At 28.0% G+C, this 57,671-nt stretch carries 50 protein-coding genes; 28 read left to right on the top strand and 22 right to left on the bottom strand.

The window, feature by feature from the left end:
* Positions 1–38: 38 nt before the first annotated feature.
* Together Q0762_RS10940 and Q0762_RS10935 are read right to left on the bottom strand one after the other, a co-directional pair.
* Entirely contained in the window at positions 39–1,508 is a 1,470-nt protein-coding gene (locus Q0762_RS10940; protein ID WP_298766856.1) for a M56 family metallopeptidase, read from the bottom strand.
* Between the two features lie 2 nt (positions 1,509–1,510).
* Complete coding sequence (locus Q0762_RS10935; RefSeq protein ID WP_298766854.1) at positions 1,511–1,870, bottom strand: BlaI/MecI/CopY family transcriptional regulator; 360 nt, start codon at positions 1,868–1,870, stop codon at positions 1,511–1,513.
* Positions 1,871–2,383: 513 nt separating this feature from the next.
* Here Q0762_RS10935 and rnpA point away from each other — a divergent pair.
* The 10 genes from rnpA (at position 2,384) to Q0762_RS10885 (ending at position 13,625) form a co-directional block, all read left to right on the top strand.
* A complete protein-coding gene (gene rnpA / locus Q0762_RS10930; protein ID WP_298766853.1) occupies positions 2,384–2,782 on the top strand; it encodes a ribonuclease P protein component in 399 nt (132 codons plus the stop codon).
* Positions 2,763–4,394, top strand: coding sequence for a S41 family peptidase (locus Q0762_RS10925; RefSeq protein ID WP_298766851.1), 1,632 nt, complete (start codon positions 2,763–2,765; stop codon positions 4,392–4,394). The genes rnpA and Q0762_RS10925 overlap by 20 nt, the downstream gene beginning before the upstream one ends.
* Positions 4,395–4,428: 34 nt before the next feature.
* Positions 4,429–6,114, top strand: coding sequence for a hypothetical protein (locus Q0762_RS10920; RefSeq protein WP_298766849.1), 1,686 nt, complete (start codon positions 4,429–4,431; stop codon positions 6,112–6,114).
* An 8-nt stretch (positions 6,115–6,122) separates the two neighbouring features.
* Positions 6,123–7,166, top strand: a complete 1,044-nt coding sequence (locus tag Q0762_RS10915) for a hypothetical protein (protein ID WP_298766847.1) — start codon at positions 6,123–6,125, stop codon at positions 7,164–7,166.
* Between the two features lie 19 nt (positions 7,167–7,185).
* Positions 7,186–7,731 carry a dTDP-4-dehydrorhamnose 3,5-epimerase gene (gene rfbC, locus Q0762_RS10910; RefSeq protein ID WP_298766845.1) on the top strand — a complete coding sequence of 182 codons (546 nt, stop codon included), beginning with the start codon at positions 7,186–7,188 and terminating at the stop codon, positions 7,729–7,731.
* Positions 7,732–7,743: 12 nt separating this feature from the next.
* The gene (locus tag Q0762_RS10905) at positions 7,744–9,021 is read left to right on the top strand and encodes an oligosaccharide flippase family protein (protein ID WP_298766843.1); all 1,278 of its coding nucleotides are present in this window, start codon (positions 7,744–7,746) and stop codon (positions 9,019–9,021) included.
* Positions 9,022–9,041: 20 nt separating this feature from the next.
* On the top strand, positions 9,042–9,992 hold the full coding sequence (locus Q0762_RS10900; RefSeq protein WP_298766841.1) for a glycosyltransferase: 951 nt from the start codon (positions 9,042–9,044) through the stop codon (positions 9,990–9,992).
* On the top strand, positions 9,992–11,161 hold the full coding sequence (locus Q0762_RS10895) for a glycosyltransferase family 4 protein (protein WP_298766838.1): 1,170 nt from the start codon (positions 9,992–9,994) through the stop codon (positions 11,159–11,161). Before Q0762_RS10900 ends, Q0762_RS10895 begins: the two co-directional genes overlap by 1 nt.
* 446 nt (positions 11,162–11,607) lie before the next feature.
* A complete protein-coding gene (locus Q0762_RS10890; protein WP_298766836.1) occupies positions 11,608–12,333 on the top strand; it encodes a hypothetical protein in 726 nt (241 codons plus the stop codon).
* A gap of 281 nt (positions 12,334–12,614) precedes the next feature.
* Complete coding sequence (locus tag Q0762_RS10885; RefSeq protein WP_298766835.1) at positions 12,615–13,625, top strand: O-antigen ligase family protein; 1,011 nt, start codon at positions 12,615–12,617, stop codon at positions 13,623–13,625.
* On the opposite strand, the gene Q0762_RS10880 is transcribed toward Q0762_RS10885, so the two are convergent.
* On the bottom strand, positions 13,618–14,661 hold the full coding sequence (locus Q0762_RS10880) for a glycosyltransferase family 1 protein (RefSeq protein WP_298766834.1): 1,044 nt from the start codon (positions 14,659–14,661) through the stop codon (positions 13,618–13,620). The two genes, Q0762_RS10885 and Q0762_RS10880, sit on opposite strands and share 8 nt — an antisense overlap.
* 95 nt (positions 14,662–14,756) lie before the next feature.
* Between Q0762_RS10880 and Q0762_RS10875 the strand changes: the two genes are divergently transcribed.
* The 5 genes from Q0762_RS10875 (at position 14,757) to Q0762_RS10855 (ending at position 20,589) form a co-directional block, all read left to right on the top strand.
* Complete coding sequence (locus tag Q0762_RS10875; RefSeq protein WP_298766832.1) at positions 14,757–15,866, top strand: glycosyltransferase; 1,110 nt, start codon at positions 14,757–14,759, stop codon at positions 15,864–15,866.
* Entirely contained in the window at positions 15,863–17,212 is a 1,350-nt protein-coding gene (locus tag Q0762_RS10870; protein ID WP_298766831.1) for an exopolysaccharide biosynthesis polyprenyl glycosylphosphotransferase, read from the top strand. Before Q0762_RS10875 ends, Q0762_RS10870 begins: the two co-directional genes overlap by 4 nt.
* A 2-nt stretch (positions 17,213–17,214) precedes the next feature.
* Positions 17,215–17,988: a glycosyltransferase family 2 protein gene (locus tag Q0762_RS10865; protein WP_298766829.1), complete on the top strand. Its 774-nt coding sequence runs from the start codon at positions 17,215–17,217 to the stop codon at positions 17,986–17,988.
* Between the two features lie 45 nt (positions 17,989–18,033).
* Positions 18,034–19,308 (top strand): phosphoribosylamine--glycine ligase, encoded by a 1,275-nt coding sequence (gene purD / locus Q0762_RS10860; RefSeq protein WP_298766827.1) that lies wholly within the window; start codon positions 18,034–18,036, stop codon positions 19,306–19,308.
* Between the two features lie 234 nt (positions 19,309–19,542).
* A complete protein-coding gene (locus Q0762_RS10855) occupies positions 19,543–20,589 on the top strand; it encodes a glycosyltransferase (RefSeq protein WP_298766825.1) in 1,047 nt (348 codons plus the stop codon).
* On the opposite strand, the gene Q0762_RS10850 is transcribed toward Q0762_RS10855, so the two are convergent.
* Positions 20,563–21,603, bottom strand: coding sequence for an ATP-binding protein (locus Q0762_RS10850; RefSeq protein ID WP_298766823.1), 1,041 nt, complete (start codon positions 21,601–21,603; stop codon positions 20,563–20,565). The two genes, Q0762_RS10855 and Q0762_RS10850, sit on opposite strands and share 27 nt — an antisense overlap.
* A 12-nt stretch (positions 21,604–21,615) precedes the next feature.
* Positions 21,616–22,314 (bottom strand): response regulator transcription factor, encoded by a 699-nt coding sequence (locus Q0762_RS10845; protein WP_298766821.1) that lies wholly within the window; start codon positions 22,312–22,314, stop codon positions 21,616–21,618.
* Positions 22,315–22,528: 214 nt separating this feature from the next.
* Between Q0762_RS10845 and Q0762_RS10840 the strand changes: the two genes are divergently transcribed.
* A complete protein-coding gene (locus tag Q0762_RS10840) occupies positions 22,529–23,371 on the top strand; it encodes a T9SS type A sorting domain-containing protein (RefSeq protein ID WP_298766819.1) in 843 nt (280 codons plus the stop codon).
* 85 nt (positions 23,372–23,456) lie between these two features.
* On the top strand, positions 23,457–24,161 hold the full coding sequence (locus Q0762_RS10835) for a 3'-5' exonuclease (protein WP_298766818.1): 705 nt from the start codon (positions 23,457–23,459) through the stop codon (positions 24,159–24,161).
* Between the two features lie 183 nt (positions 24,162–24,344).
* On the opposite strand, the gene Q0762_RS10830 is transcribed toward Q0762_RS10835, so the two are convergent.
* Positions 24,345–26,213, bottom strand: a complete 1,869-nt coding sequence (locus Q0762_RS10830; protein ID WP_298766816.1) for an ABC-F family ATP-binding cassette domain-containing protein — start codon at positions 26,211–26,213, stop codon at positions 24,345–24,347.
* A 202-nt stretch (positions 26,214–26,415) separates the two neighbouring features.
* On the opposite strand from Q0762_RS10830, the gene Q0762_RS10825 reads away from it, so the two are divergent.
* Genes Q0762_RS10825 through Q0762_RS10810 form a run of 4 tightly spaced genes read left to right on the top strand, consistent with a single transcriptional unit; the run spans position 26,416 to position 30,428 of the window.
* Entirely contained in the window at positions 26,416–27,432 is a 1,017-nt protein-coding gene (locus Q0762_RS10825; RefSeq protein WP_298766814.1) for a sugar phosphate nucleotidyltransferase, read from the top strand.
* Positions 27,432–28,421 carry a hypothetical protein gene (locus tag Q0762_RS10820; protein ID WP_298766812.1) on the top strand — a complete coding sequence of 330 codons (990 nt, stop codon included), beginning with the start codon at positions 27,432–27,434 and terminating at the stop codon, positions 28,419–28,421. Before Q0762_RS10825 ends, Q0762_RS10820 begins: the two co-directional genes overlap by 1 nt.
* A 1-nt stretch (position 28,422) precedes the next feature.
* Positions 28,423–29,193 (top strand): DUF4292 domain-containing protein, encoded by a 771-nt coding sequence (locus tag Q0762_RS10815; protein ID WP_298766810.1) that lies wholly within the window; start codon positions 28,423–28,425, stop codon positions 29,191–29,193.
* A 32-nt stretch (positions 29,194–29,225) separates the two neighbouring features.
* Complete coding sequence (locus Q0762_RS10810) at positions 29,226–30,428, top strand: peptidoglycan DD-metalloendopeptidase family protein (protein WP_298766808.1); 1,203 nt, start codon at positions 29,226–29,228, stop codon at positions 30,426–30,428.
* Positions 30,429–30,444: 16 nt separating this feature from the next.
* Here Q0762_RS10810 and Q0762_RS10805 read toward each other — a convergent pair whose 3' ends face one another.
* The 3 genes from Q0762_RS10805 to Q0762_RS10795 form a co-directional block, all read right to left on the bottom strand.
* On the bottom strand, positions 30,445–30,951 hold the full coding sequence (locus Q0762_RS10805) for a mechanosensitive ion channel domain-containing protein (protein ID WP_298766807.1): 507 nt from the start codon (positions 30,949–30,951) through the stop codon (positions 30,445–30,447).
* Between the two features lie 12 nt (positions 30,952–30,963).
* A complete protein-coding gene (locus Q0762_RS10800; RefSeq protein WP_298766805.1) occupies positions 30,964–31,473 on the bottom strand; it encodes an acyl-CoA thioesterase in 510 nt (169 codons plus the stop codon).
* Positions 31,474–31,548: 75 nt separating this feature from the next.
* Positions 31,549–32,457: an SPOR domain-containing protein gene (locus tag Q0762_RS10795; RefSeq protein WP_298766803.1), complete on the bottom strand. Its 909-nt coding sequence runs from the start codon at positions 32,455–32,457 to the stop codon at positions 31,549–31,551.
* Positions 32,458–32,552: 95 nt separating this feature from the next.
* Here Q0762_RS10795 and dprA point away from each other — a divergent pair, with 95 nt between their 5' ends.
* Both dprA and Q0762_RS10785 read left to right on the top strand, forming a co-directional pair.
* Positions 32,553–33,653 carry a DNA-processing protein DprA gene (dprA, locus tag Q0762_RS10790; protein WP_298766801.1) on the top strand — a complete coding sequence of 367 codons (1,101 nt, stop codon included), beginning with the start codon at positions 32,553–32,555 and terminating at the stop codon, positions 33,651–33,653.
* A gap of 33 nt (positions 33,654–33,686) precedes the next feature.
* Positions 33,687–34,754 carry a hypothetical protein gene (locus Q0762_RS10785; protein WP_298766799.1) on the top strand — a complete coding sequence of 356 codons (1,068 nt, stop codon included), beginning with the start codon at positions 33,687–33,689 and terminating at the stop codon, positions 34,752–34,754.
* A 400-nt stretch (positions 34,755–35,154) separates the two neighbouring features.
* Here the strand turns inward: Q0762_RS10785 and Q0762_RS10780 are convergent, their stop codons facing one another.
* Complete coding sequence (locus tag Q0762_RS10780; protein ID WP_298766796.1) at positions 35,155–36,000, bottom strand: flagellar motor protein MotB; 846 nt, start codon at positions 35,998–36,000, stop codon at positions 35,155–35,157.
* 122 nt (positions 36,001–36,122) lie between these two features.
* On the opposite strand from Q0762_RS10780, the gene Q0762_RS10775 reads away from it, so the two are divergent.
* Both Q0762_RS10775 and Q0762_RS10770 read left to right on the top strand, forming a co-directional pair.
* The gene (locus Q0762_RS10775) at positions 36,123–37,115 is read left to right on the top strand and encodes an FAD:protein FMN transferase (RefSeq protein WP_298766794.1); all 993 of its coding nucleotides are present in this window, start codon (positions 36,123–36,125) and stop codon (positions 37,113–37,115) included.
* Positions 37,116–37,186: 71 nt separating this feature from the next.
* On the top strand, positions 37,187–38,500 hold the full coding sequence (locus tag Q0762_RS10770) for a hypothetical protein (RefSeq protein ID WP_298766793.1): 1,314 nt from the start codon (positions 37,187–37,189) through the stop codon (positions 38,498–38,500).
* Between the two features lie 7 nt (positions 38,501–38,507).
* Here Q0762_RS10770 and Q0762_RS10765 read toward each other — a convergent pair whose 3' ends face one another.
* From Q0762_RS10765 to gpmI, 5 genes are read right to left on the bottom strand one after another with little or no spacing between them, the layout of a single operon-like run.
* Positions 38,508–39,275: a class I SAM-dependent methyltransferase gene (locus Q0762_RS10765; protein ID WP_298766791.1), complete on the bottom strand. Its 768-nt coding sequence runs from the start codon at positions 39,273–39,275 to the stop codon at positions 38,508–38,510.
* 48 nt (positions 39,276–39,323) lie between these two features.
* A complete protein-coding gene (gene map, locus Q0762_RS10760) occupies positions 39,324–40,127 on the bottom strand; it encodes a type I methionyl aminopeptidase (RefSeq protein ID WP_298766789.1) in 804 nt (267 codons plus the stop codon).
* A gap of 57 nt (positions 40,128–40,184) precedes the next feature.
* Positions 40,185–40,583: a BT0820 family HAD-type phosphatase gene (locus Q0762_RS10755; protein ID WP_298766787.1), complete on the bottom strand. Its 399-nt coding sequence runs from the start codon at positions 40,581–40,583 to the stop codon at positions 40,185–40,187.
* A complete protein-coding gene (locus Q0762_RS10750) occupies positions 40,584–41,183 on the bottom strand; it encodes a thioredoxin family protein (protein ID WP_298766786.1) in 600 nt (199 codons plus the stop codon). It abuts the gene before it with no gap.
* A 2-nt stretch (positions 41,184–41,185) separates the two neighbouring features.
* Positions 41,186–42,703: a 2,3-bisphosphoglycerate-independent phosphoglycerate mutase gene (gene gpmI / locus Q0762_RS10745; RefSeq protein ID WP_298766785.1), complete on the bottom strand. Its 1,518-nt coding sequence runs from the start codon at positions 42,701–42,703 to the stop codon at positions 41,186–41,188.
* A gap of 632 nt (positions 42,704–43,335) precedes the next feature.
* Between gpmI and Q0762_RS10740 the strand changes: the two genes are divergently transcribed.
* Both Q0762_RS10740 and Q0762_RS10735 read left to right on the top strand, forming a co-directional pair.
* Positions 43,336–45,075, top strand: coding sequence for an aromatic amino acid hydroxylase (locus tag Q0762_RS10740; RefSeq protein WP_298766783.1), 1,740 nt, complete (start codon positions 43,336–43,338; stop codon positions 45,073–45,075).
* A 45-nt stretch (positions 45,076–45,120) separates the two neighbouring features.
* Positions 45,121–45,399 carry a rhodanese-like domain-containing protein gene (locus Q0762_RS10735; RefSeq protein WP_298766781.1) on the top strand — a complete coding sequence of 93 codons (279 nt, stop codon included), beginning with the start codon at positions 45,121–45,123 and terminating at the stop codon, positions 45,397–45,399.
* Between the two features lie 407 nt (positions 45,400–45,806).
* Here Q0762_RS10735 and Q0762_RS10730 read toward each other — a convergent pair whose 3' ends face one another.
* The 3 genes from Q0762_RS10730 to Q0762_RS10720 form a co-directional block, all read right to left on the bottom strand.
* Complete coding sequence (locus tag Q0762_RS10730; protein ID WP_298766779.1) at positions 45,807–46,466, bottom strand: response regulator transcription factor; 660 nt, start codon at positions 46,464–46,466, stop codon at positions 45,807–45,809.
* 44 nt (positions 46,467–46,510) lie between these two features.
* Positions 46,511–48,352, bottom strand: coding sequence for a sensor histidine kinase (locus Q0762_RS10725; RefSeq protein ID WP_298766777.1), 1,842 nt, complete (start codon positions 48,350–48,352; stop codon positions 46,511–46,513).
* Positions 48,353–48,666: 314 nt separating this feature from the next.
* Positions 48,667–49,740, bottom strand: a complete 1,074-nt coding sequence (locus Q0762_RS10720) for a hypothetical protein (protein WP_298766776.1) — start codon at positions 49,738–49,740, stop codon at positions 48,667–48,669.
* Positions 49,741–50,051: 311 nt separating this feature from the next.
* Between Q0762_RS10720 and Q0762_RS10715 the strand changes: the two genes are divergently transcribed.
* On the top strand, positions 50,052–50,501 hold the full coding sequence (locus Q0762_RS10715; RefSeq protein ID WP_298766775.1) for a DUF6252 family protein: 450 nt from the start codon (positions 50,052–50,054) through the stop codon (positions 50,499–50,501).
* Here Q0762_RS10715 and Q0762_RS10710 read toward each other — a convergent pair.
* The 4 genes from Q0762_RS10710 to alaS all read right to left on the bottom strand — a co-directional run bounded on the left by Q0762_RS10710 (position 50,482) and on the right by alaS (position 57,602).
* Positions 50,482–51,450 carry a GSCFA domain-containing protein gene (locus Q0762_RS10710; protein WP_298766774.1) on the bottom strand — a complete coding sequence of 323 codons (969 nt, stop codon included), beginning with the start codon at positions 51,448–51,450 and terminating at the stop codon, positions 50,482–50,484. The genes Q0762_RS10715 and Q0762_RS10710 overlap by 20 nt on opposite strands.
* A gap of 208 nt (positions 51,451–51,658) precedes the next feature.
* Positions 51,659–53,236, bottom strand: coding sequence for a DUF1501 domain-containing protein (locus Q0762_RS10705; protein WP_298766772.1), 1,578 nt, complete (start codon positions 53,234–53,236; stop codon positions 51,659–51,661).
* Positions 53,237–53,238: 2 nt separating this feature from the next.
* Positions 53,239–54,861, bottom strand: coding sequence for a DUF1800 family protein (locus Q0762_RS10700; RefSeq protein ID WP_298766769.1), 1,623 nt, complete (start codon positions 54,859–54,861; stop codon positions 53,239–53,241).
* A 122-nt stretch (positions 54,862–54,983) separates the two neighbouring features.
* On the bottom strand, positions 54,984–57,602 hold the full coding sequence (gene alaS / locus Q0762_RS10695) for an alanine--tRNA ligase (RefSeq protein WP_298766768.1): 2,619 nt from the start codon (positions 57,600–57,602) through the stop codon (positions 54,984–54,986).
* Positions 57,603–57,671 lie beyond the last annotated feature (69 nt).

Here is a 57,671-nt window from a genome sequence, read left to right as displayed (position 1 = left end):
GCGATGCCCTAATATATTGCTGAAAGCAGCTTCTTAAATTAAAACGTATTTAACACAGGTTTAATTTCTAAACCATTTCCGTTTGAATAAAAGCTTATTGATATTCCATTAAAATTCTTTCCATCTAATTTATAGTTATAAGATGATTTCGAGTCTTTAGTTTGTGCATTAATTTTAATTTCTGTAATTCTGTTATTTGCATCACGTTTGATATCTAAAAACTCGATAATTACTCCTTTTTCCTTTATTGTTTTTTCAAATTGACGTAATGCTTTATCAGTTTCTGTATTATTGATATAAAATCCAATAGAATTATTATCTAAATATCTAAAATAATCAGATTCATTATATGTATCATCAACGATTGAACCCATAGAAATTAATTTAGTTTCTAAATTGTATTTTAATATTAGAGAGTGTTTCATGTGTTTAAAAGGAAAAACTTTTAGAAAAGTTGCTTCATGTTTTTGTTCTCCATTGTAAAAACTATGCTTAAAGTCGGCTAATTTTTTGTCTTTATTTTCTATTTCAAACTTAAAATCGATGTTGTATTTCTTTTTAAAGATTTTACTTTGATTTTTTAGTTTATCTAAAGTTGTATTTTTATTAAAAACGATCTCAATAATTTCTCCTTTCTTTATAGAATCTTTTTCAATATATACTTTTTCAGTATTAAAGTTCATTAAAAATAATGCGAATACAGGAATTACTAACGCATATTTAAGTTGATTAATTTTTTTAGATTTAGTTTTTTGTAACATAACAATTCGTTTTTTTATGGGTGATTTATAAAAGTTGTTGGATATCGCCAACTGTTTATTTTTGATACTCGTTTTAAGTAAAGTATATTGATAATTTTTTTTACAGTTTGTATTCTTAATTGCTTTTTCATCAGCAATAAATTCTAAGTTTTCTTTTACAGTTTTAGCATACAACCATATAAAAGGGTTAAACCAAAAGACTACACAAGACAGTTGTGTTAAGATGATATCTATAGAATGTAGTTCTTTAACATGTGCTTTTTCGTGTTTTAAAATATGTTCTAATTCTTCTTTGCTAAACATCGTAGAATTGTATACAATCCATTTAAAAAACGAAAAGGGTAAAATATTTTCATTTGTTTTTATAACTGTAAAACCCTCTTGTTTTATAAATGTGTTTTGCTTGGTGATGCGAATTAAGGATATGAATTGAAGCACAAAACGAATAAAAAATCCTAATACACCAAGTAGATAAATAACAGGTATATAATCTACTATCTTAAAAGGCTGTTCTATATGTTCTGTAGTTAGAGGAATTAATGAAGTTTCAGAATATGAAGTAGTTGTAAAGTTTGGTGTATATTCTATATAAACAGGAATTGTAATGAAAGGAATTAAAAATATTGTAAAAACCCCTACTAATAAGAATATTCTATTAAACTGAAAAAACGTATCGTTTTGTAATACTATTATATAAAATACATATAGAATAAACGTTATTACACTTGCTTTTAAAAAATATTCCATAATTATTTCTTTTGTTCAATTAAAGCAATAATTTCTTTAAGCTCAGCTACACTAATTTTTTCTTCCTTTGCAAAAAATGATACCATATTTTTATAAGAGCTATTAAAATAGTTGTTAATAGCTGTATTCATAAATTTTTTTCTATAATTTTCTAGAGATACAATAGGAAAATATTGATGTGTTTTTCCATAAGCTGTGTAACCAACATAGCCTTTTTCTTCTAGTTTTCTAATAATTGTAGAAAGTGTGTTATAATGTGGTTTTTCTGTTTTAATTGCTGCTAAAACATCTTTTACAAAAGCTTTTTTTAGCTTCCATAAAACGTGCATAATTTCTTCTTCTTTATTGGTTAGCTTTTCCATTTTTAATTGATAATTATTAAAGTCATCACAAATATATAACTATTTTTGTAGTTATATAACTTAATTTATAGTTATTTAACTATTTTTTAAGTTTTACAATGAGGTTTTTCAATTCAAAATAGATTTTAAAAAGTAAATAGAAATCGTCTTTAATATTACTTAATAGTTTTTTTCTTTTAAAAGAAGGTAAGTAATTGCTGTAAAAAAAAAGGCATCAACTGCAAGCGATGCCCTAATATATTGTTGAAAACAGCTTCTTAAATTAAAGGTTATTATTTTCTACATTAAAGGGTCTAAACCAAAATTTCCTATTAAAATTTCTAAGTTTCACGCAAACCTTGTAGTTTTTTTTATTAACGTGTTTTCTTCTGTAAATAGATTGTTTACATCATAACAATGTTTTATTTATTAATTTGATGGATTAATTTTATGCCGAACCAAAAATTAATTTCTTTTTAAAGTTAAATGCAAGAAATTGTTAAAAAGTAAACCATTTCTTTTAAGTTTGTCCTAATGAAAAATACGTTAGGAAAAGAAGAACGTCTAAAAAGTAGAAAACTAATAGAAAAACTCTATTCAGAAGGCAATTCTGTAAAGAAATTTCCGTTAAGAATGGTGTACATTCAAACCAAACACACTTCTAATTTTCCTGCACAAGTGGGCGTTTCTGTGCCTAAAAGAATTTTTAAATTAGCCGTAAAAAGAAATCGTATTAAAAGGTTAATGAGAGAAACTTATCGTTTACAAAAAGAAATTGTTTACAATAATTTAGATTTACCTTATGTATTTATGATTTCGTATATTGGTAAAGAAGAAATTAAATATGAAAGTTTATTTGTAAAAATGGAGGAATTACTTACTCTTTTTGTAGAAAAAACTAAAAAAACAACAAATGAAGATATTCAACTTTAAAAAGAAAACTATTGTTTTATTATTAATAGTTACTGCGTTTTTAACCTATTCTTTTAAATCTAAATTTTTTGAAGTCGCTAAACAAATAGAAATTTACAATACATTATTTAAAGAATTAAATATGTATTATGTAGATGAAATTAATCCTGCAGAATTAACAAATAAGGCTATAAAAAACACCTTAAAAGATTTAGATCCGTACACTAATTTTTATAATGAACAAGATGTAGAAACTGCAAGAATTAGAAGAGCAGGAGAATATGGAGGCATTGGTGTAGCTGTATATTACACCTCTAAAGGTATAGAAATTAGTGAAGTTTACAAAGGATATGCTGCAGATAAGGCTGGTTTAAAAGTAGGAGATGTTATTGTTTCTGTAGACAATCAATCTATTAAAAATATGAAAAGAGACCAACTTTCTATGTTTTTAAAAGGCACACCTAATAGTAAGTTTACAGCAGAAATAGAAAGGCAAGGCAAGAAAACTACTAAAGAAATTACAAGAGATAAGGTAGTAATAAACCCGGTTCCTTTTGCAGAAATGATAGACGAAGAAACGGGTTACATAACTTTAACGCGTTTTAACGAGAAAGCGTCTTCTGAAGTAAAAAAAGCATATCGTAAATTAAAAAAACAAGGAATGCAAAAACTAGTTTTTGATTTGCGTTCTAATCCTGGAGGTTCTTTATTAGAGTCTATAAGAATTTGTAATTTCTTTTTACCAAAAGATAAAGTAATTGTTACTACAAAAGCGAAAGTTAAAAAATGGAGCAACACCTATAAAACTAAGCAAGAGCCTTTAGATTTAGAAATACCAATTGTAGTTTTAATAAACGAACGTTCTGCATCGGCATCAGAAATTGTAAGCGGTTCTTTACAAGATTATGACAGAGCTGTAATTCTAGGAAAACGCTCTTTTGGTAAAGGATTAGTGCAACGTTACAGACAATTAACCTACGGTACACAATTAAAACTAACCATTTCTAAATACTACACACCAAGTGGTAGGTGTATACAAGAGTTAGATTATACCAATAGAGATGATAAAGGAAATATACCTAAATTTTCAGACAATGGTGTAAATACATTTAAAACAGAAAACGGAAGAACCGTTTACGATGGTGGAGGTGTAAGACCAGATGTTGAGATAAATACAACAAATAGAAACAAGGTTACCGATGCTTTATTAAAATCTAAAGCCATCTTTAATTTTGCAACTAATTATTATTACACCAATCCTGCTATTGAAGAATTAGCAAATTTTGAGTTTAAAAGTTCAGAATTTAAGCAGTTTACAAATTATCTAAAGAAAGATACCACTTTTGTTACACCTCAAGAAAAGTTATTTAAAGAGGCTTATAATATGGCTAAATCTGCAAGTATTGCTAAAGAATACAATACTATCAAAGAAAAATTATTTGAAGAAAAAGTAGCAAAAATATCAGAAAATAAAGATATTATCACAACACTTTTACAAGCAGAAATTATAAAGCGATATTTTTATAAAGAAGGTATTTATAAGTATAATTTAGTAAATGATAATACCATCTCTACAGCAGTAGAATTATTAAACAATCAAGGGAAGTATAACAAACTATTATCAACTAAATAATAGTATATTTACAAACTTAAAAAGTAAAAATTCCTTGAAAAAGATTACCAGAACAAGAGCACAAGAAACTACAAATGCTATAGAAAAGTTATACATTTCTATGCGGCATTTATTTACTAGAGGTTTTTATAAACCCATGGGTGTGTCTGGAGAAACGTTGCGCAAATCTTTACTATTATTAAGGCCAGAAATTTATGGTTCTATTGCAGAAGACAGAATAGAATTAAACGGCTTAAGTTATGTTATAGAAAGACTTCCAGAAGGTATAGAAGAATGCCAATTTATAAATCTTACAGCAGATGAAGGCTATAAAAATTCTCATTTTAAAGCTATAATTCCGCCTAAAAGGCGAAGAAATTGTTACAGAATAGATAAAGATCAAATGAATATAGAAATTACCAGAGGAAGGTCTGAGATTTTTGATATTCTTACCCATTTGACGTTTTTATTTATAGAATCGCACAAAATTCAAGACAGAGTTACCCTTAATGATGGTGAAGATTTTACCAGAGAGTGGAAACATTTAGAAGAAATTGTAATTTATCATAAAGAAATTTCTAGAGAAGAAATAGAAGTGGTTCTTGTACATTTGGCCAATATTTTAGGAAGAACGTTTGATGAAGTTGCTAAAATTTATACCAATTTTGCTACAACGAAAAATCCAAATCGTTTTTTTCAATTGATTTATTGGTTAGGTAAATTGGCAATAAATGAAGTTTTAGAAAACAAAAAAAGAACGGTTACTTTTAGTTCTGTTTTAGTAGAAGAAATAGGTCATCATATTTACGGAGAAATTTGGGCAAATAATATTAAAAAGGTTTTAAAAAATAATAATTTATTAGAAAGACCAATACATATAATTAGCGCAAATATGCACAGTGTTTTAAATTCTGTGTATGCAAAAAATGCATTAGCAAAAGAAGCAGAAAATTTAGAAGGTTTTAAAATTTATCAGTTATTAAGTGAAGAAAATAGTAAGCCTTTACAGAAAAAAGTAAAAGATTTTGCTTCTAAAAATGGGTTGCTTTATATAAAAGATACTTCAGGTACCAATATTAATGTTCAAATTATAGATACTTCTAAAATAAACTTTAATGTTTTATCGTTTAATAGAAAAGAAAATATAAAAGACAATGCAGTTTTAGTGGTAATGGATTATGCTTTTGGTGAGCAGGCTTACGAAACTATGGACGAACTTTTAAAACCCTATACCTGTGAAAAAAACACAGATACTTTTTTAGACGTAAAATCTGTATCTATAATGGGTAAAGCAGGAATTTTAGAAGGTGGTAAAGGTGATATTATGATACCATCTGCACATATTTTTGAAGGAACAGCAGATAATTACCCTTTTAAAAACCAACTTTCTAAAGAAGATTTAGAGGGTTTTGGAATTGATGTTTTTGATGGATCTATGATTTCAGTTTTAGGAACCTCTTTACAAAATAAAGATTTATTAAAGTTTTTTTACGATTCTACCTGGAACGTAATTGGCTTAGAAATGGAAGGTGCACATTACCAAAAAGCCATACAATCTGCATCTAAGATTAGAAAAACAATAGCAGAAGACGTAAAAGTAAGGTATGCTTATTATGCGTCAGATAACCCGTTAGAAACGGGAGCCACACTAGCGTCTGGTGGTTTAGGGTTAACAGGTGTAACACCAACTTACGCCATAACTCAAAAAATATTAGAACAAATATTTAATAATTTAGATTAAAAAATACAATGTCAACCAACACAAACAATTTAAATAATAACGAAGAAGTAGATTTGGGTTCTTTATTTGTAATTATAGGTAAAGGTTTCTCTAAACTCTTTAATTTTATTGGAAGTATTTTTAAAGGCATTTTTCATGCATTTATTTCCGTTTTAATTTTTGTTAAAGAAAATATTATAAAAATAGGAATTGCAACCGTAGTTGGGTTTGCTATAGGATTGTTTTTTCAAGTAAAATCACCAACAAAATACGGCTCTGATTTATTGGTAAAGCCAAATTTTGAAAGTGTAAATCAGTTATACAACAACATTAACTACTACAACGATCTTGTAAAACAGAAAGATACACTAGGTCTTCAAAAAACATTTAATTTAGATAAAGCAACTGCTGCGTCATTAAAGAGTTTTACCATAGAACCAGTAATAAATGGTTTAGATATAATTAATTCTTATGATGATTTTATTACTTCTGTAGACACAACTACAGTAAAAAGTTATGATTTTGAAGATTTTAAAACATCTTTTAAAGAATTAGATTATAAGGTTCATAAAATTAATGTTTTAGCAGAAAAAAATGATGTTTTTACTAAGTTAGGCGAGGTTATTTTAAATTCTGTTGTAAAAAACAAATACTTTAATCGAAAGAAAGAATTAACGAATGAAAATTTAAACAGAACAGATTCTCTTTTAAGACAAAATTTAAGTCAAGTAGATTCTTTAAGAAGAGTTTATATGCAAGTAATGCTAGATGAAGCTAAAAAACTAAGTACTGGAACAAATATAGATTTGGGTGGCGTAAAAAGTAGAACTAAGGAGTTAGACTTATTTGAAACAAATAAAAAATTGAATTCAGAATTACAAGAGGTTATAGAAGATAAATCTGAGGAATATGAGGTAATAAATGTAATTGCTAACTTTCAACCAATAGGTTATGAGCTTAAAGGAATCACAAAAAATAAAGCAGTGCAATTTGGTTTACTAGGCGCACTTTTCATGTTTTTTATTTTAGTTTTCTTAAAAATAAATACATTTTTAAGTAATTACAAAAAGTAAATAATTCATCAGATATTAAATGAAGGTAACAGAAACTTTTTTAAAGGATTGTTTTGTTTTAGAGCCAAATGTTTTTGGAGATAAAAGAGGTAGTTTTATAGAGACTTTTAATAAACAGACTTTTCAGCAAAAGACAGGTTTGGCGGTTAATTTTCTGCAAGACAATCAATCTATTTCTCAAAGAGGTGTTTTAAGAGGTTTGCATTTGCAAACAGGAGATTTTGCCCAAGCAAAATTGGTAAGAGTTATAAAAGGGAAAGTACTAGATGTTGCTGTAGATTTTAGAGAAAATTCACCAACATTCGGACAACATTTTTCCATTGAATTATCAGGAGAAAACAACAAACAATTGTTTGTTCCTAGAGGGTTTTTACATGGTTTTGTTGCTTTAGAAGACCAAACTATTTTTTCTTATAAAGTAGATAATTTTTATAACAAAGAATCAGAATTTGGGATTATTTATAATGATAGAAGTTTAGGGATAGATTGGAAATTGAAGGAAAGTGAGGTTGTTTTGTCTGAAAAAGATGGAATACTACCAAACATAGATAAAACTATTAGATAAAAAAGCTTTACTTTGGATAAGTACATAAAAGATATTCTTTTAAAATCATCAAAAGCAACAATTATACAAGTTGTAGGTATTTCTTCAAGATTGATTGCAAGTATTTTTTTGGGAAGAGAATTAGGAGCTTCAGGGTTAGGAGATATCAATTTAATAAATCAAATTATAACAATTATTTTAGTTTTCACAATGTTTGGTATGGACCATGTCTTAGTGAAAAACATTTCGATTTATTTATTTAGAAAAGATTCAACATCGATAGGAAGAACAATTTTTACTGCCTTATATATTACCACAATTATAGCTTTTTCTTTATCATTACTTCTTTTTTTTAGCATAGAACAAGTTTCTTTTTTTTTTTCATGTAAAGAACTAAAAACACCTTTAATTATTTCTAGTTTGGTTATAATACCACAAACAATGAGTAATGTATTTGCTTCTGCAATAAATGGTTTTAGCAAGGTTTGGCAAAGTAGGCTTCTTAAAGATTTTTTAACTTCAATTTTTGTTTTATTAGGTCTTTTACTATTTGTTTTATTTGAAGTTAAAATTAATTTATTAAATGTTATAATAATTTACACAATAAGTAGGTTTATAACCTTTTTAATATCTCTCATATACTTGAGAGAATTATATAAGCCTATATTTTTAATAGATTCAATAGATAAATCAATGATAAAAATGGCTAAACCATTATTATTTGTTTCTGCAACTACATTACTTTTGTCATCTGTAGATATAATTATGCTTGGTTGGCTAAGTAGTTCAAAGAATGTAGGTTTATATACAGTAGCAACTAGATTAGTACTATTTATTGCTTTTTTTTTACAAATAACAAATTCTGTTCTTTCACCAAAAATTGCGGCTTTGTATGCAAATAAAAAAATTGGTGAAGTCTCAAGTATAGTAAAGAAAGTTACTTTTTGGCTAATAATTATTGGTCTTGTATCAACTTTATTTTTTATTCTTTTTGGTAAATATATTTTAACTTTTTGGGGAGAAGAGTTTATTGAAGCTTATTATTCTCTAATGATTCTTTGTTTTGGTCAATTTATTAATATATCAACTGGTTGTTCAGGTGTTTTATTAATTATGAGTGGAAATGAGAAAGTATTTAGTTATATTTCTGGTGTTTTTTTATTGATTAATATTGTATTAAATTTTATATTTATTCAGCTTTATGGAATCCTTGGAGCTGCCATTGCAACTAGTTTAACTATTGCTGGTGAAAATATTTTAAGAGTAATTATTGTAAAAAAAAGAACAGGTATTTTAACACTTCCTTTTTAACAAAATATAAAACAAACTAAATGAAAGTTACAGTAGTTATAGTAACGTATTCTAATAGGTTTCACTTGTTAAAACAGGTGTTAGAATCATGTTTAGAGTCTGGTGTAAATAATATTGTTGTAGTTGATAATAATTCTGATGAAAACAGTAGCGTTAAAATAAAAAACTTTGTAAATAAGAATAAAAAGTTAGAATTAATATCAAACAAAACCAATTTAGGTTCTGCAAAAGCTTATAAACAAGGTTTAAAAAGAGCTAATCAGATAGATAACGAATATATTTGGCTCTTAGATGATGACAATAAACCCAGAAAAAACGCTTTAAGTATTCTTAAAGGTTTTTGGGATAATAAACCTAAAAATGTTTCGGCAATATTATCTTACAGACCAGATAGATATCAATACAAAGATGCTGTTATTTATCAAGATCCTACTATTGTTTTAAGTAAGAAAAACAGTTTTTCTGGATTTCACCTTAAAGATAAAATTTTAAAGTTAGTCTCAAGACCTAAAAAAAGTGTAAATAATTCATTTGGAGAAATAGCTTACGCACCTTATGGAGGTCTTTTATTTCATAAAAAATTACTCAATAAAATTGGCTATCCAAATGAGAAGTTTTATTTGTATTCAGATGATCATGATTGGACATACAGGATAACTAAACAGGGAAATAAAATTTTTATAGTTTTAGATAGTGTTATAGATGATATAGATACCTCTTGGGCAATAAAGAATAAAGAAAAAACAATTTTCACAAAAATAAAAAATGCTCCACCATTTAGAGTTTATTATACCATAAGAAATAGAATGATTTTTGAGAAAGAATATTTAATAAGTAATAAACTTATTTATAACTTAAATAAAAATTTATTTAGTGTAATTTTATTTTTATTTTCATTTAGAAGTAAAAATTTTAAAGTTTTTAAGAGGGCTCTTAGTGATGCAAATAATAATAATTTAGAAAATTATTAATGAGAATAATTATCGTTAACACCCTTTATGCACCTTATTCTATTGGTGGAGCAGAAAAATCTGTTCAAACCCTTGCAGAAGGTTTTAGTAATTTAGGAAATAAAGTTTTAGTAATTACATTAGGTAAAGAAAATAAATTTTTTGAATTAAATGGTGTTTCTGTAAACGTTCTTAAGTTAAAAAATAAGTATTGGCCTTTTGGTGTTAATACTAGTAATAAATTTGATAAGTTAGAATGGCATATAAGAGATGTGTCTAACAAAAAATACGATTTAAAAATAAAAAATATTTTAATTTCATTTAAACCAGACATTCTGTTAACTAATAACTTAGCAGGGTTTTCTACTAGAGTGTGGTCTATTGCAAAAACATTAAATATAAAAATAGTACATACTTTAAGAGATTATTATTTACAATGTCCTAAAACAGTAAAGTTTCGTGAAGGTAAAAATTGCGAAAAGTTATGTTTTGACTGTAATGTTTTATCCGTTTTTAAAAAGAAAAATACAGCAAAAGTAGATTTTGTAATAGGTATAAGTGAATATATATTGAATGATCATCTTAAAAATAATTATTTCAAGGACACCCCTAGTCAAGTAATTTATAATGGATTTGATATTGAGAAAACGAATCCAATTCATAAAACAGATGGAATAGTTTTTGGATTTATTGGTCAAATAAATAAAACAAAAGGTATTGAGTTACTCCTAAAAAGTTTTCTAAATTTAAAAGTTACTAACTGGAAACTATTAATAGCAGGAAAAGTAGATGTAAACTATTTAGAATATTTAGAATCTATCAATAACTCTAAAAACATTGAGTATTTAGGTTATGTTAATAGCGCTACTTTTTTTAAAAAAATAGATGTATTGATAACTCCCTCTTTATGGAATGAACCATTTGGAAGAGTGGTAATAGAAAGTATTTTTAATAAAAAACCTGTTTTAGGAAGTTGTAGAGGTGGAATCTCGGAACTGTTGTCTAACAACAAAGAATTCTTATTCAACCCTATAGAAAGTGAATTGAATATTCTCATAAAAAAAATAATTTCTAATAAGAGTTTTTTAGATAATTTTAAATTTGATGAAGAATTTCTCTACAAATTTAATAAATCAAAAACTATAGAATCTTATAGTAATGTTTTTAATAAAGTTATAAACAAAGACTAATGAAAGTTAAAATAAAAAAAATATTTTATTGGTCTATTATTCTTCAAATTTTATCAACTCAAGGAGTTTTATTTTTTATTATTTTTAAATATTTGGGTAATTGGGAATTAAAAAAAATATTACATCCAATTTCGTTTATTTTAGTTGTAGCTTTTTTTATTCTTAAAGCCATAAAGAAAATAAAAATATCCACCTTAGATATCATATTTTTTATATACTTTTTTGTCCTTTTTTTAGTAATGATATTTAAAGTTGATGGTTTAGAAACCGGATATATTGTTTTTAGAGAAGTTTATTTTCTTTTTATTCTAATATTTATTTTTAGTCAAATAGAAATAGAAAGGAAATACTTTAGAATAGTACTGAATTTGATGCTAATTTTACTTTTGTTAAACTCTCTTTTTATTTTTTTAACCAATTATTTAGGGCCAGTAAAATTTATGATTATGATTACGGATAGATACAGATGGGGTATAGATCCAGAATATAAATTTAAGATAACTAACTTTTATAAATTTTGGAGATCTCCAGCATTAATTGGTGACGCTGCTTCTGTTAGTTATTTTAGCGTTATAAGTTATTTGTTAATGGATCAAGACAAAAACTTTAATAAAATTAAGTATATAGCCTTATTTCCTTTGTTTTTTTCTTTTGTTAGAAGTGCATACCTTGTTTTCTTATTATATGAATTTTTAAAATTTTTCATTCAAAAGAAAAATTTAAAAATATTAGTATTGATATTTAAAATTGGAATTCCAATTTTAATAGTTTCCATAATTATTCTTTCAAAATATAATATACTCTCTACTGCCTCTTTATATCATAGGTTTTATCTTTGGGCAAATAATACTAATGTTGACTATAGTTTTATTTTTGGAGCAGAAATAGGTAAAGTAGGAGGAGGAGCAAGAGGACAAGGTTTTATAGGAACTATAGATAGTTACTGGCTTTTTCTTTTATTTTCCTCTGGTATTATAGGTGTTTTACTTACTGTTTTTTTTATTTTAGAAAAAAGTTTAAAAAACAATAAGTCTATATTTATTTTAATTTCATTTTTTATTGCAGGTTTTTTTGTGAACCTTTCTCAAAGTTTAGTTTTTTTAAGTTTGTTTCCACTATTCTTTTTAAAAATACAAGAAGATTTAACTGTATTATATAATACAAAAGAATGAATGAGAAGTTAAGAAAAATGTTTATTGCGTTAACTTTGTTAATAGCTGCTTTTCCAATTTTAACATTTGGAATAAGGAGTGTGCTTACTTTTTTATGGGCAATTTTTGGCATTTATTTCTTTTTAAATAACAAAAAAAATAAACTCAGAAAAGATGTTTTATTATTAATATTCCCTTTTTTAATTCTATGTGTAACTTTATTTTACTCCAAAAATTTAAATTATGGTATTTCTTTACTCGTAAAGATGGTGTCTTTTTTAATTTTTCCTCTAGTATTTTATTTGAATAGAAATTTATTTAGTAAAAAATTAATATCGTATGTTATTTACACTTTTTTATTATCTGTTTTATTTCTTATATTTTATCAAGCAATTTCTGTTTTCATAAATTTCGATACATTATTTCAAAACATTACTCCAAGTGAAATTAAATCTAACGGATTTAAATCGATAGAAGAAATAAGTAAAACAAAGTTAGATCAAATAAAACTTAGAAGATTTAGAAACTTTATTATACAAAAATCTAATACCCATACAACATATCAAGGTTTATGGATTTCATTTTCATTATTTATTTTAGGTTTAAATATTAAAAATTTTAAAAAAAATATCTTTAAGTTTTTGGCAACAATCTCTATTATACTTTTAGTAGTGTGGTTATATTTAATATCTGCTAGAATGCCTTTATTAGCTTTTTTAGTTACAATAAGCTTAACAGTATTTATATTTTCTAAATTATCAAAGAAAAAGAAAGTTTTATTATTCCTATCAATCCCGTTAGCTTTTAGTGTTTTACTTTTGTTTAAAAACCCAATCTCTACTAGGTTTAAAGAATACTACAACAATGGGGTTTCTATTCCAAATCAAAAATTTGGATCAGATCGTTTTGACTCTTCCAATGTTAGAAATGGTGTTTATTTTTGTGATTTTCAAGTCATTAAAGAAAATATTTTTATAGGAGTGGGTGTTGGAGATATTCAAGACGAACTAAATTACTGTTACTCAAATAAAATTGGAGCCAAAGTATATACTTGGCGAGATTATAACTCCCATAACCAATATGCTTTTTTTTGGATTAGTGCTGGTTTTATGGGTTTTGTAGGTTTTATAGTTTTTATTGTAAATATTTTTATAAAATCTATTCGTACTTTAAATATTAAAATGTTTTATTTAATTTGCTCCTCATCTATAGTTTTTATTTCAGAAAACTTATTAGAAAGATCAGATGGAGTTGTATTTTTCTTTTTCTTTATTGCATTATTATACTATAATAGAGGGCTAAAAGCTACATAATTTCTTTTTTAATAACAGCTAATAATTTATTTGCAGATGCATCCCAACTATATTTTTTTATATTCTCAAAACCCTTTTTTACCAGTTCTTCTCTTTTTTTCTTATCAATTATAAGATCTTCTATTTTATCTGCAATGTCTTTAACAGAAAAAGGATTACAATACATAACAGAGTTGTTGCATATTTCTGGAATAGAAGTAAGGTTTGAAACAATACATGGACAACCACAGGATTGCGCCTCAAGTGGTGGTATTCCAAACCCTTCAAAAAGAGAAGCATAAATAAAAATACTTGCTTTATTGTACATTTTAACCAAATCTTTATCAGTTAAATATCCCGTAAAAATTATATTTTTATCGTTGTAATTATTGTCAATTATTATTTTTGAGAAAGCTTTAGAATTTGAACCTACAAAAACTAATTTATAATCTGTTTCTAATTTCTGGTAAGCTTTTATAATTCGGTTAAAGTTTTTTCTTGGATCTAGAGAAGAAACAGCTAAGATAATTTTCTCTCTTTTTAAACTTAAATTTTTAAATTTACCGGATTGGGAACCATATATTACTTCAATATTTGTTAATCCATAATTGGTTATTATGTCTTGTTTAACGAATTTACTAACAGTTATAATCTTTTTTGATTTTCTTATACTAATCGGAATTAATACGTTGTAAATTTTTTGAAATAAAAAAGAAAAGTTTTCTGGATGGTGTTTGAAAGCCAAATCGTGTAAATAAACAATTTTGTTCTCATAAATGGCAGGTCCAATACCACTAAAATTTAATAAAAGAGGACTTTTATTTCTTTTTAAAAATAGAAATAAATCTATCTGTTCCCAAATAGGTCCTTTAAAAAATCCAAATTGTTTTATTATAATATTGTTTAATCCATCAATTTTGTTAAGTTTACCTTTTGGAGCGACAAATATAACCTTATGATTACCAATATTCTTAGATATTCTTTTGCACATTTCAATAGCATATCTTTCTACACCTGTAGTTTTGTGGGTTAAAAATCGAGCATTAATAACAATCATTATAGGTTAAATATATGAGAATTCAAATGTAACTTAACTGGTTTAATTAAAAAAGAAGCTTTAAATTAAAAATTAAACTTTTTTTAAAAAAAAATATGAAAAAAGCATTAGTTCACGATTGGTATTACACAAATGGAGGTGCAGAAAAAGTTGTACATTCTTTCACTAATATCTGGAAGGATTTTGATCATTATTCTTTAATTGATTTTTTATCTGAAAAGGATAGAGATTTTATTTTAAAGAAAAAAAATGTAAATACTAGCTTTATCCAAAGTTTACCAACTGTAAAAAAAAACCATCGGAAATTTTTACAGTTATTTCCTTATGCAATAGAACAGTTTGATTTAGGTAATTACGATTTAATAATTTCATCTTCAGCATCAATAGCTAAAGGGGTAATTACAAATCAGAATCAACTTCATATTTGTTATTGTCATTCCCCAGCACGTTATGCTTGGGATTTGTATCACGAATACTTCAGAGATAAAAATTTAACTTCTGGTTTAAGGTCTATATATGCTAAAAGAGTTTTACATAAAATTCGAGCTTGGGATATGATTTCTAGTAATAGAGTAGATGAATTTGTAGCTAATTCTCATTATATAGCTAAAAGAATTAAAAAAATTTATAATAGAGAAGCTACTGTAATATATCCTCCAGTTAATATTAAAGATTTTAAATTAGAAGTAAATAAGGAAAATTACTATGTTGCTGCTTCAAGATTAGTTTCTTATAAGAAAATTGCTTTAATTGTAGAAGCTTTTACTTTAATGCCAAATAGAAAGCTAAAAGTTATTGGGGATGGTCCAGAAATGAAGAAGATTAAGAAACTTGCAACTAAAAATATTGAAATATTGGGCGCTCAAAAATTCTCTATTCTAGTAAAAACACTTCAAAAAGCCAAGGCTATGGTATATGCAGCAGATGAGGATTTTGGTATTTTACCCGTAGAAGCTCAAAGCTGTGGTACACCTATAATTGCATATCGAAAAGGTGGGTTAACAGAAACTGTCATCGAAAATGAAACAGGTATCTTTTTTGATCATCAATCTTTAATTGATATTATTAACGCAATTAAGCAATTTGAAAAAAAGACTTTTAATCCTGAAGCAATAAGGAATAATGCAAAAAGATTTAATACAGAACGTTTTGAAAGGGAGTTTCAAAATTTTGTAAATAAAAAAATTAAAGAATTCTACTCTTGAAAAAAAAATATTCCTTTTTACTAAAACCCATAAACGTATTAATTGATTTTTTATTCATTAATATTATTTTTTTCTGGATATCAGACAAAGAATTTCAAAGTGTTTTTTTTATCATATATACAAACGTAAATTGGTTTGTAATTGCTTATTTAAATAAATATTATAAAATTACAAGAGTTACTCATGTTGTAAAAATTTTGATTTTATATTTAACTCAAATTAGTGTCTTTTTTTTAGCTTACTTTTCTTATTTTGGTTTGTTTAGAGAAGGAGAAATTGTAAACAATCAATTTGTTGTTTTTGCTTCTATAGCTGTTGGTGTTTTTATATTAAAGTTTCTTTTTTATTATAGTTTAAGATTTTATAGAGAGTTAGGTAATAATTATAGGAATGTAGTTGTTGTAGGTTTAGATGCTTCTTCAAAAAAAATCATTAATTTTTTTAAATCAGAAGAAAATTATGGATATAATTATTTCGGATTTTTTTCTGAAACAAAATCAAATTCCAAAGAATTTTTAGGGGAAACAAAAACTATTTTTAAATATATTGCCTCTAAAAATGTTGATGAAATTTATTGTTCGTCGTCTGTAGATAAAGATTCCATAAGAAAAATAAGACAACTATCTATTCAGTTCAGAATTAGCTTCAAATTAATTCCAGATTTTAAAGAATTATATAGTAAAAACTTTGATGTTGAATATTATGGAGTTTTACCTGTATTAAATCCCAAAAAATTACCTTTTGAGTTGTTAGAAACACAAATAATAAAAAGGGTTTTTGATATTTTATTCTCAATTTTAATTATACTTTTTGTGCTTTCATGGTTAATTCCAATTTTATTTATAATTATAAAAATAGACTCAAAAGGGCCCTTGTTTTTCTATCAAGATAGATCAGGAATTAACGGTGTTAATTTTTCTTGTTATAAATTTAGATCTATGAGTGTAAATAAATATTCTGATAATAAACAAGTTTCAAAAAATGATACAAGAGTTACTAAAGTTGGAAGTTTTTTAAGAAAAACAAGTATTGATGAGCTCCCACAGTTTTTTAATGTTTTTTTAGGAGATATGAGTGTTGTTGGTCCAAGACCTCATATGAATAAGCAATCTCTTCAATTCGAAAAAGAAGTTAATAATTACTTAAAACGTTATGAAGTGAAACCAGGTATTACAGGTCTAGCTCAAATTAGTGGATACAGAGGGGCAATTAGAAAAAAATCTGACATTGAAAATAGAGTTAGATTAGATGTTTTTTATATAGAAAATTGGTCATTTTTTTTAGATGTTAAAATTGTTTTTCAAACAGTTTTAAATGTTTTTAAAGGGGAAGATAAAGCTTATTAATAATGAATAATCAAGTAATTGTAACAGCATCAATTGTGTTGTATAAAGAAAATCTAAATGAGGTTATTAGAACTATACAGTGTTTCTTATCTACACCTCTTTCCAAAAAACTATTTTTAATTGATAACACAAAAAATAAGTTTTACGAGGGTAAGTTAGAGACGAAAGATGTAAAATATATCGCAATTAAAGAGAATATTGGTTTTGGAAACGGTCATAATAAAATTATTTCTGAAATTAGAGATTTTTCTAAATACCATTTAATACTAAATCCGGATGTTAAATTTAAAAATAATTTAATACCAAAACTTTTAAAAGTATTAGAGAATTTTAATGATGTAGCAATGATTGCCCCAAAAGTAGTTTTTCCAAATGGCAAACACCAATTCTCTTGCAGGCGTTACCCAAGTCCTTTTGAGCTGTTAGTAAGAAGATTTGGTTTTTTAAAACCCTATTTCTTGGATATTATCCAAAAGGGAGAATATCACGATAGAGATTTATTAAAAACTTTCAATCCAGAATATATAACAGGTTGTTTTCATATTTATAAAACTAGCTATTTAGTTGATATAAATGGTTTTGATAAACGTTATTTTTTATACATGGAGGATGTTGATATTTGTAAAAAAATAGATGTTATTGGCATGAAAAAACTTTATTTTCCTAGTGAAGAAATTACACACGTTTTAAAAAAAGGGTCATCAAAAAACACAAAACTATTTTTCTATCATCTTTCCTCTGCAATAAAATATTTTTTAAAGTGGGGTTTTAGGTAACCAAGTTTTTTTAAAATATATTTGCACCACAACAACACAACACAAATGAATATTCTTATTTTAGGTTCTGGAGGTAGAGAACACGCGTTTACAATAAAATTAGTAGCAAGTACAAAAGTAAATCAGGTTTTTGTAGCGCCAGGAAATGCAGGTACAGACAAAATTGCAACCAATATAAATATCAATCCAACAGATTTTGAAGCCGTAAAAAAAACCGTTTTAGAAAACAATATTAAAATGGTAGTTGTTGGGCCAGAAGCACCATTAGTAGCTGGCGTGCACGATTTTTTTCTATCAGATGCAACCCTTAAAAATATTCCTGTAATTGGCCCTAAAAAAGATGGTGCAACTTTAGAAGGAAGTAAAGATTTTTCGAAACAATTTATGCAAAAACATGGTGTACCAACAGCCAAATATAAATCTTTTACCAAAGAAAATTTACAAGAAGGTTTTGCTTTTTTAGAAACATTAGAACCACCATTTGTCTTAAAAGCAGATGGTTTAGCAGCAGGTAAAGGCGTTTTAATTTTAAACTCTTTAACAGAAGCAAAACAAGAATTAGAAGAAATGGTCTCTAACAAAAAATTTGGTGAAGCCTCTACAACAGTGGTAATAGAAGAATTTTTAAAAGGAATAGAATTGTCTGTTTTTGTATTAACAGACGGTAAAAATTATAAAATTTTACCATCAGCAAAAGATTACAAAAGAATTGGCGAAGGAGATACTGGCTTAAACACAGGTGGTATGGGCGCAATTTCTCCAGTACCATTTGCAGATACTGCTTTTTTAGATAAAGTAGAACAACTCGTAGTAAAACCAACCATAAACGGCTTGCAAAAAGACGGTATAGATTACAGAGGTTTTATTTTTATAGGTTTAATGAATGACAATGGAAACCCTTCTGTAGTAGAATACAATGTTAGAATGGGAGATCCAGAAACAGAAGTAGTTTTACCAAGAATAGAATCAGATTTATTTGATTTATTTGACGGTGTTGCCAATCAAAATTTAAACGAAAAAAGCTTTAAAGTAACACCAAAAACAGCCACTACAGTAATGTTAGTATCTGGTGGTTACCCAGAAGCATATCAAAAAAATAAAGAAATTACAGGCTTTAATAATGTAACAGAATCTACTGTTTTTCATGCAGGTACAACCATAAAAGACAATAAAGTAGTAACAAGTGGTGGGCGCGTAATGGCAGTAACCTCTTTTGGCAATACCATAGAAGAAGCCTTAGAAAAGAGTTACAAAAGCATCAATCAAATTAAGTTCGATAAAATGAACTTTAGAAAAGACATTGGTTTCGATTTGGTTTAAAAACCTATTTATTTGGGCGTTTTACAGGCTTTCCATTATATCTTTTTAATTATTTTTAATGTATTTCAGTAGCTACCAAAAGAATTAGGAATGTATTTTTAAGAAAGCTACTGAAACCAGAGAAGCATTAAAAAGGATGCCATTTCAATCCTTAACGCACTTTTTAAAAAACAATAGTTAAAAACCTGGGTGTAGTTCTTCTTTAAAAATTTGGTAGCTTTATGCCATAATAAAATGAATACTACTAAAAACAAAATAATTATTGCACCTTTAAATTGGGGTTTAGGTCATGCAACACGTTGTATACCCATTATAAAGGCATTAATTAAAACCAATTTGGTTCCTATAATAGCATCAGATGGTGCTGCATTGTGGTATTTAAAAAAAGAATTTCCTACTTTACAATTCTTAGAGTTACCAGCTTATAATATAACTTACAGTAAAAATTTAAAACTAAATTTACTTTTAAAAGCTCCACGTATTTTAAGAACTATACAGCAAGAAAACAAAGAAATTACAAACTATGTAAACCAAGATAAAAACGTAATTGGTATTATTTCAGATAACCGCTTTGGTGTAAGAAGTAAAAAAGTACCTTCCGTTTACATTACCCATCAAATAAATGTTTTATCTGGCTTTACCACCTATTTTTCTAGTAAAATTCATCAAAATATTACTAAAAAATATAACCAATGTTGGGTGCCAGATAATAATTCAGAGTTTTCAGGAAAATTATCAATTTCAAAAAAAATAAAACACCAAAAATTTATAGGTGTTTTAAGCAGATTTCAAAAAGAAGAAGTACCTAAAACTATAGATATTTTAGTTTTAATTTCTGGTGCAGAACCCAATAGAACTTATTTTGAAGACAAATTAAAAGAGATTTTTAAAAACGATACCAGAACTATAGTTTTTGTTTTGGGTAAAGTGGCAGCTGTGCAAAAAAAATGGAAACAGCATCACAATACTTTTTACAACTTTATGTTGAGTAGCCAATTACAAAAAACAATAAACGCATCAAAAATTGTAGTTTGCAGATCTGGTTATTCGTCTATAATGGATTTGGCTGTTTTGCACAAAAAAGTATTCTTTATTCCAACAAAAAATCAACCAGAACAAGAATATTTAGCCAAGTATTTACAAAATAATAAAATTGCACCAAGTTGTAACTTAGCAGATTTCACTTTAGAAAAGTTAGCAAAAATAACAGAATATAAAGGATTAAAAACAGAAACCAACCTGTTTAATACAGATTTATTTGGCCTTTTCCATAGTAAATGAAAACTCAGAGCCTTCACCATAAGTACTTTTTAAAAGCAATTTTTGATTGTGAGCTTCTATAATATGCTTTACTATAGATAAGCCCAAGCCAGAGCCACCTTGTTCTCTAGATCTACTTTGGTCTACTCTATAAAAACGTTCAAAAAGGCGTGGTAAATGTTGTTCTTTAATACCTTCTCCGTTATCAATTACCCTTACAATAAAAGTTTGGTCTTTATAATTACTTACAGAAACTACAGTAGTGCCATTGGGTTTACCATACTTTATAGAGTTTACTATAAGATTAATTAAAACTTGCTCTATTTTCTCTATATCACCAACAACAAAAAACGGAAATTCATAAACACGGTCAAATTTTAAGGTAATATTTCGTTTTTTGGCTTTCATTTCAAATAAATCAAACACACTTTGTATGATTTCTAAGATATTAAAAACTTCTTTATTTACCTTTACTTCATTGGTTTCTAGTTTAGCAATCATATCTAAATCTTTAGTTACAGCTACAAGTCTTTCAATACCTTTATTAGCACGATCTAAATATTTTAAACGAATGTCTTTGTCATCTATAGCACCTTCTAAAAGCGTTAAAACATAACCTTGTACAGTAAAAAGTGGTGTTTTAAGTTCGTGCGCTACGTTTCCTAAAAAATCTCTTCTAAAAGAATCTCTATCGGTTAAACTTTTAATTTCTAAACTTTTACCTTCTACATATTTTTGTACACTTTTAGACAGTTGATCTATATCTGTGGTGGCAGATTCCTTTTTTAAGTCGTTAACATCTAAAATGGAAACGTCTTGGTATATTTTTTTTAATCTTCTGTAAATAAAATGTTCTGCTCTGTATTGTATGATAAAAAAAGAAATTAAAAAAACAGCAATAACAGATATAATTACAGTGTTTATGCCTAAATGTTTTACAATAAAAAAGTAAGAAATAATAGCCACAGCCACAGAAAGTAATGTAAGGTAAATGGCAGAACCTATGGCGTAAGAATATGTTTTTTTTAATTTCATTTAGATAAAAAATTATTTATCTGAGCCTTCTAAAACAAATTTGTAACCTACTCCTTTTACAGTTTTAAAATGGTTGTCCCCTATTTTTTCACGAAGTTTTCTAATATGCACATCTATAGTTCTTCCACCAACAACAACTTCATTGCCCCAAACGGTATCTAAAATAACCTCTCTTTTAAATACTTTACCCGGTTTAGAGGTTAGTAAAGAAAATAATTCAAACTCTTTTCTAGGCAAAGCAATCTTTACATTAGCTTTATACACTACATATTCTTCTCTATCTATAACAATATCACCTACTTTAAAAGATTCATCTGTTGCAGTATTAGATTTTAATCTTCGTAATAAAGATTTTATTTTGCTAATTAAAACTTTAGGTTTTATGGGTTTTGTAATATAATCATCTGCACCTGCCTCAAAACCGGCAACTTGAGAGTAATCTTCGCCTCTTGCAGTTAAAAAAGAAATAATTACATTTTCTAAAGTAGCAATTTTTCTAATTTTTTCACAAGCCTCTATGCCATCCATTTCTGGCATCATTATGTCTAAAAGTATTAAATGAGGAATGTTCTTTTTAGCAGATTTTATTGCTTCTTGACCGTTATTTGCCGTAAAAACTTGGTAACCTTCATTTCTTAGATTGTAACCTATTATTTCTAAAATATCAGGTTCATCATCTACCAATAAGATTTTAATATCGCTTTTATTCATAATTTTTTTAAAAATATAGGTCAAAAATAATAATTATTAACTTGTTTTTTGTGTTCTTAACAATCATTTAATCTTTTATTTACAGATGCAAAATTTTAAGCCTATTAATATGTGAATTTAAGAATTTACTTCTGATAAACAGATTGTTAATGATTTGGTAACAATAAGTTTGGTTAAAATAATACCTTTGTTATTCAAATTTAAATGATTTATTATGAAAAAAAATTACTTTTTTACTTTATTATTAACTTTCTGTTTTAGTGTGTTGTCTTTTGGGCAAGATTTAATGATTACTGGCGCTTATGACGCAGGTTTAACAGGAGGAACTCCTAAAGGAGTAGAACTGTATGTTATAAATGACATAGCAGATTTAAGTATTTACGGAATTGGTAGCGCAAATAATGGTGGAGGAACAGATGGTGTGGAATTTACATTTCCAAATGATGCCGCCACAGCTGGTTCTTTTATTTACATTGCTACAGAGGTAGACAATTTTAATATCTTTTTTGGTTTTGCCCCTAATTACACAAGTGGCTCTATGGGGATTAATGGCGATGACGCTATTGAATTATTTTTAAATGACGTTGTAGTAGATGTTTTTGGAGATATTAATACAGATGGTTCTGGAGAATCTTGGGACTTTTTAGATGGTTGGGCTTACAGAGCATCAAATAAAATGCCTTCTACCACTTTTACAAGCACAGATTGGACGTATTCTGGAATAAATATTTTTGATGGTATTGCAACAAATGCAGCAGCAACTCCTGCTTTTCCAGTTGGGTCTTTTACACAATCAACAGCATCTGTAAAAGAAAATTTAATTGAAGGTTTTAAAACCTACCCAAATCCTATTACGAATAAAGAAGTTACAATTTCTAGCAATAACAATAATGCTAAAGAAGTTGCAATTTTTAGTGTTTTAGGAAAACAAGTATTAAAAACAAGTTTTATTGGTGTAAAATCTACTTTGAATTTATCTTCTATAAATAGCGGAGTTTACATCTTAAGAGTAAAAGAAAATGATAAAATAGCTACAAAAAAGTTAGTTATTAAATAATTGTTTACTATTTAAATTTAAAAAAAGCTCTCGAATTTCGAGAGCTTTTTGTTTTTTACTATCTTTAGATTGATAAAAGAAAAAGATGAATTTAAAAACTAAACTTACCAATATTCTATTTTTAGATATAGAAACAGTACCTCAAGAAGAAAATTGGGAAGATGTTTCAGAAACGCTAAAAGAGCTTTTTACAAAAAAGACGGCTTACCAACGCAAAGAAGAAATTGCTGTAGAAGATTTTTATGAAAGAGCAGGAATTTGGGCAGAATTTGGTAAAATTGTATGCATTTCTGTAGGCTATTTTGTAGAAAATAAATTTAGAGTTACTTCTTTTTATGGTAATGATGAAGGGCAAATTTTAAGAGATTTTAAAAAGATTTTGGAAAAACATTTTTCTAAACCTTCACAAGTATTGTGTGCCCATAATGGCAAAGAATTCGATTTTCCTTTTATTGCGAGAAGAATGATTGTTCATGGAATTGAATTGCCAAACAAGTTAAATTTATTTGGTAAAAAACCTTGGGAAGTACCACATTTAGATACATTAGAACTTTGGAAGTTTGGAGATTATAAACATTACACTTCTTTAAAACTGTTAACAGAAATCTTAGGAATTCCTTCTCCTAAAGATGATATTGATGGGAGCGAAGTGGCTAAAGTATATTATAAAGAAAAAAATATAGAAAGAATTGTAAAATACTGCGAAAAAGACACGGTTGCTGTTGCTCAGGTTTTATTAAAATTTAACAATCAAGAAATTTTGAATGCTAAGGATATTGTTAGTGTTTAATTCTTTGTTATTTCAAACAAAGTAAAGTGGAATTGAGAAACGTTATATTACTCTATTCTAAGAAAACATGTTCAAAATGGTTATTTATTAAGATTTCTCCACAAAGTGGAAATAGCATTTGTTTTTTTATTTTAATTGAAACGCGATTGCGTAGAGAAATCTTAAATTGTGTAGAAAATTAATTTACCCTTCCATTTTCATAGAAAGCTCAAACCAACGTTCTTCTTTTTGTTCTATTTCAGAAATTATAGTTTGCAGTTCTTCAGATTTCTTAGCAATATCATCTTGTGCAATTTCTACGTTTAAAAATTGTTTTTCAATGGTTGCTTTTCTTTTTTGAAGTCGACCTATTTCTGCCTCTAAAGCACCAAATTCTCTTTTTTCGTTAAAACTTAAACTTGTTTTGGTTGTAGTTTTGGTTTCCTTTTTTTCTTCTTTAACAACGGCCGTTTTTTCCTTTTTAGATGAAACTGAAGAGTTTTCGTAAGCTCTGTAATCAGAATAATTTCCGGGAAAGTTTTCAACTTCACCTTCACCTCTAAACACAAAAAGAGAATCTACAATTTTATCCATAAAATAACGATCGTGAGAAACTACCATTAAATTTCCAGGAAAGTCTAATAAGAATTCTTCTAAAACATTTAAGGTAACCACATCCAAATCGTTCGTAGGTTCATCTAAAATTAAAAAATTAGGATTCTGAATTAAAACTGCACATAAATACAAACGTTTTTGCTCTCCTCCAGAAAGTTTTTCAACAAAATCGTATTGTTTTTTCTTGTCGAATAAAAAACGCTCTAACAATTGCGATGCAGAAATTTTTCTACCTTTAGCAAGCGGAATAAACTCTCCAAACTCTTTAACAACTTCAATTACTTTTTGCCCTTCTTTTATATTGATTCCTGCTTGGGTGTAGTACCCAAACTTAACGGTTTCACCAACAATTACTTTACCACCATCTAAAGGTAAGGAATTGGTTAACATGTTTAAAAATGTAGATTTTCCCGTTCCGTTTTTACCAATAATACCAACTCTTTCGCCTGTTTTAAACACATAATCAAAACCATCTAAAATCTTTTTATCTCCAAAAGATTTTTTCATTTTGTGCAATTCTACAATTTTACTACCCAAACGTTCCATGTTAATTTCTAACTGAACTTTATGGTCTTTTCTGCGTTGATGTGCTTTTTCTTTTATTGCGTAAAAATCGTCTGTTCTAGATTTTGATTTTGTGGTTCTAGCTTTGGGTTGCTTACGCATCCAATCTAATTCTTTTTTAAACAAACTTTTGGCTTTGCTTAAATTAGTAGCTTCTAAAGCTAATCTTTCTTCTTTATTTTGAAGGTAATAGGAGTAATTACCTTTGTATTTGTATATTTTACCTTGATCTAATTCTAAAATTTCATTACAAACACGCTCTAAAAAGTAACGATCATGCGTTACCATAAAAAGTGTAATTTTTTCTTTAGCAAAATAGGCTTCTAACCACTCAATCATTTCTAAATCTAAATGATTGGTAGGTTCATCAAGAATTAATAAATCGGGTTTGTTAATTAAAACAATGGCTAAAGACAAGCGTTTTCTTTGTCCGCCAGAAAGTTTACCTACATTTAGAGATAAATCTTCAAGTTTTAATTTTGATAATATTTGTTTGTATTGTGTTTCAAAATCCCAAGCATTAAACTGTTCCATCAATTCAAACGCAGTTTGGTAAGCATCTCCATCATCTGGGTTTTGCAATGCTTTTTCGTACTGATTTACAACAGATAAAACCTTATTGTCTGTTGCAAATATGGTTTCTTCAATAGTTAAACTGGTATCTAAATCATCTTTTTGTGCCAAATACGCTATAGAAATTCCTTTTCTGCTTACTACTTGGCCAGAATCTGGCACATCTAAACCAGCAATAATGTTAAGTATAGATGTTTTTCCACTTCCGTTTTTAGCTACAAAAGCTACTTTTTGGTCTTTGTTAATTCCAAAAGAAATGTCTTCGAATAAAATGCGTTCGCCGTAGGCTTTAGAAATGTTTTCTACTGATAAATAATTCACAAATACTGTTTTTTACAAAGAAACAAAAAACCAAACCGATTCTTTGTGTATTTTATGAATTTATTACTTTCATATAATCTGTTTTTTAGCAACAAAAAAATAGGAAAAACCCTTTTAAAATGAGTGTATTTAACCAAAATTCTAATTTTTAATATCTCTTAATTAATCCTATATTGCACCTTTAAAAATAGACCTTATATTTATGAAGATAATAGTACCAATGGCAGGAATTGGATCTCGTTTAAGACCGCATACGTTAACCGTGCCAAAACCTTTAACCGTAATTGCAGGAAAGCCAATTGTACAACGTTTGGTAGAAGATATTGCTTCTGTTATAGATGAAGATATTGAGGAGATTGCATTTATTATTGGTCCTGCAAAAAAAGGATTTCCAGCAAATACAGAAGCAAATCTTTTAGAAATTGCAAAAGAATTGGGCGCAAAAGGTACTGTTTATGTGCAAGAAGAAGCTTTAGGAACAGCGCATGCACTTTTTTGTGCTAAAGATTCTTTAAGCGGGCCTTGTGTAGTTGCTTATGCAGATACTTTATTTAAAGCCAATTTTAAGTTAGATGCCAATGCAGATGGAGCTATTTGGGTAAAACAAGTAGCAGATCCAAGTGCTTTTGGTGTAGTGAAATTAGAAGATGGCATTATTACAGATTTTGTAGAAAAACCTAAAGATTTTGTGTCTGATTTGGCTATTATTGGTATTTATTATTTTAAAGATGGAGATCGTGTAAGAAATGAAATTCAATATTTAATTGATAACAATTTAAGAGAAAATAACGAATACCAATTAACCAACGTTTTAGAAACCTTAAAGCAAGATGGTGCGCAGTTTATTCCAGGAACTGTAGATACTTGGATGGATTGTGGTAAAAAAGACCCAACTGTAGCTACCAATACACAAGTTTTAGAGTTTGAACAGGCAGCAGGCAATAACTTAGTTTCTAAAGATGTTGTTTTAGAAAATTCAGAGATTATTCAGCCTTGTTTTATTGGAGAAAATGTGGTTTTGAAGAATACTAAAATAGGACCTTATGTTTCTATTGGTGCAAATAGTGTAGTTGAAAATTCAACAATAATAAATTCTTTAATTCAAACCAATGTAACTATTGTTAATGCAAAATTAGATAATGCAATGATTGGTAATTATGCAAAATATAATGGCGAATTTACCTCTGTAAGTATAGGAGATTACACAGAATTGCTGTAATGATTTTAAATAAAATTTACATAGAAAAGAATAAAAATGCAGTTGTTTGTTTAAAACGAACTTGTATTACCATGTTCTTTTTTCTTTTGTCGATTACTTTAAACGGGCAAGATAGTATAGCAGAGGCACCAGATTTAAATGAAAATAAAGAATTAGAATTTCAGCAATTTTTTTTTAAAGCATTGTCAGAAAAATCTATTGGCAATTACCAAAAAGCAATTGAATTGTTAGAAAGTTGTAATCAAATATTACAAAATAATTCAACGGTATTTTTTGAGTTTTCTAAAAATTATTTAGAGCTTAATAAAACGCTTTTAGCTAAAGAATATATAGAAAGGGCATTGCAAAAAGATGCCAATAATATATGGATGCTAAAACATTTGGTAAAAGTAAATGCTAGAGATAGAAATTTTAAAGAGGCAATACAAACCCAACAAAAAATTATAGAAACAAACCCGAAAGAAAGAGAATATTTGGTAAGGTTACATTTGCAAAATAACGATGTTAAAAGTGCTTTGGCATTAATGAATACTTTAGAATCCGAAAACGCTTTGCCTTCAAATTTAAAAAGTTATAAAGAACGTTTAGAAAATAGAAACAAGAAAAAAAGGGAAATTCCAACAAAGAAAACTGAAAAATTAGAATTGGCAACTATTATTAGTCGTTTTAAGACGGATAAATCTTTTGCCTTATTAAAGCAGGTTTTAGAAGGTTCTATAGCAAAACCTGATCAACTTTTACAATATAGTACAGAAGGGATTACACTTTTTCCTGCACAACCTTTGGTGTATTTTATGAATGGCAAAGCACTAATTTTAAAACAAGAATACAAAAAAGCAATTTCGATTTTAAAAAATGGTGTAGATTTTGTTATTGAAGATGCAATGGAAGCCAATTTTTATAATGAAATTGCAAAAGCTTATAAAGCTCTAGGTAATTTATCCGAAGAAAAAAAATACTTACAGAAATCTAAAAAACTAAAAGGTTAAAATGCGTTTTGTAAAATATATGATACTGTTTTTGTTGCTGTTTACAGCCTGTAAAGCCAATAAAGCAGCTACAGATACTAGTGGAAATGTAAAGAAAATTACTGCAAAAAAAGTGATTAAAAAACACTATGCTGTTCGTTTTAATAAGGAAACTGTAGATGCAAAATTTAAGGCCAATTTTAATAATGGCAAGATTAAACAAACCATAAACGTACAACTTAGAATAAAAAAAGACGAGGTAATTTGGTTAAAAGGAACTAAGTTTATTAATATTTTTAAAGTAAAAATTACACCAGAAAAAGTTAGTTATTATTCGCCATTAGAAAAAAAGTATTTTGAAGGCGATTTTACTTTGTTAAAAAAGGTTTTAGGTGTTGAAATTAATTTTAATCAATTGCAAAATTTGTTTTTAGGGCAAGCCATGTTAAATCTAAAAACTATAAAACCAACTTTAGCGGTTACAAATAATAGTTATGTGTTAACGCCTAAACAACAGGCTAGCTTGTTTAATGCTTTTTTTAGTATAAATTCAGAGCATTTTAAGTTAACTAAGCAACAAATTACGAGCAATAGAAAAAAACAAAGCTTATCCATTAATTATCCTAAATATAAATTGGTGAATGCAGTTCTTTTTCCTGAACAAATAAATATTAAAGCACAGGAAGAACATAAATTAACAACTGTAGATTTTCTATTAAAATCTGTAATTTTTAATACACCAATAAATACAACATTTAAAATACCAAGTGGTTATAAACCTATTATTTTATAGTGGTAAAATTTAAGTTTTACATATTTGCATTGTTGCTTTTTTTAAGCGTTTTACCTGCTTTTGGACAAACCAAAAAAGCATTAGAAATAGAGCGTAAAAAATTAAAGAAAGAAATTACCCAAGTAAACGCTTTACTATCTCAAACTAAGAAAAATCAAAAGAATGCACTTGAAAGTTTAGAGGTTTTAAATCAGAAAATTAAAACCCGTTTAAAACTGATTAAAACCATTAATTTAGAGGCAAATTTATTAGCTAAAGATATTCAACAAAATCAACAAAAACTTACCAAATTAAATAACGAATTAACGGCTTTAAAGGCAGATTATGCTGCCATGATTTACAAATCTTATAAAAGTAAATCACAACAAAGCAGGTTGCTGTTTTTATTGTCTTCAAAGAATTTTTATCAAGCCTATAAACGTTTGGAGTATATGAAACAATATACTTCCTTTAGGAAAAGGCAAGGAGAGGCAATTGTTATACAAACAGCAACAGTAGAAAAACTAAAAGACTCTTTATTGCTTAAAAAGAAAGCGAAAGACACGTTAATTTTAGGGGAATTAGCGCAAAAAAAGCAAATAGAATTCGATAAGAAAAACCAAGAAAAATTAATTTCTGCTATTAAAAAGAAAGAAAGTAGGTATAAAAGACAACTGCAGCAAAAAATTAGAGCAGAGAAAAAAATTGCTCAAAAAATAGATAAAATTATTAAAGAAGAAATTGCAAAAGCCAACCGTTTGGCAAGAGCAAAATTAAAAGTAAAGCCTAAAAAAACAACAAAAAACGAGTTTATTTTAAGTCCAGAAGCCAAGGCTTTGGTTGCCAAATTTGAGTTGAATAAAGGAAAACTGCCTTGGCCTGTAAAAGAAGGTTTGGTTACCAGAAAGTTTGGAGTACAAAAACACCCAACAATTGGTGGTATTACTTTAAATAGTACAGGTTTGCATATTAATACCAAAGCTGGTATGTATGCAGAAAGTATTTTTAATGGAGAAGTATTAACCATTCAAAGAACGGCAGAAGGAAGAAAGAACGTGTTAATAAGACATGGTAATTATATAAGTACTTATAACAACTTAGAAAATACGTTGGTTAATGTGGGCGACACGGTAAAAACAGGCCAAAAATTAGGTAAAATATTTACAGATAAAGTTACGGGCGAAACAAAGTTAATTTTTGTGTTGTTTAAAAATACAGTTCGTTTAAACCCATCTTCTTGGATTTTAAAAAGGTAAGGTTTACACAGGTGTTTTAGTTGCCATTTTTAATTTCATATTTAATATTTTTCTGTAAAATAATAGCATTTGGCAATGTAATTAATTCTTTCTCTGGTGTTTTTAAAGTGATAAAAAAGGCGCCAATATCTCTAATTTCTCCAGTAATATTATTATCTTTTTCTAAAACAGTAATGGTGTCTCCAATTTTTACAGGATAATTTATATACAAAATAATACCTGCTGTAATATTAGATAATAGAGACCATTGTGCAAAAAAGGCAATTCCTAAAATGGTTAAAAAAGAAGAAACATAAATTAATAATTGTTTTTCATCTACACCCCAAATAATAGCTACCACTACAATAACAGTAATATATACTAAAATAGAAATTATTTTATTGGTTACTAGAATTCTAGCGTTTTGAAAACCAAATTTTAACTGTATTTTTTTAAGAGATTTAGTAATAAATAACCTTATTAAAAAACCAATTATAATAACAATTAAAGATTCTAAAATTTTAAAATGATTTAAAAATTCCATGTGTAAAAATATTTAACTAAACAAAGCTTTTAGTGCTGTAGCTTCATTAGGTTGCATTTTTCCGGCTAAAATTAAACTTAGTTGTTTTCTTCTTAAAGCACCTTCAAAACGTTCTTTTTCTAAAGCTGTTTCTGGTTTAATTGCAGGTATTTTTACAGGTTTTCCAGTTTCATCTACTGCTACAAAAGTGTAAATACCTTCATTAACTTTGGTTCTAGCGCCAGATTGCCTGTCTTCTATCCAAACATCAACATAAATTTCCATAGAAGAGGTAAACGCTCTAGATACTTTTGCTTCTATAGTAACAACGCTGCCAACAGGTATAGCTTTACTAAACGCCACATGGTTTACAGAAGCAGTAACTACAATTCTACTAGAATGTCTTCTTGCTGCAATGCTACAAGCCCTATCCATTCTAGCCAATAATTCGCCACCAAAAAGATTGTCTAAATAGTTGGTTTCACCTGGTAAAACTAAATCTGTTAAAATAGTTAAAGATTCTTGCGCTGTTTTTACTTGCATTATGTTATCTAAGTTTACGCAAAGATACTAATAAAGCAGGCCAATAAAAATGCATTAGAAGTTGAAAAACGCTAATTACTTTTTAACTAGCAACCAAGCGTCTTTAGAAACTGTTTTTTGAATTTTGTAAAGATTGTTAATTGCATTGTTTCTATTAGAAAAACTATTGAAAGTAACCTGAGTTAAACCCCATTTATTTTTACCAATAATTTTTGCATTATAACCTTTGGCAATTAATTCTTTTACCTTTTTTTCTGCATTTTCTTTAAATTGAAATGCACCTGCTACAATATGATAAGGAGTTGGTTTTTCTTTAACAACATTCAATTTTAGTGCAGGCAAAGGATCTGAAATTACAAAAGTTGCCGATTGTATTTTCTCTTGCAACTGCTTTTCTTGCTTTGCAATTTGTTTTTGTTGTTGCTCTTGTTTATGACCATTTATACCAGAAAAACCTAACGCTAATAAAATAGCAACGCCTGCTGCATATTTAATAAATACAGGTATCCCTTTTTTAGATTCTTTTTGGCTTGTAGCAACTATTAAAGGTTTTACTTGTTCTTTATAGCGCTCTATAGAGTTCGCATTAAAAGTAGTTAAACCAAAAGAGGTAGTTAAATAATTTGTTTTATTTTCTGGTTCAAATACAATATGCTTTTCAGCATTTAAATGCAAACTACCTAAATTATTTATTATTATATGTTTAGATTGCAGTTCGTTTTGCCATTTAATTACAGCTAAAGAAATAAGTGTATTTGCTTTTTCAAAAGAAATGTTTTCTGCAGAAGCAATGTAGTTTGCCAATAAACCATCATTGTGTTTTAGATGGTTGTTAAACGAAATCTGTTTTGTTGGGGCATAAAATGTGTGTGTATTATGGTCTAATTTTGCACCAATGGTATTGGTTACAAATCCTCCAAAATCAGGTATAATTACACAATCATATCTGTACAGTAAATCGTTTATGTAGTTGGCTAATTTCATTGAAACAAATATAGATTTTTTAGGCTTTTAAAAAAGAAAGTACGTTAATAATTATCAACAAATTTTTTATATATTGTTTCTCAAATTGTTAGCTATTGAAAGAAGAAAAACTACTTGCCATATTACGTTTGCAAAGAAGTAAAGCCGTTGGCGATATTTTAGCCAAGAAACTTATTGTAAATGTGGGAGATGTAACCCAAATTTTTAAAGAAAAGCCTGCTGCTTTGTCTAAAATAAACGGAATTGGAAATCATGTTATAAAACATCTTTTTGATACGGAAAACATAAAATCTGCAGAAAAAGAATTAAAATACATTCAAGATAATAACATTAAACATGCTTATTTTTTAGAAGATCATTATCCTACAAATTTACAACATTGTATAGATAGCCCAATTTTATTATTTCAAGATGGAAACATCAACTTAAATAGTAAAAAAATTATAGCAATTGTAGGTACAAGAAATATGAGCTCTTATGGTAGCCATTTTTGCAATACTTTAATAGAAAATTTAGCCAAACACAATCCTATTATTGTAAGTGGTTTTGCTTATGGTGTAGATATTTGTGCGCACAAAGCAGCTATAAAACACAATTTGCAAACTATAGCAGTTCTTGCCCATGGTTTAGAAGAAATTTACCCAAAAGTACATAAAAAGTACATACATCAAGTAAATGAAAACGGTGGCTTTTTAACCGAATTTTGGCACAAAGAAACCCCATTAAGAGAAAATTTTTTAAAAAGAAATAGAATTGTTGCAGGTATTGCTACAGCTACAATTATTATAGAATCTGCAGAAAAAGGAGGTTCTTTAGTAACTGCAGACATTGCCAATTCTTATGATAGAGATGTGTTTGCAGTTCCTGGTAGAACTACAGATTTGTATAGTAAAGGCTGTAATAATTTAATTAAAAATAACAGAGCTTTTCTTTTAAACTCTGCAGACGAAATTGTAAAAATGTTAAATTGGGACATTCCTAAAAAAACAAAAGTTATACAAAAACAATTATTTGTAGAATTAAATGAAAAAGAACAAAAAATTTACGATTTGTTGCATAATACAGGAGCACAAGTCTTAGATGCAATTTCTTTAGAGTGTAACATTCCTATTTTTCAATTATCGCCTATTTTATTACAAATGGAATTAAAAGGTGTTACAAAACCTTTACCAGGTAAGATGTTTGAATTGATTTAAATATGCTTATTTTTGAAGTAAAATAACGTTAAGATGGCAGTAGAAAAGAAATTAATGTCTAAGAAAAAGCCAACATTTCCTGTTAGTAATTTGTTAGATCTTTATTTAAAAAAATACAATAGAAACATAAAAATACCCATTTTTTATGACGATTTGCTACGTTTTCAAGGCTCTGTAACCGTCTTCGATAAAAACGATGAAGACACACTTTGGGTTAGAACCTACTATTCTCAATACGAAAGAGAAGAAATAGATAGAAGCTTAAAGCAAATCTATACCATGTTACATTCAGATGGTAATGATGAAACCATCCCTTTTTTAAATGTAGATGCCATAGACTATTGTACTTTTGGAAATTCTAAGCCTTTTAGAATAAAAGTTAGAAATATTTTAAATGATAATTCTACTTATTTCTACGTAAAAAAAGCAGATGCTTCTAGAGTTTATGGTTTAGAATTAGAACACATATTGTCTCCTCATAACATGAATTATTTGGTCTATAAAGACACTTTAATAGAAGAGCATATTGCAGGAATTCCAGGAGACGATTTTATAAAAGATTTTTTACCACAATGCACAGAAACAGAAAAATCTCAAATTGCCAAAGAGTTTGTAAAGTTTAAAGAACGGTGTTTAGTACGTTTGTTAGGAGACATGCGTTCTTACAATTACGTAGTAATTCCCACACACGATTTTGATAAAATTGTCTATAAAATTAGAGCCATAGATTTTGATCAGCAATCTTTTGAAGGAAATTTAAAAGTCTACAATTTACAGTTTATGAAAGAAAACTTTAAAATGATAGAAATGGTGGGTAAAAAATTACAAAACAGCTCAATTGTACAATATAAAGTAGAAGAACGCTCTTTTATGGCAAAAAGAATGATTACATACCCAAGAAGAACTTTTCGTCTAATAAAATGTATGAAAGAAGACACCATTTCTTTCCCAGAAAATGTAGCGCTTTTAAAAAGTCATTTAATAAAATATGTAGGAGATGTAAAGTTTAAAGACTGTAATAATATGGGAGAAATTTTAGAAACCATATTAGCATTTGTAAAACGTAACTATTTAGATATTAGTAATAAAGAATTGTTTTAATCTTTTTTTTTGAAGCTATTTCATGCTTTCCATTATATCTTTTTATGCATTTTAAACTTCAACATTTTATCATTTTAAAAAAGGAATTTTTTCACTTTTACAGAGGTTAGATTTATTGTAGCATAAAAAGGATGCCATTTCAATCATGGCTAAACTCGTTTGCTAACTTTATTTTTTATTAGATAAGCAAAGGTTTTGTAAAAAGGCAAAAATAAATTCAACTACAAAAGAAAAAGGTAAACTATAATAGGTTTTCACTTTTATATTGTTTTATTCTTCTAATAATTAAGGTAGTTTTAAAATTAGATGTTAAGCTAAAAATTTTTCCATACACCAAATAAGATGCAAAAAAAAACCACTCTTTTTAGAGTGGTTTTTGTAAACTGTAAATTACTAAAATTTATTTAGCATCTTGCTCTAACAAATCAAAAAACTGATTTAATTTAGGCATAATTATAATTTTTGTTCTTCTGTTTTTTGCTCTACCTTCCGCAGAATCATTTCCAGCTAAAGGTATGTATTGGCTTCTACCAGCAGCAATTAATCTGTCTGGTTTAACGCCATACTTATATTGCAAAATTCTGGTAATAGAAGTTGCTCTTAAAGCAGATAAGTCCCAGTTATCTTGTATTAAATCTCTTTTAATAGGCGTAGCATCTGTGTGTCCTTCAATCATAACTTCCATTTGAGGTTGGTCGTTTACAACTTTAGCAATTTTTTCTAAAACTGTGTAAGCACCATCAGTTACATTATAACTACCACTTTTAAATAATAGTTTATCTGAAATTGAAATAAATACAACAGTTTTTTCTACATTAACCTCAATATCTTTATCTTGTATACCATCTGTTAAGTTTCTGGTTAAATGATATTTAATAGCTAAGTTTAATGAATCTTTTTGAGTCATTGCTTTTCTAACACCATTAATGTATTTGTCTTTCTCACTTAATTGAGTAATTACATTTTTAATGTTATCTGAAGAAGATTGAGTTAAAACAGTTAAATTTTCTACCTGTTTTAAAGCTACTTTTTTGTCTTCTTGTAAATATTTAACTTGTTCTGTTAAAGAGAAAACTTTAGCAGATTCTTTTTCATTTTCAATTAAACATTTTTGCAAGTTGGTTTTAACTGCTAAAAGTTCGCTATCTGTTTTAGCTTTTGCTTCTTGTAAAGCAACAAAATCTTTTTGAGATACACATGATGTTGCTAAAATTCCAGATAATAATATTAACGATATTTTTTTCATTCTTGAATATGTATATGGTTTAATAGCCACAAATTTAACAAAATCGTTTTATTATTATAGTATTTACAAATTTTTTGTGAAAAAATTATAGCGTATTTTTACTTTCTCTAACATAATTAAACATGAAAGTCATAAAATATATTAAAATCTTTTGTTTTTTACTTTTTTTCGTTGCTTGTAAAAAAGAAAATGTTTCCCAAGATTACACATTAAAAGGTTTTGTTTTTGGCACTACATATAAAATAACTTATTTAAATGCCGAAAAAAATTATACACCAGAAATAGAAGCTTTATTTCAAAAAATAAATAAATCATTATCTACCTATTTGCCTAATTCTGATATTTCAAAAATAAATAATCAACATAAAAACATAAAAGTTGACGATTATTTTATTGAAGTTTTTGAAAAATCAAAAAGAATTTTTAAAGAAACTAATGGTTATTTTGATCCTACAGTGGGTAATTTGGTAAATGCATATGGTTTTGGACCTAAAAAAGAAATGAACAACCTTACCCAGCAAGAAGTACAAAAGCAAATGCAATGGGTTGGTTTTAATAAAGTGGCTATTAAAAACAAATTCATAGTTAAAGAATTACCAGAAATTTATTTAGATTTTAATTCAATAGCCAAAGGTTTTGGTGTAGACGTAATTTCTCGTTTTTTAGAATCAAAAAAGTTAAACAATTATTTAGTCGAAATTGGTGGAGAAATTAGAACAAAAGGTTTTAAAAAAAATAAAAAACCATGGTTAATTAAATTGGTAGATCCTGTTAAAGCAATAGATAATTCTGGTTTTAAAAAGATAAACTTGTCTAATAAATCTATGGCTACTTCTGGTAATTATAGAAAATTTAGGCTTACCAAAGAGGGTGTAAAATACGTACACACTATAAATCCTAAAACAGGATTAGCTTTAGAGAGTAATTTACTAAGTGCTTCTGTAATTTCTAATTTAGATTGCGCAGATTCAGATGCTTATGCAACAGCATTTATGGCTATGGGTTTAGAGAAATCGAAAAATTTCCTACAAAAAAAAACGAATTTGCAAGTAATATTAATTTATATTGATAAAAAAGGAAATCTAGCAGAATTCACAAATTATACCCATGATTAGGTATGCATTTTATAAAGAAAAAAATATTTTTTCTTTATCTTGCGCGTGAATTGTTAAATTAAAAAATTATCATGAAAAAGATAACATTAGTACTATTATTTATATCAGCTTCTACTTTATTGGCGCAATCTAAAGAAGATTTCGCAAAAGTTTTTTTAAAAAGAGCTAAAAATGCAGTACAAGAAGATATAGATTTTGCTTCTGCCAGAATTTCTTTTGAAAAAGCGTTAGAATACATAGATACAATTACAGATAAAGAGGTAGCGTTGTTGGGTAGATCTATATATTTAGATCAATACGAATTACAACCTACAGAAGAGTTAAAATTAGATTTTTTGCAAAAGTCTTTAAAATACTCTAAGCAATATTTTTTATTAGAAAATAATAAAAGATCAGATGCTTTTTCTGATAATTTAAGTACTCAAATTACAATAACCGATTTAATTAAAGAGGTAAAACAAAAACTAGCATTAAAGGAACAAGAGCGTTTAAGAAAAGAGAGAGAAGTTAGAAAAATAGATTCTTTAAAAGCTGTTTGGTCAATTCAGGCGGAAAAATTATCTGTTATAGCAGATACCATTTATAATTTTAATAAAAATAAATTTGCAATATTTGAAAATAAAGGAAAATTTGGTATTGTTAATGATAAAGCAATTACAGTTGTAAAAGCAACAGAGTTTTCTTTCGCGTCTAGTTTTGAAGGTTATATTTTACTGCAAGACAAACAGAAAAATCCTACAAAAATTTACTATTTTAATACCAATAATGGTTCTGGTAATTTATTGCCACCACCCTCAGACATAAGTCCTTTAGCTACACATTACGGTCAAGTAATGCTGCCAAGAGGTAATGGTAGATTGGTTACATATCCTAACAATTGTTTTGAACCATTAGTTTTTGACTTGAATCAAAATAAAGTGGTTAGAGTAGCAAATGTAGAAGAAGTTTTAAAAGCTTTAAAAAAGAATGATATCATAAAGAAGTATAACAAAGATGGCGAGTTGAAATTAGATAAAGAGAGGTACAATTTTGGCGGTCATTTAGGTGGTGGTGTGCACCCACTTTATCAAGAAGGTAGTTACAATGTATTTGCTTACTTATGTTCTGTAGATGGTACTGTTTTATATGTAGATTCTGATTTGGAATACCTTGGTGCTTTTTATGAAAATAAATTGCAAGGTATTAAAGAAGGAGAGGTATCTTGGATAAACCAAAACGGAACGGAAGTTTCTGAGCCTAAAGATAAAAGTGCAATTTACGACGGGGAATCAAAAATTGTTAAAATAGAAGATGGTATTTATAGAATTTTTAGCCAAGATAAAATAATTAAGGGAGATGAAACACTAGAAAAGTTACCTGCTTTTTTAAGAAAATTTAAAAAATAACCGATTATTATTTATAACATACAGGAAGAATTTCGTCTTCCATTAAACAAAATCGTTTTAGTTCTTCTAAAGCGATTTTTTTTGTATAATCCACTTCTTTCACAGTAAAGCCTATATTTCTTAATTTCTCAAAATAATCTCTACCATAAACTCTTACGTGGTCATATTGTCCAAAGATTTTGGTGCGTTCTTTTTTATCTGTAATCGTGTTGTCTTCAAATGTTTTTTCTCTAGACAAATCTTGTGGAATTTGAAAAATACCAAAACCACCTTTTTTTAAAACTCTATAGAGTTCTTGCATTGCTTTTTTATCATCTGTAATATGTTCTAAAACATGATTGCAAAAAACAATATCAAAAGAGTGGTCTTTAAATGGAAGGTTACAAATATCAGCTTTAACATCTGCAATAGGACTTTCTAAATCTGATGTGGTGTAATCTAAATTTTTTTGTTTTTTAAAGAGATCTAAAAAACATTGTTCTGGCGCTATATGTAATACCTTTAATTTTTTTGTTGAAGTGAAAAAATTAGTTTCATTTTGTAAAAAAAGCCACATTAATCTGTGTCTTTCTAAAGACAGGGTAGAGGGCGATAAGGCATTTTCTCTTTGTTTATCATAACCATAAGGCAAAAACTTACGAAAAGACTTGCCATCTATAGGATCTGTAAACTGATCTCCTTTTAAATGCCAAGCAATAATTGGTCTTACCCAATAACTTGCTTTTATAAGTAAAGGTCTTGGTATTGTATTTAATATGGCTTTAAAAATAGACACGGTTTAAGAAGATTCTAAAGGGTAGCATTAGGTTTTTTGATAATTGTTTTATTGACGAAATTCGTCTTCTTCATTAGTAACAATACCTAAAGCATCGTGCACATATTTAAAGGTAGAAAGTAATTCTGGTTTACCGTTTACAATGGCAACATCATGTTCAAAATGTGCAGAAGGCTTATTGTCTAAAGTTGTAATTGTCCAGCCATCATTATGCTGTCTTATTTTATGGGTACCTAAGTTTGTCATGGGTTCTATGGCAACTACCATACCTTCTACAAATTTTTTACCTCTTCCTCTTTTGCCATAATTTGGCATATTAGGTTCTTCGTGCATTTCTCTTCCTAAGCCATGACCAACCAATTCTCTAACCACACCATAACCATGGTCTTCTGTAAATTTCTGAATTGCATAACCAACATCACCAACTCTATTGCCAGCTTTAAATTCTTTAATACCTACATATAGACTTTTTTTAGTAACCTCTAAAAGTTGTTTGGTTTCTTCTGCTATTTCTCCAATGGCAAAGGTGTAGGCATGATCTCCGTAAAAACCATTTTTCTTGGCACCACAATCTATAGAAATAATATCGCCTTCTTGTAAAGGTTTTTTATTAGGAATACCATGTACTACTTGAGAATTAGGACTCATACATAGTGTATTAGGAAAATCGTATAATCCTAAAAAACCTGGAATTGCTCCTTGTTCTCTAATGAAATCTTCTGCTAATTTATCTAAGTACAAAGTAGTAACACCAGGTTTTATTTCTTTTGCAAGCATGCCCAATGTTTTAGAAACTATTAAAGCACTTTCGCGCATAATTTCTATTTCTTCTCTGGTTTTAACTTTAATCATATTAAAAAAATTGAACCGCAAAGTTACTATAATTTAAGGAATTGTTAAGTTGTGGTTTTATTTTAAAAAAGAAAAGAATCCTTTCTTTTTAACGGGTGGAGGTTCTTGGTTTAAAATCTTTTTATAAACTGCTGTCCATCCAATAAAGCCACCAATATTTCTATCATCAACAAAAATATCGGCATTTATTTTTCGGCTATATTTATCGTTATAGTCTTCTTCTGGGAAACTTTTATTTACAGCATAAAACTCAATACCATTTTCTTTACAAAAAGCTACAGCCTCGCTTAAAGCGCTACCACTTCTATAGGTCCAAAGGATTAAGCGGTAGCCTTCTGCTTGAAGTTTGCGTAAAGTTTCAAAAGCAAATAGTTGTGGTTTACCTATTTTAGGGTAGGCGTCTTCTACAATAGTGCCATCAAAATCTATAGCAATAATTAAGTTGTTAGTTTTCATTTATTTAGATGTGTCGTAAGAATGCTTATAGCCTTGTTCTGTAACTATTTTTAGAATATCTTTTTCTATAGTTTCTCTTGGCTTTTCTACAAAACGACCGATTTCTTTGCCGTTTTTTAGGAAAATAAAAGTTGGAACTCTTATTAAATTAAAGCTTTTTGTTAATTTTTTTGGTGTTTTTTTATCTCGTGCAACAGCAATTAATTCAAAATAATCTTTGTTAAAACCAGTTTCTTCTAAAATTTTAAAAAAGCGGGGTACTTCTCTTTTACTATCTCCACACCATGTTCCCATAAACCCTTTTATAGTGTAGTTATTTATTTCTTTTTTAATTTTAGCAATTACTTCCTTGTCTGTATTGTATTGCTTGTATCTATTATTAAACCAAGACTTGTAAGCAGTATCTGTAAAAGAACCTTTATTAACAAACCCAATTAAGGAACCTTTTTTGTTCTTTATTGCATTTGCTGGGTTTGCTTTTTTTCTGAAATCTTTTGCTGTTTTTTTGTGAGTTATTTCTTTTTTACTTGCGTTTATGTTTTGGTTGGCACCGCATGCTAAAAAAAGCACTGTAGAAAATATTACAAAAAAAAATCTCATAATTATAGTAATGATTTTTGAGTCATTTCTTTAGGTTGCTTAACATCTAATAAATCTAAAATGGTAGGAGCAATATCTCCTAAAATACCACTTTTAATTGATTTTATTTCTTTGTCAATTAGAATAAAAGGAACAGGGTTTGTGGTGTGCGCTGTATGAGGAGATCCATCGGGATTCATCATAGTTTCGCAATTACCATGGTCTGCAATTAAAAGTGTAGAATATCCGTTTTTAAGACCAGTTTCTATAACTGCTTTTGCACATTCATCTACAGTTTCACATGCTTTTATAGCTGCTTCCATAATACCTGTATGCCCTACCATATCTCCGTTTGCAAAGTTTAAACAAACAAAATCTGCTTCTCCTTTTTCTAAATCTTCACAAAGTGCGTCTTTTAATTCGTATGCAGACATTTCTGGTTTTAAATCGTAAGTAGCAACTTTTGGTGAGTTTCTTAAAATTCTAGATTCTCCTTTAAAAGGCGCTTCTTGCCCGCCTGAAAAGAAAAAAGTAACATGCGGATATTTTTCGGTTTCTGCAATTCTAATTTGTTTTTTGCCAGCATTAGAAAGTACTTCTCCAAGTGTGTTTTTAATGTTGTCATTATTATAAATTACATTAATTCCTTTAAAGCTCTCATCGTAAAGCGTAATGGTTGTATAATATAAATTTAGTTTTTTCATTCCAAATTCAGGAAAATCATTTTGAGATAAGGCATTGGTTAATTCTCTTCCTCTATCTGTTCTATAATTAAAAAATAAAACAACATCACCTTCTTTAATTTGTGCTTTTGGGCTGCCATCTTCATTAGTGTTTATAATGGTTTTATGAAACTCATCTGTAATGCCAGCCTCATAATTTACATTCATTTCTGCAATAACATTGGTTGTTTTTTTACCTATACCATTTACTAAACCATCATAAGTTTCTTTAACACGTTCCCATCTATTATCTCTATCCATAGCATAATAACGGCCTGTAATGGTTGCCAACTCTCCAGTACTTTTTTTCATGTACTCTTGAATATCATTAATAAAATAGGTTCCAGATTTTGGATCACAATCTCTACCATCTGTAAATGCATGCAGGTAAACATTAGTTACATTATTGTCTTTAGCAACGTCTAAAATTCCTTTTAAATGATTAATGTGTGCGTGAATTCCTCCATTAGAAACTAAGCCTAATAAATGAACATCTTTATTATTTTCTTTTGCGTAATTTAAAGTATCAAGTAAAACTTTTTCTTTACCTAAAGTTTTTTCTTCTACAGCTTTATTTATTCTTGCTAAATTCTGATATACAATTCTACCAGCGCCTAAATTCATATGGCCCACCTCAGAGTTTCCCATTTGGCCCTCTGGTAAACCTACATGCTCTCCGTCTGTTCTTAACGATGCATTAGGATATTTTGTGTAAAGTGAATTTATATAAGGTGTTTTTGCATTGTAAATTGCAGATACTTTTGGGTCTTGGGTTATGCCCCAACCATCTAAAATCATTAAGATTACTTTCTTGCTCATTTTCTAAATTTGAACAGTAAAAATAAGAAAGTTTTTTGGCTTAGACACATTATTTTACGAAACCGATAGCGTAATTTAAAACGTTAAAAAAATGTTAATTTTAAATAAAACATGCAACTAATTGGTGGTTTGGTAGTCTATTATATTAAACATTAACCATTTTATAATTATTTGAATTAGTTTGTAAGAAGGTTTAGAAAGACTATTTTAATTGTTAGAATAGTCTTTTTTATTTTATAAGATAGAAAAAGCAGCAAATTAAATAACTACCAAAAGCTAAATAGGCTAAAGTTTTAAAAGAGTTTTTATTATCCTTTTTTTTAGTTTTTTGCTCAATTTTTTCTATTTTTTTTGATTTGCTTTTTTTAGGGGAAAATAGTTTTATTTTTTCTTCACTTTTTAAAAACTTTAATACGATCCAAAAGAAATAAGCATTCTTTTTTTTGTCTATAATTTAGCAATCATTTTAGTGAGTAATTTGTTTTTTAGAATTAATTAAGTATTTTAATTGTGTATTTATGAGTAATAAAAATTAACAAATTGTTATAAAAGTGTTTTTTTAACTATTGATAAATATAGTAATCGTATTTTATTGTTTAATTTTGTGAGAATAATTTAACAAAATTTAAGTTATGCACTTTAAATTAAATAGTGTTACTAAAAAGTTGCCAAAACACTTACATAAGTATATTGTAAAACAACCTTACAATGAATATACGTCACAAAACCAGGCTGTTTGGAGGTATGTTATGCGCATAAATATAGATTATTTAAGTAAGGTTGCACATAATTCTTATGTAAAAGGTCTTTCAAAAACAGGAATTTCAACAGAAGAAATTCCACATATGGAAGGTATGAATAGAATATTAAAAGATATTGGTTGGGCTGCAGTTTCTGTTGATGGTTTTATTCCGCCAAATGCTTTTATGGAGTTTCAAGCGTATAATGTTTTGGTAATTGCGTCTGATATGCGTACCATTAATCATATAGAATATACGCCAGCGCCAGATATTATTCATGAAGCAGCAGGTCATGCGCCAATTATTGCAAATCCTGAATATGCAGAGTATTTAAGACGTTTTGGAGAAATAGGAGCCAAAGCAATTTCTTCTGCAAAAGATTTTGAAATTTATGAAGCGATAAGATTATTATCAATACTAAAAGAAAATCCTAATTCAACACAAAAAGATATAAAACAAGCTCAAGAACATGTAACATATTTGCAAGAAAATATGGGAGAACTCTCTGAAATGGCGCAAATAAGAAACTTACACTGGTGGACTGTAGAGTATGGTTTAATAGGAACCTTAGACCAACCAAAAATTTATGGAGCAGGTTTGTTGTCTTCTATAGGTGAAAGTGCTTGGTGTTTAAAAGACGATGTAAAAAAAATAGCCTATTCAATTGAGGCTGCAAATGTAAATTTTGATATTACAAAACCACAACCACATTTATTTGTAACCCCAGATTTTGCGCATTTAAGCTTAGTTTTAGAGCAGTTCGCAAATAAAATGGCGATAAGAACAGGAGGTTTAAAAGGGATAACAAAATTAATTAATTCCAAAAATTTAGGTACTATAGTTTTAAGTACTGGTTTGCAGGTTTCTGGAGTTTTTACTGAGGTAATCGCAAATGGTAATAACAAACCTATTTATTTTCAAACCTTTGGAAAAACAGCACTATCAAATAGAGATAAAGAATTAATTGGGCATGGAATAGAAACGCATAAAGATGGTTTTGGAAGCCCAGTAGGTAAATTAAAAGGCATAAATATTGCAATAGAAAATATGAGCCCTAGAGATTTAGAAGCTTATAAAATATATGAAGGGAACACAATTTGTTTAGATTTTGAAGGCGGTGTAAAAGTAAAAGGAGAAGTAATAACCGGTACAAGAGATTTAAGAGGTAAAATTTTATTAATTTCTTTTAAAAATTGTACGGTTTCTTATGGCGAAAAAATATTGTTTAAACCAGAGTGGGGCGTTTATGATATGGCTGTTGGTAAAGAAGTGGTTTCTGCTTATGCAGGTGCAGCAGATTTAAATTCTTTTGCAGATGACACACAAGTTTCTGTAACAAAAACACAAAAAATAGTATATTCTAAGCAAGAATTGGCTTTGTTTAATTTATATACAAAAGTTAAAAATCTTAGAGAACAAAAAACAGTAACCGAAAAAAATATTACAACCATTTATAAAGATCTTATGGCAAATTATAAAGAAGATTGGTTGCTGCTATTAGAGCTATATGAATTAACTGTAAAACATAATTTACCAATTAAAAGAATGATTTTAAATTCTTTAGAAAATCTAAAAAGTAACAAAAGTTACACTAAATTAATAGAAAATGGTTTAGCTTTGTGTAATAATTAAAAAAAGAATAACATGGCTTTATTTAGCATGTTTAAAAGAAAAAATATGAGTGCAGAGATAAAAGAGTATTTAGAAAAAGATGCGGTAATTTTAGATGTGAGAACTCTAGAAGAATGGAATGAAGGGCATATAGAAAATGCAAAACACATTGTTTTAAATACAATACCTCAACAGGTAGAACAAATAAAATCTTGGAATAAACCTGTAATTGCTGTTTGTAGAAGTGGCGCCAGAAGCGGTCAAGCTACAGATTTTTTAACACAACAAGGTATAGATGTTATTAACGGAGGTCCTTGGGGTAATGTGGCAGCGCTTATAGATTAACTATAATTGCCAAACCCTTTTCTTTGGGTTTATTTAGCTTAATTTAAAAGCGTAAACTTTTTTTATAATATACAATACGCTTTCAAATATTTCTATTTTAAGGGTGTAAAAGTCTTGCCCATTAATTTAGTTTTTTATAGAAAAGTTAACCTATTTAATTATTATAGAAAATAAAAAACACCTTAAACTTAGGTTCGGATAAGTGTGCATAAAAACCACGAAACGCAATTGTACTTTTAAAGATTACAGTAATTTTTGTTACGAAAAATCTTTTAAACTGCTTGTATCGGTACCAATTACAGTATTTGTAAAAACACCTACTAAACTTCCTAAAAAAATACCAAGACTAATTTTTAATCATGTTTTTTGATAATGATGAATCTTAAAAGTATTTAATAATTTAGAATTTAAATTATTTTTCTTTTTTGTGCCTTTAAAACAGCTTCTATTTTGCTATGTACTTGCAATTTTTTGTAAATATTTTCTAAATGTTTTCTCACTGTAGCTGGAGATATTATTAAGTTATCTGCTATACTTGTATAATTTAAGCCCTTACTAAGGTGCGTAAGAATTTCAGTTTCTCTGTTGGTTAATTTTATAGTTTCTTGTTCTTCTTTAGTTTTTTTGATTTCGGCAATTTTTGGGTTACGTAATAAATTTAATGTTTTTAAGGCAATACTTGGTGTCATTGGTGCACCATCTTTGGTGACTTCTATAATGCTTTTATGTAAATTTATAGCATCAATTTCTTTTAATAAATAACCATTAGCACCTGCTTTAATTGCATTAAACACAAATTCGTCATCATCCATAACAGTAAGCATAATTACTTTAATATGTGGATATTTGTTTTTAACTAATTCTGTAGCTTTTATGCCGTCCATTTCTGGCATTTGAATATCCATTAGAATAACGTCAATATTATGATTTTCTTCTAATTTACCAATTAATTCTGCACCATTATTTGCATGGAATTTAATATCTAAATCTTCAAAAAAAGAAAGTTTTTCTTGTATAGTTTTGTAAAGAAAGTAATTGTCTTCGGCAATGCAAATTTTTAAATTCATGGCTAATTAATTTTTATAAAAATAGCTTTAAACATGTGAAACTTTTATAGGTTATTTGTTGCTTTTTTTGGATTCAAAGAGAGTTGTATTGCAGTTCCTTTATTAATTTCTGAATTCACTGAAACATTACCTTCAATTTCACTCATTCTCTTTTCCATATTGCTTAACCCATTTCCTAAAGCAACTTTTTTAATGTCAAAACCATTACCATTATCTATAATAGAAATATGTAAATTGTTTTTATTTTTAGAAAAAATCACAGAAATATTTGTTGCATTTGCGTATTTAATTGCATTGTTTATAGCTTCTTGTACCACTCTAAAAATATTCATACCTTCTAAAGAAGTAAAAGATTTATTTTTATCTATGTTATAATCAATAGAAAATTCTATATTTTCAGTTGCATTTTTTGCTTTTTCTATAAATGATAAAATTCTGGCATGCAAATCTTCTACAGTTACTTCGTTTTTATTCATTGCCCAAATAGTATCTCTTAATTGGTGTATGGTTTCAGATGTAAAAGAACTAATGTTAGATAATTTATCTTTTAATTTTTCATTAGCATCTTTGGTAATATATTTTAAATTATCTACAGAAGAAATAATAAAAGTTAGCTGTGAACCTATATTATCATGCAAATCTCTAGAAATTCTTAAGCGTTGTTCTTGCAATCTGTTTTGGGTTTTTATAGTTGCCAATGCATCTTTTAAATCTATTTCTTTTTGTAGCTGTTTCTTTTTAAATTGATTTCTTTTGTAAGCAGCAAAAAACACAATTCCTAAAATTAATAATGCAGCGGCTAAAAGAATTGCATATAAATTTCTATTTTTAATAGCCAATTCCTTTTCTAAAAGTTGCTTTTTTTGCTGTGCTATTTCTTTTTCTTTTTTTGTGGTTTCGTATTCAATTTCTAACTCAGCAATTTTATTTTTGGCAGATATATTATCTACAGAATCTTTCATTTTAGAATATTCATGATAATATTTTAAAGATTCTTTATAATTTTGAAGTGAGTCATAAGATTTTTGTAATAACAGTGTAGCATATTTTTTTAAAGGAAAATAGCTATTTTTTTCTGAAATAATTTTTGCTTTTTTAAAATTATTAATTGCTTTATTATACGCTTTTTTTTCAAAAAATAAATCTCCATAGTACAAATAAGAATCTGCAATGCCATAAATGTCATTTTTATTTTTTCTAATTTGCATGGAAGAATCTAAATGTTTTTCTGCTAAATAAAATTTTTTATTTTTTATTAAAACAGTTGCAATATTTGTGTGGGCAAAAGGAATTCCTATATCATCGTTTTTATGTTTTGCTAGAGAAAGAGATTTTTTGTGAAAAAACATAGCACTATCTAGTTCGTTTTTAAAACTCTTTAAAGTGCCATAATTATTATACCCTTCAATTAAATTATAATTTTTTGTATCACTATTTTCTAAAATAGTAATTCCTTTTTTCATATATAAGATAGCATTTTGTAAGTTAAAATATTTTAATTTCCAACCCAATTCTATGTAAGAAAAACCAGAATTTTCAATATCATTAATTTCCTCAAAAAGGTTTGCTGCCTTAATTGTGTATGCTATGGCCAAGTCAAAATTTGAAGAAAAATGATAGGCTAAAGATTGCAACCTATAAGATTTTGCAATTGCAGATTTATCTTTTAAGGCATATGCAATCTTAGTTGCTTTTTTAGAAAGTTTTAGAAGTTTTTTAGAGTCTGTTAAAGCTTTATCATATTCTAAACTTAAAATTAGTTGTAAAAAATATTCTTTAGAAACTTTATTTTCTAATTTAGAAATACTGTCTAAAGAATTATTTTGTTGACTATTACAAAAGAATGAAATGAAAAGAAATAAAATTAAAAAGAATTTAATCTTCATAAAGCTGCTTTATTTTAGATTGATGATTTAAAAATTTCAGATAAAGAAAATTCAAAATTTAGCAGCTGAGTAATTAGTGTATTAAATTTTATAGCTGTTTTTTTTGACATGTTATTTACCAATAAAGAGCTGTTTGTTAGCTTTTTTTTCTTAAAATTTTCGTTTTCAATAGCTAAATGTAGCATATTTATTTTATCTACTAAATTCTTTTTTAATTTATTATAACTTATAAATAAGTAGATTACAGTAATTAGAATGCAACAAATTAGAAAAGGTATTACTATTTTAAACCAGATCATATTAAAGATTAAAATTTATTTTATCTTTTTAAAGAACGCATCTAATTGTTTTTCTAAAAAAGTATTACAAACGTTATAAAAACCCTCTGCATATTTTTCTCCATCTACTTCTATCCATTTTGTTTTACTAGAAAAACGATCTGCTTTTGCATCTAAATAATTTGTATATGAAGAGAAGGATGTTGGCACAAAAGAGCCTTGTTTTTGATAAGCTACTATTTTTTGCTTTTTTAAGATTCCGTTTATTTCTGCATCATTTTTTAAATTACCTAAAAAACTACCTCCAGATTTATTTGAAAACGTAACATTTGAACTTGCAGGATACACATCTGTTGCGCCTTGTATTTGAACAGAACCAAACAACTTACCAACTGTAGATTTTTTCTTTTTTAATTTTTTAGGAATAGAAATAGCATAGTCTTTAGAAAGGCGTAAATTAGTTTTAATTTTTACTTTTGCAGCTCTCCCTTTAAACATGTCAGTACCATTTTCAGAGAACATTACATATAAATTTACATCTGCAATAACAGCATCATTTAATTCTTTAGATAACTTTTGTTTTACCAAACCATCTCCAAAAACACTTGTTTTTAGTTTTCCATTTTTTTTTGTTCCTCTATAATAAAAAGTATAATCTTTAGGTGCAGTTGTAATTATACCGGTATAATTTTCTGCAATGTATGGTCCTGTTGCTTTTACCCAATTAGAATAAGCTTCTGTTTTGCCAGCAGCTTCTGGAGCAATAATGGTGTAGCCCTCTTTTTTTAAACGGTTTTTATAACTAATAAATAACGCGTTTACTTTTGCTTGCATTTTATTGGCGTCTATGCCACCTAAACCCACTGCTGCAGTTGCTTTTGCACTACTTGTATTACCACCTATTCTTCCCCCATTTCCACCAGCTTTAAAATCTACTGCTTCCTTATAAATTTCGTAATTTATATTAAATGAGTTAATATAGATTTTCTTTGGGCCTTTTTTAATTTTACCTGCTCCATAAAACTTTGTGCTAATTGCTACATTCTCTATTTCTTGTGCAATTGTATTAAAAGACACTAAGAAAATTAATAAATAGTTTAATTTTTTCATTTTTAAATTTTTTAAAGTTACACTACAAAAGTCTGCAAGAAATAAGGTTTTTACAATACGGCATTTGACGTATATTTTAAATTGCTCTTTAGAATAAGAAGTAAAAGCTATGCTTATTGTAGTGATTAGATCTAATTATTAAGCAAGTTTAATCAATTATAAAACACTTAACTTATCGTATTTTTTTTGAAGGTCGAAGCAATTTTAAGAACTAAGAGTTCTCAATATTTATAAATACGGCATTTGCCGTATTTCAGAAACTACAATTTTACTGCAATTTTGTAAAAATTAAAATTCTAAAATTGTTTATTATGAAAACTTTAAAAAATTACCTGTTTATTTTTACATTATTATTAGCTACAATATCTTGTGATTCTTTATTAGGAGATGAAGAACAAGATTTTTCTTGCGATAAAAATGCAACGGTAACCTTAAACGGAAATGAACATTGTGCTTTCGCTAGAGCAGAAACCAAAGCAGGAAGATTACAAATAGGCTTTGGTTATGCAACTGGAGGCGTAGATTTGCTAATAAATACCAAAGATTTAAAAGAAAATGTTACGTATACCTATGCTAAGGGAGAAGTTGCGGTTTGGTTTAATAATTTAAATAAAATTGAATCGGGCCTTTTTGCAATTACCAAATTAGATACAGAAAATAGGGTAATGTCTGGTCATTTCGATTTTAAAGCAGAAAGTAATAACAATAGTCAAGCATCAGAATATATAGTTGGTGCTAGATTTACAGCTGTTCCATATTAAAATTAATAGTAGGAATTTCTTGCTGAACTTGTGTAATTTTCTTTTTTAAACTCTTTAAAAATTGTTGATGTTGCTCTGAGTTTGCGTTGAAAGGTTTGTGAGAAATTCCTTTTTGAATGCCATCTATTGTTTGCATTATTTTTTCTGATGAAGCAGTAAACCACGTGGCAACAAATTTTTCCCAAATATAATTTATGGCCGTTTTATTTGGGTGCAACATGTCTTCTTTATAAAATCGATAATCTCTCAACTCATCCATTACAATTTCATAAGAAGGAAAATAACTCACTTTTTTCTTGTTGGTTTCTGTGAGCTTATGAATAGCACTTATAAGGTGCGCTTTACTTCTAGTATTCTCTATAAAACCATCTTTTACATGGCGTATAGGAGATACTGTAAAAATTACATGCACCTCTTTATTTATAGTTTTAATTGCGTTAATAACATGTTGTAAGCTATTGTAAATCGTTTCAATAGAAAGTAGTTCTTTAGTAAAGTTTTTCTGCGGAATTTTATGGCAGTTTGCAACAACTTCATTAGTTTGTAAATGCCTATAAACCCAAGCAGTGCCTAAAGTAATAATAATGTGAGATGTAGTTTTTAAATCGGCGTAAGTATGCTCTAATTTGGTATTTAAATTAGATGTTATTACTTCTTTATTTGTGCCGCTTAAACTAGAATGTGCATTTAAATAATGCCAACGTTCATTATTAAAAATTAATTCTTCTTTAGTAATTTTTTTTTGAGCAATTGTTGTGGTAATAAAATTTTCTATTGCTTTTGGATGAAATAATATGCCAAATGGATTTACTTTACAATTAAACTTAAAATAAGCCAATTGATTACCAATATTTTCAGAAAAACAAGAGCCTAACAATAGTATTTTAGACTGATAATCTATTAGATTTTCTGTCTGTTTTTTTATTGAAATTTTGGTTTGTAATTTCATGTTTTTTTTGGCTAAGATGCAAAGGTTTTTGTTAGGTGTAATATTTGGTTACTACAATTTTAGCAAGTTCGTTTTCAATTACAGGGTGTTTTTAAATAAAAATATATATTTGTCATATTACTGACGAGTTGCATCTTTTTGACAATAAACTAAAAGTAAATAATTGCTTGCAAAGAACTTTACATTGGCTTAAAAAGTAAAATACAAATTAATATTTTAGTATTTTTTTAGTTTTAGAAACACCTTTAGATGCATAATGCACAAAGTAATTCCCTTTGGGTAAATTTTGTAAATCAACGTTTATTTTATGTTGTAAAGTATCGTATTTTTTATTTGTAATGTTTTTTACAATTGCACCAATAGTATTGTATAATGTAATTTTTACGTTTTCATTATTTCCGAAGAACGTAATATTTATAAAGTTAGTTGTAGGATTAGGGTATACTGTAACTTCTAATTTTTGAGAAAGAAAGTCTTCAACAGAAAGCGCCGCAGAACAACCGGTTTTAAACAAAGGTAAGGCTTCAAAGTTTTCAAATAAAACATTGGTAACTTCTTGTTTTGTAGCACCCAACCAATCTGTTAAAATAGTACTATAAATATTTCTAAAATCAAATTGCATTTGCACACCTTCTTTTTCATCTACTGCTGTATCAATTTCTGGTGCATCGCCTAAAATACTGTTGTTTACACAATTACCAAACATAAAAAGTGGTGCTGCAGTGCCATGGTCTGTTCCTAAACCTGCATTAGATCGTATTCTTCTACCAAACTCAGAATACGTCATGCCAATTACTTTTTCATCAATATTTAAGAGTTCTAAATCTTCTTGAAAAGCAGCAATAGCATCAGACAATTCTTGTAATAAAACAGCTTGTTTGCCCGTACTTCTATCTCCTTCTACAATTTGATTATCATGTGTATCAAAACCACCAATTTGTACAATATAAACCTTGGTTTTTAATCCTCCTGAAATTAGTTTGGCAACATTTTTTAATTTTTCTGATAAGTTAGTACTCGTATATTTTTCTGATAAATTATTGCCAGCGTTAGCAGCTTTTTCTATAACTGTAGCATAAGCATTTGTTTGTGCAATGGTATCATTAACAAAACTTAATGCATTACCATAGCAATTATTTGGTATATTACCTTTGTTAGATGCTAGTGCAGTTCCTGGGTTTTCTGGATCTTCTAAAGCCATAGAAAAATTACTAAGATTTCCTTGGCAGGTTTCTGAAACAATTTTGCCAATTGTTATGGCAAAAGGATCTGTATTATGTTCATTAGGATAGTTTTCTGGAAAGGTAGGATGCTTTTCTTCAAAAAAACGACCAATCCATCCGCTTGAAACAAAATCATTAGCGTTAGAAGCAGAATTCCAAATATCTGAAGATCTAAAATGTGATCTATTTTGGTTAGGGTAACCTACATTTTGTACTATTGCTAGTTTATCTTTATTCCAAATATTTTGCAAACCTGCCATAGCTGGGTGAAAACTAGTGGTACTGTTAACTGTTAATAATTCTCTTTCTGGTATAATAATATTAGAACGTACACTTTGTAAATTATCATACTGATTTAGGTCAAAAACAGTATTTAAACCATCATTACCGCCTTGTAATTGCACTAATACCAATATATTATCATTTTCCGTATTAAATTGATATTCTTTAGGTTTATCATTGGCATATAAAGGAAAACCACTTAACGCAAATGGCAAAGAAGCAGAGGCTATAGAAGTTAGTTTTATAAAATCTCTACGATTTAAATTTTTAGTCTTTTTCATTTTTACATGATTTGAAATTCAGACATTTGTACCATTACAGCTACTAAATTTCGAAGTTTTTTGTCTACAGAAATGGCTAAAGCACTATTATTAGGCTCTTGCAAATATTGGTCATATTCTACTGTCCACTCAAAGTCTGGTAAACCATCTATTAAAACTGCTTTTAAACTATTAATTTGTTCCTGTGTAATGTCGTAATTAAATAATCTACTGGCTAATTCTACAATTAAAATATTTGCATCTAATGCATTTGGTATACTTGCTGCAATGTCTAAAACAGGTATAATAGGTGGTACAGTATATTTTCTATTATTTATGTTTAATTTACCTCCAAGGACTAAAACTTTACAATACTCTAATCTTTTTGGTAAAAAATAATTGTTAACCCACGTTTTATAAAACAAAGGTTCTTGGTAGTAGGCTTTCCAACCAGCTACATCTGGATGATGATAAAGTGATTGTCCTAAATCTGTGCAAGCCAAATACATTACATATGCAAAATTATATTCTTCTGTAATATTTATATTGGGCGCGCTTGCTTTTAAGCCTTTTGTGGCAGAAAGCATTAAATCTAAAGGACTTTTAATCATGCAGAATGTGTTTTCAAAAAAGTGTTCTGATGTTAATAAAGCTTTTAGAACTGGAGCAACTTCATAATTATTACTGCGCAACATTTCTGCTAAAGGTACTATAATATGAGTTTCTATTTCTTCAGAAATTTCTGAATTTAAAAACCATCTATAGAGTTGTCTTATAATAAATTTAGAGCATTCCTCTTGTTTAAAAATAACATCAATTACATCTTTATATTCTTCTGCGCCGTTTTCTTTAATAATTGCATTGTTAAATCTATGCGATAATTGTTTGTCTCCTTTGGTATGTCTATTATTTGTAAAGTATGCGTTTAAAGAATCTTCATGTCTTATCCACCTTGCACGCCAACCCGTTAAAACTTTTGCAATTTGTACAACGTCTTCTTCGGTATAAAAAGTATAATCTCCATTGCCAACAGCCGCACCTTTACCTATGGTAAATAATTCTAATAATTCTCTAGAATAGTTTTCGTTTGGTGCTTTGTCTGAGTTTTCGTGCCCACTTAAATAGAGCAACATATTTTGATTAATAGTAATTTGTTTGGTTAATTCTTTAAAATTTCCAAGTGCATTTTTTCTAAGCGTATTCATGTAAAAATACTCTCTATGAGGATTTGTGTTTTCAGAAACAAAATGATTGTGCCAAAATAAAGTAAGTTTTTCTAGAATAGAAATTCCTGAGTTTTGCATTTGTAAGAAAGACCAAGCATACAAAGACCTGTTTCTATACCTAAAAACACGATTTCTTTCTTGTGATGTTGGCAAGTCAGGATAAATTGGTGCTGTAACCCAAGTTTCACCATATTTTACATCAGGATCAATTATTTGACCACTATCATTTCCATCAGGTAAATCTTTTAAAGGAGGCTCAGGTAATTTTTTTTCTTCAAAAAGTTTGTTTATAGTTGCCTGTAAGCCCAAAGAAACAGCCTCAGCAACCATAGTTTCTGTAACTCCAAAAGAAACCCTTTTTAATAATTGGTTTGCTTCTTTACTAGAAAATTCTCCAGAAAAAGGGTCTAAATAAGGCATAATATCTATCTGATTTACAATAAACTATTTTACTTCCTTTCAAATTTAGTGTTTTTATTTGAAACTTAGTAATCAAGTGTTAGTATTCTTATTAGACCTTAAAAAGATATAAAAGTTTAATTTTAAACCAAATATTCTTGTGCTTTTTCTAAAACCTTAGGGATTCCTCCTGGATTTTTACCACCAGCAGTTGCAAAAAAGTTTTGGCCACCACCACCACCATGAATTAATTTTCCTAATTCTCTAACTACTTTACCTGCATCAAAACCACGCTCATTTGCCAATTCTTTAGAAATATAACACGTAAGCATTGCTTTATCTTTTTTAGGAGCAGAAGCAAATAATAAGAATAAATTTTGATGTTCTTTACCAATGCTAAAAGCCAAGTTTTTAATGCCATTTGCGTCTAAATCTACTTTAGTAGCTAAAAATTGTACACCGTTTATTTCTTGCAACTGATTTCTAATTTCACCAGATAAATTTTGTGCTTTTTCTTTTAAAAGCTGCTCTATTTGCTTTTGTAAATCGGCATTGTCATCCTGTAACTTTTTAACTGCTTTTACAGGTTCTTTAGCGTTATTTAGCAGCGCTTTAATTTCAAATAAAATACGGTTATTATCAAAATAAAAGTCTTTTACAGCATCATTGGTAATGGCTTCAATTCTTCTAATTCCTGATGCCACGGCGCTTTCAGACTTTATTTTAAAATGCCAAATATCACTTGTGTTTTCTACGTGCGTTCCACCACACAATTCTACGGAATTTCCAAATTTTATAGCGCGTACAGTATCTCCGTATTTTTCTCCAAATAAAGCCATAGCACCTTCGTCTATTGCTTGTTGCATTGGTATGTTTCTTTTTTCTATTAAAGGCAACTTTCCAGCGATTCTTTGGTTTACAAAAAGTTCTACATCTTTTAATTCTTCTAAAGTTAATTTAGAAAAGTGAGAAAAATCGAAACGTAAATATTTGGAGTGCACTGCAGATCCTTTTTGTGCCACGTGCGTGCCTAAAACTTCTCTTAAAGCTTGGTGTAATAAGTGTGTTGCAGTATGGTTGCATTCTGTTCTATGACGTTGTTTTTTATCTACAACAGCATTAAAACTATCGTTTAAAGATTTTGGTAAGTTTTTAGTAAAATGAATAATTACGTTATTCTCTTTTTTGGTGTCAAGAATATAAATTACATCTCCTGTAGCTGTTTCTAAATAACCTTTGTCGCCAACTTGCCCACCACCTTCTGGGTAAAAAGGTGTTAAGTTAAATACTAGTTGATACATTTCTCCATCTTTTTTAGAAGTAACTTTTCTGTATCTTGTAATTTTAACAGCTGCATCTAAAGCATCATAACCAATAAATTCTTCTACAGCATCGTCTTGTAAAATTGTCCAGTCTTCCGTAGAAGATTCACTAGCAGCTCTAGATCTGTTTTTTTGTTTTTGAAGTTCTTCATTAAACCCTTTTTCATCTAAAGTATACCCTTTTTCAGAAAGAATTAAAGCTGTTAAATCTACAGGAAAACCAAAAGTATCATACAATTCAAAAACTTTTTCTCCAGAAATTTCTTTGGTTTTATTTTGGTTGATGATGCCATCTAATAAAATAAGACCTTTATCTAATGTTCTTAAAAAAGAAGTTTCTTCTTCTTTAATTACATTTTCTATCAATTGTTTTTGTGCTTTTAGTTCTGGAAAAGCAACACCCATTTTTTTACTTAAAATGTCTACCAATCTGTAAATAAAAGGCTCTTTTTTGTCTAAAAAAGTAAATCCATAACGTATGGCACGTCTTAAAATTCTACGAATAACGTAGCCAGCGCCTGTGTTGCTTGGTAATTGACCATCTGCAATAGAAAATGCAACAGCTCTAACATGGTCAGAAATTACACGAGTTGCAATATCTTGCTTTTTATGAATTCCGTATTTTGTATTGGTTATTGCGCTAATTTCTGTAATAATGGGCTTAAAAATATCTGTATCATAATTAGATTGTACGTTTTGTAAAACCATACACAAACGCTCAAAACCCATACCTGTATCTATGTGTTTGTCGGGTAAATCTTCTAAAGTTCCGTTTGCTTTTCTATTGAATTGCATAAAAACTAAATTCCAAATTTCTACAACTTCTGGGTGATCTTCATTAATTAAAGTGCGTCCATCAATTTTTGCTTTTTCTTCGGCAGATCTAATATCTACATGTATTTCAGAACAAGGTCCACAAGGTCCTTGTTCGCCCATTTCCCAGAAATTATCTTTTTTATTTCCTTTTAAAATGCGGTCTTCAGCAATGTATTGTTTCCAAATATCAAAAGCTTCTGTATCCATTGTAAGATTATCAGCATCAGCAGAACCTTCAAAAACGGTTACATATAAAATGTCTTTGTCTATTTTGTAAACTTCTGTAAGCAATTCCCAAGCCCAAGCTATGGCTTCCTTCTTAAAATAATCTCCAAAAGACCAGTTGCCTAACATTTCAAATAAGGTATGGTGGTAGGTATCATAACCCACTTCTTCTAAATCGTTATGCTTTCCAGAAACACGTAAACATTTTTGAGAATCTGAAATTCTATTATTTTTTGGATTTCCATTTCCTAAAAAATACTCTTTAAACGGTGCCATACCAGAATTTACAAAAAGTAAGGTAGGGTCATCTTTGGTTACCATTGGTGCAGATGGAACTATTAAATGATTTTTTTCTTTAAAGAAGTTTAAAAAAGTAGCACGAACGTCTTGAGATTTCATAGGAAAAAGAAGTTTCTATCCGCCAAAAACGGACTTGAATTTTGTTAATTTATTTTTAAAAAACTACTT

This window comes from uncultured Polaribacter sp., assembly GCF_947495205.1.
Taxonomy (GTDB): domain Bacteria; phylum Bacteroidota; class Bacteroidia; order Flavobacteriales; family Flavobacteriaceae; genus Polaribacter.
This window is presented reverse-complemented; position numbering and strand designations above follow the sequence as displayed.

Excerpts from the sequence above, each read along its gene's own strand:
- Q0762_RS10940 (WP_298766856.1), bottom strand. The coding sequence starts at position 1,508 with ATGGAATATTTTTTAAAAGCAAGTGTAATAACGTTTATTCTATATGTA.
- Q0762_RS10935 (WP_298766854.1), bottom strand. The coding sequence starts at position 1,870 with ATGGAAAAGCTAACCAATAAAGAAGAAGAAATTATGCACGTTTTATGG.
- rnpA (WP_298766853.1), top strand. The coding sequence starts at position 2,384 with ATGAAAAATACGTTAGGAAAAGAAGAACGTCTAAAAAGTAGAAAACTA.
- Q0762_RS10925 (WP_298766851.1), top strand. The coding sequence starts at position 2,763 with ATGAAGATATTCAACTTTAAAAAGAAAACTATTGTTTTATTATTAATA.
- Q0762_RS10915 (WP_298766847.1), top strand. The coding sequence starts at position 6,123 with ATGTCAACCAACACAAACAATTTAAATAATAACGAAGAAGTAGATTTG.
- rfbC (WP_298766845.1), top strand. The coding sequence starts at position 7,186 with ATGAAGGTAACAGAAACTTTTTTAAAGGATTGTTTTGTTTTAGAGCCA.
- Q0762_RS10900 (WP_298766841.1), top strand. The coding sequence starts at position 9,042 with ATGAAAGTTACAGTAGTTATAGTAACGTATTCTAATAGGTTTCACTTG.
- Q0762_RS10895 (WP_298766838.1), top strand. The coding sequence starts at position 9,992 with ATGAGAATAATTATCGTTAACACCCTTTATGCACCTTATTCTATTGGT.
- Q0762_RS10890 (WP_298766836.1), top strand. The coding sequence starts at position 11,608 with ATGATTACGGATAGATACAGATGGGGTATAGATCCAGAATATAAATTT.
- Q0762_RS10880 (WP_298766834.1), bottom strand. The coding sequence starts at position 14,661 with ATGATTGTTATTAATGCTCGATTTTTAACCCACAAAACTACAGGTGTA.
- Q0762_RS10875 (WP_298766832.1), top strand. The coding sequence starts at position 14,757 with ATGAAAAAAGCATTAGTTCACGATTGGTATTACACAAATGGAGGTGCA.
- Q0762_RS10865 (WP_298766829.1), top strand. The coding sequence starts at position 17,215 with ATGAATAATCAAGTAATTGTAACAGCATCAATTGTGTTGTATAAAGAA.
- purD (WP_298766827.1), top strand. The coding sequence starts at position 18,034 with ATGAATATTCTTATTTTAGGTTCTGGAGGTAGAGAACACGCGTTTACA.
- Q0762_RS10855 (WP_298766825.1), top strand. The coding sequence starts at position 19,543 with ATGAATACTACTAAAAACAAAATAATTATTGCACCTTTAAATTGGGGT.
- Q0762_RS10850 (WP_298766823.1), bottom strand. The coding sequence starts at position 21,603 with ATGAAATTAAAAAAAACATATTCTTACGCCATAGGTTCTGCCATTTAC.
- Q0762_RS10845 (WP_298766821.1), bottom strand. The coding sequence starts at position 22,314 with ATGAATAAAAGCGATATTAAAATCTTATTGGTAGATGATGAACCTGAT.
- Q0762_RS10840 (WP_298766819.1), top strand. The coding sequence starts at position 22,529 with ATGAAAAAAAATTACTTTTTTACTTTATTATTAACTTTCTGTTTTAGT.
- Q0762_RS10835 (WP_298766818.1), top strand. The coding sequence starts at position 23,457 with ATGAATTTAAAAACTAAACTTACCAATATTCTATTTTTAGATATAGAA.
- Q0762_RS10825 (WP_298766814.1), top strand. The coding sequence starts at position 26,416 with ATGAAGATAATAGTACCAATGGCAGGAATTGGATCTCGTTTAAGACCG.
- Q0762_RS10820 (WP_298766812.1), top strand. The coding sequence starts at position 27,432 with ATGATTTTAAATAAAATTTACATAGAAAAGAATAAAAATGCAGTTGTT.
- Q0762_RS10815 (WP_298766810.1), top strand. The coding sequence starts at position 28,423 with ATGCGTTTTGTAAAATATATGATACTGTTTTTGTTGCTGTTTACAGCC.
- Q0762_RS10805 (WP_298766807.1), bottom strand. The coding sequence starts at position 30,951 with ATGGAATTTTTAAATCATTTTAAAATTTTAGAATCTTTAATTGTTATT.
- Q0762_RS10800 (WP_298766805.1), bottom strand. The coding sequence starts at position 31,473 with ATGCAAGTAAAAACAGCGCAAGAATCTTTAACTATTTTAACAGATTTA.
- Q0762_RS10795 (WP_298766803.1), bottom strand. The coding sequence starts at position 32,457 with ATGAAATTAGCCAACTACATAAACGATTTACTGTACAGATATGATTGT.
- Q0762_RS10785 (WP_298766799.1), top strand. The coding sequence starts at position 33,687 with ATGGCAGTAGAAAAGAAATTAATGTCTAAGAAAAAGCCAACATTTCCT.
- Q0762_RS10780 (WP_298766796.1), bottom strand. The coding sequence starts at position 36,000 with ATGAAAAAAATATCGTTAATATTATTATCTGGAATTTTAGCAACATCA.
- Q0762_RS10775 (WP_298766794.1), top strand. The coding sequence starts at position 36,123 with ATGAAAGTCATAAAATATATTAAAATCTTTTGTTTTTTACTTTTTTTC.
- Q0762_RS10770 (WP_298766793.1), top strand. The coding sequence starts at position 37,187 with ATGAAAAAGATAACATTAGTACTATTATTTATATCAGCTTCTACTTTA.
- map (WP_298766789.1), bottom strand. The coding sequence starts at position 40,127 with ATGATTAAAGTTAAAACCAGAGAAGAAATAGAAATTATGCGCGAAAGT.
- Q0762_RS10755 (WP_298766787.1), bottom strand. The coding sequence starts at position 40,583 with ATGAAAACTAACAACTTAATTATTGCTATAGATTTTGATGGCACTATT.
- Q0762_RS10750 (WP_298766786.1), bottom strand. The coding sequence starts at position 41,183 with ATGAGATTTTTTTTTGTAATATTTTCTACAGTGCTTTTTTTAGCATGC.
- gpmI (WP_298766785.1), bottom strand. The coding sequence starts at position 42,703 with ATGAGCAAGAAAGTAATCTTAATGATTTTAGATGGTTGGGGCATAACC.
- Q0762_RS10740 (WP_298766783.1), top strand. The coding sequence starts at position 43,336 with ATGCACTTTAAATTAAATAGTGTTACTAAAAAGTTGCCAAAACACTTA.
- Q0762_RS10735 (WP_298766781.1), top strand. The coding sequence starts at position 45,121 with ATGAGTGCAGAGATAAAAGAGTATTTAGAAAAAGATGCGGTAATTTTA.
- Q0762_RS10730 (WP_298766779.1), bottom strand. The coding sequence starts at position 46,466 with ATGAATTTAAAAATTTGCATTGCCGAAGACAATTACTTTCTTTACAAA.
- Q0762_RS10725 (WP_298766777.1), bottom strand. The coding sequence starts at position 48,352 with ATGAAGATTAAATTCTTTTTAATTTTATTTCTTTTCATTTCATTCTTT.
- Q0762_RS10720 (WP_298766776.1), bottom strand. The coding sequence starts at position 49,740 with ATGAAAAAATTAAACTATTTATTAATTTTCTTAGTGTCTTTTAATACA.
- Q0762_RS10715 (WP_298766775.1), top strand. The coding sequence starts at position 50,052 with ATGAAAACTTTAAAAAATTACCTGTTTATTTTTACATTATTATTAGCT.
- Q0762_RS10710 (WP_298766774.1), bottom strand. The coding sequence starts at position 51,450 with ATGAAATTACAAACCAAAATTTCAATAAAAAAACAGACAGAAAATCTA.
- Q0762_RS10705 (WP_298766772.1), bottom strand. The coding sequence starts at position 53,236 with ATGAAAAAGACTAAAAATTTAAATCGTAGAGATTTTATAAAACTAACT.
- Q0762_RS10700 (WP_298766769.1), bottom strand. The coding sequence starts at position 54,861 with ATGCCTTATTTAGACCCTTTTTCTGGAGAATTTTCTAGTAAAGAAGCA.
- alaS (WP_298766768.1), bottom strand. The coding sequence starts at position 57,602 with ATGAAATCTCAAGACGTTCGTGCTACTTTTTTAAACTTCTTTAAAGAA.